Annotated in this window: 52 protein-coding genes (1 of these 52 running past the window's edge); 16 read left to right on the forward strand and 36 right to left on the reverse strand. The window is 54.7% G+C overall.

What is annotated here, in order from left to right:
* Nucleotides 1-311: 311 nt before the first annotated feature.
* On the reverse strand, nt 312-878 hold the full coding sequence (gmhB, locus tag ACOTY5_RS13205; protein WP_017383733.1) for a D-glycero-beta-D-manno-heptose 1,7-bisphosphate 7-phosphatase: 567 nt from the start codon (nt 876-878) through the stop codon (nt 312-314).
* A 188-nt stretch (nt 879-1,066) separates the two neighbouring features.
* Between gmhB and metN the strand changes: the two genes are divergently transcribed.
* The 6 genes from metN to proS all read left to right on the forward strand — a co-directional run bounded on the left by metN (nt 1,067) and on the right by proS (nt 6,646).
* Nucleotides 1,067-2,098, forward strand: a complete 1,032-nt coding sequence (gene metN / locus ACOTY5_RS13210; protein WP_213721031.1) for a methionine ABC transporter ATP-binding protein MetN — start codon at nt 1,067-1,069, stop codon at nt 2,096-2,098.
* Complete coding sequence (locus ACOTY5_RS13215; protein ID WP_003856130.1) at nt 2,091-2,744, forward strand: methionine ABC transporter permease MetI; 654 nt, start codon at nt 2,091-2,093, stop codon at nt 2,742-2,744. Before metN ends, ACOTY5_RS13215 begins: the two co-directional genes overlap by 8 nt.
* Nucleotides 2,745-2,784: 40 nt before the next feature.
* A complete protein-coding gene (gene metQ, locus ACOTY5_RS13220) occupies nt 2,785-3,600 on the forward strand; it encodes a methionine ABC transporter substrate-binding lipoprotein MetQ (RefSeq protein WP_003856132.1) in 816 nt (271 codons plus the stop codon).
* 106 nt (nt 3,601-3,706) lie between these two features.
* Nucleotides 3,707-4,111, forward strand: coding sequence for an Rcs stress response system protein RcsF (gene rcsF / locus ACOTY5_RS13225; RefSeq protein WP_015572735.1), 405 nt, complete (start codon nt 3,707-3,709; stop codon nt 4,109-4,111).
* On the forward strand, nt 4,108-4,815 hold the full coding sequence (gene tsaA / locus ACOTY5_RS13230) for a tRNA (N6-threonylcarbamoyladenosine(37)-N6)-methyltransferase TrmO (protein WP_017694476.1): 708 nt from the start codon (nt 4,108-4,110) through the stop codon (nt 4,813-4,815). The genes rcsF and tsaA overlap by 4 nt, the downstream gene beginning before the upstream one ends.
* Before the next feature lie 112 nt (nt 4,816-4,927).
* Entirely contained in the window at nt 4,928-6,646 is a 1,719-nt protein-coding gene (gene proS, locus ACOTY5_RS13235; RefSeq protein ID WP_045142237.1) for a proline--tRNA ligase, read from the forward strand.
* Between the two features lie 45 nt (nt 6,647-6,691).
* On the opposite strand, the gene nlpE is transcribed toward proS, so the two are convergent.
* The 3 genes from nlpE to ACOTY5_RS13250 are packed head-to-tail and all read right to left on the reverse strand — an operon-like array spanning nt 6,692 to nt 8,388.
* Nucleotides 6,692-7,390 carry an envelope stress response activation lipoprotein NlpE gene (gene nlpE, locus ACOTY5_RS13240; protein ID WP_017383734.1) on the reverse strand — a complete coding sequence of 233 codons (699 nt, stop codon included), beginning with the start codon at nt 7,388-7,390 and terminating at the stop codon, nt 6,692-6,694.
* Nucleotides 7,391-7,429: 39 nt separating this feature from the next.
* On the reverse strand, nt 7,430-7,846 hold the full coding sequence (gene arfB, locus ACOTY5_RS13245) for an alternative ribosome rescue aminoacyl-tRNA hydrolase ArfB (RefSeq protein ID WP_006810027.1): 417 nt from the start codon (nt 7,844-7,846) through the stop codon (nt 7,430-7,432).
* Nucleotides 7,843-8,388, reverse strand: coding sequence for a YaeQ family protein (locus ACOTY5_RS13250; protein ID WP_045142236.1), 546 nt, complete (start codon nt 8,386-8,388; stop codon nt 7,843-7,845). Before ACOTY5_RS13250 ends, arfB begins: the two co-directional genes overlap by 4 nt.
* Nucleotides 8,389-8,583: 195 nt before the next feature.
* Between ACOTY5_RS13250 and ACOTY5_RS13255 the strand changes: the two genes are divergently transcribed.
* Entirely contained in the window at nt 8,584-8,784 is a 201-nt protein-coding gene (locus tag ACOTY5_RS13255) for a YaeP family protein (protein WP_003856146.1), read from the forward strand.
* Nucleotides 8,771-9,031: a Rho-binding antiterminator gene (rof, locus tag ACOTY5_RS13260; protein ID WP_003856148.1), complete on the forward strand. Its 261-nt coding sequence runs from the start codon at nt 8,771-8,773 to the stop codon at nt 9,029-9,031. Before ACOTY5_RS13255 ends, rof begins: the two co-directional genes overlap by 14 nt.
* Before the next feature lie 26 nt (nt 9,032-9,057).
* On the opposite strand, the gene tilS is transcribed toward rof, so the two are convergent.
* From tilS to rpsB, 20 genes are all read right to left on the reverse strand, one after another.
* Complete coding sequence (gene tilS, locus ACOTY5_RS13265; protein ID WP_045142235.1) at nt 9,058-10,344, reverse strand: tRNA lysidine(34) synthetase TilS; 1,287 nt, start codon at nt 10,342-10,344, stop codon at nt 9,058-9,060.
* Nucleotides 10,345-10,402: 58 nt separating this feature from the next.
* The gene (locus ACOTY5_RS13270) at nt 10,403-10,792 is read right to left on the reverse strand and encodes a VOC family protein (RefSeq protein WP_003856151.1); all 390 of its coding nucleotides are present in this window, start codon (nt 10,790-10,792) and stop codon (nt 10,403-10,405) included.
* A gap of 66 nt (nt 10,793-10,858) precedes the next feature.
* Complete coding sequence (locus tag ACOTY5_RS13275; RefSeq protein ID WP_015572729.1) at nt 10,859-12,991, reverse strand: lysine decarboxylase LdcC; 2,133 nt, start codon at nt 12,989-12,991, stop codon at nt 10,859-10,861.
* Nucleotides 12,992-13,091: 100 nt separating this feature from the next.
* Nucleotides 13,092-14,051: an acetyl-CoA carboxylase carboxyl transferase subunit alpha gene (gene accA, locus ACOTY5_RS13280; protein WP_045142234.1), complete on the reverse strand. Its 960-nt coding sequence runs from the start codon at nt 14,049-14,051 to the stop codon at nt 13,092-13,094.
* Nucleotides 14,052-14,063: 12 nt separating this feature from the next.
* Entirely contained in the window at nt 14,064-17,546 is a 3,483-nt protein-coding gene (gene dnaE, locus ACOTY5_RS13285) for a DNA polymerase III subunit alpha (RefSeq protein ID WP_017694479.1), read from the reverse strand.
* Between the two features lie 38 nt (nt 17,547-17,584).
* Nucleotides 17,585-18,181, reverse strand: coding sequence for a ribonuclease HII (gene rnhB, locus ACOTY5_RS13290; protein ID WP_015572727.1), 597 nt, complete (start codon nt 18,179-18,181; stop codon nt 17,585-17,587).
* Nucleotides 18,178-19,326 carry a lipid-A-disaccharide synthase gene (gene lpxB / locus ACOTY5_RS13295; RefSeq protein ID WP_003856161.1) on the reverse strand — a complete coding sequence of 383 codons (1,149 nt, stop codon included), beginning with the start codon at nt 19,324-19,326 and terminating at the stop codon, nt 18,178-18,180. Before lpxB ends, rnhB begins: the two co-directional genes overlap by 4 nt.
* Nucleotides 19,326-20,114, reverse strand: coding sequence for an acyl-ACP--UDP-N-acetylglucosamine O-acyltransferase (gene lpxA, locus ACOTY5_RS13300; protein WP_045142231.1), 789 nt, complete (start codon nt 20,112-20,114; stop codon nt 19,326-19,328). The genes lpxB and lpxA overlap by 1 nt, the downstream gene beginning before the upstream one ends.
* A gap of 3 nt (nt 20,115-20,117) precedes the next feature.
* Nucleotides 20,118-20,573, reverse strand: a complete 456-nt coding sequence (gene fabZ, locus ACOTY5_RS13305) for a 3-hydroxyacyl-ACP dehydratase FabZ (protein WP_003856165.1) — start codon at nt 20,571-20,573, stop codon at nt 20,118-20,120.
* A 104-nt stretch (nt 20,574-20,677) separates the two neighbouring features.
* Nucleotides 20,678-21,703 (reverse strand): UDP-3-O-(3-hydroxymyristoyl)glucosamine N-acyltransferase, encoded by a 1,026-nt coding sequence (gene lpxD / locus ACOTY5_RS13310; RefSeq protein ID WP_015572726.1) that lies wholly within the window; start codon nt 21,701-21,703, stop codon nt 20,678-20,680.
* A 3-nt stretch (nt 21,704-21,706) separates the two neighbouring features.
* On the reverse strand, nt 21,707-22,201 hold the full coding sequence (gene skp, locus ACOTY5_RS13315; RefSeq protein WP_006810039.1) for a molecular chaperone Skp: 495 nt from the start codon (nt 22,199-22,201) through the stop codon (nt 21,707-21,709).
* A 123-nt stretch (nt 22,202-22,324) separates the two neighbouring features.
* Entirely contained in the window at nt 22,325-24,742 is a 2,418-nt protein-coding gene (gene bamA, locus ACOTY5_RS13320) for an outer membrane protein assembly factor BamA (protein ID WP_003856172.1), read from the reverse strand.
* A gap of 31 nt (nt 24,743-24,773) precedes the next feature.
* A complete protein-coding gene (rseP, locus tag ACOTY5_RS13325; protein ID WP_023303108.1) occupies nt 24,774-26,126 on the reverse strand; it encodes a sigma E protease regulator RseP in 1,353 nt (450 codons plus the stop codon).
* Between the two features lie 11 nt (nt 26,127-26,137).
* Entirely contained in the window at nt 26,138-26,995 is an 858-nt protein-coding gene (gene cdsA, locus ACOTY5_RS13330; RefSeq protein ID WP_234978856.1) for a phosphatidate cytidylyltransferase, read from the reverse strand.
* Between the two features lie 12 nt (nt 26,996-27,007).
* Nucleotides 27,008-27,766: a (2E,6E)-farnesyl-diphosphate-specific ditrans,polycis-undecaprenyl-diphosphate synthase gene (gene ispU / locus ACOTY5_RS13335; protein ID WP_003856176.1), complete on the reverse strand. Its 759-nt coding sequence runs from the start codon at nt 27,764-27,766 to the stop codon at nt 27,008-27,010.
* 185 nt (nt 27,767-27,951) lie between these two features.
* Nucleotides 27,952-29,151, reverse strand: coding sequence for a 1-deoxy-D-xylulose-5-phosphate reductoisomerase (ispC, locus tag ACOTY5_RS13340; protein ID WP_023315432.1), 1,200 nt, complete (start codon nt 29,149-29,151; stop codon nt 27,952-27,954).
* A 92-nt stretch (nt 29,152-29,243) separates the two neighbouring features.
* Entirely contained in the window at nt 29,244-29,801 is a 558-nt protein-coding gene (gene frr / locus ACOTY5_RS13345) for a ribosome recycling factor (RefSeq protein ID WP_017383739.1), read from the reverse strand.
* 167 nt (nt 29,802-29,968) lie between these two features.
* Nucleotides 29,969-30,694: a UMP kinase gene (gene pyrH, locus ACOTY5_RS13350; protein ID WP_002889306.1), complete on the reverse strand. Its 726-nt coding sequence runs from the start codon at nt 30,692-30,694 to the stop codon at nt 29,969-29,971.
* A 149-nt stretch (nt 30,695-30,843) separates the two neighbouring features.
* Nucleotides 30,844-31,695: a translation elongation factor Ts gene (gene tsf / locus ACOTY5_RS13355; RefSeq protein WP_015572722.1), complete on the reverse strand. Its 852-nt coding sequence runs from the start codon at nt 31,693-31,695 to the stop codon at nt 30,844-30,846.
* Between the two features lie 117 nt (nt 31,696-31,812).
* Nucleotides 31,813-32,538, reverse strand: a complete 726-nt coding sequence (rpsB, locus tag ACOTY5_RS13360) for a 30S ribosomal protein S2 (RefSeq protein WP_003856207.1) — start codon at nt 32,536-32,538, stop codon at nt 31,813-31,815.
* A gap of 321 nt (nt 32,539-32,859) precedes the next feature.
* Between rpsB and map the strand changes: the two genes are divergently transcribed.
* The 4 genes from map (at nt 32,860) to ACOTY5_RS13380 (ending at nt 37,750) form a co-directional block, all read left to right on the forward strand.
* Nucleotides 32,860-33,654: a type I methionyl aminopeptidase gene (gene map / locus ACOTY5_RS13365; protein WP_015572721.1), complete on the forward strand. Its 795-nt coding sequence runs from the start codon at nt 32,860-32,862 to the stop codon at nt 33,652-33,654.
* 62 nt (nt 33,655-33,716) lie between these two features.
* The gene (glnD, locus tag ACOTY5_RS13370; RefSeq protein WP_023295946.1) at nt 33,717-36,392 is read left to right on the forward strand and encodes a bifunctional uridylyltransferase/uridylyl-removing protein GlnD; all 2,676 of its coding nucleotides are present in this window, start codon (nt 33,717-33,719) and stop codon (nt 36,390-36,392) included.
* Between the two features lie 32 nt (nt 36,393-36,424).
* Entirely contained in the window at nt 36,425-37,249 is an 825-nt protein-coding gene (dapD, locus tag ACOTY5_RS13375; RefSeq protein WP_003856214.1) for a 2,3,4,5-tetrahydropyridine-2,6-dicarboxylate N-succinyltransferase, read from the forward strand.
* A 111-nt stretch (nt 37,250-37,360) separates the two neighbouring features.
* The gene (locus ACOTY5_RS13380) at nt 37,361-37,750 is read left to right on the forward strand and encodes a DUF3461 family protein (RefSeq protein WP_015572719.1); all 390 of its coding nucleotides are present in this window, start codon (nt 37,361-37,363) and stop codon (nt 37,748-37,750) included.
* 89 nt (nt 37,751-37,839) lie between these two features.
* Here ACOTY5_RS13380 and ACOTY5_RS13385 read toward each other — a convergent pair whose 3' ends face one another.
* The 3 genes from ACOTY5_RS13385 to dgt all read right to left on the reverse strand — a co-directional run bounded on the left by ACOTY5_RS13385 (nt 37,840) and on the right by dgt (nt 42,224).
* Entirely contained in the window at nt 37,840-38,997 is a 1,158-nt protein-coding gene (locus tag ACOTY5_RS13385) for a CdaR family transcriptional regulator (RefSeq protein WP_003856217.1), read from the reverse strand.
* Nucleotides 38,998-39,143: 146 nt separating this feature from the next.
* Complete coding sequence (degP, locus tag ACOTY5_RS13390) at nt 39,144-40,577, reverse strand: serine endoprotease DegP (RefSeq protein WP_023303104.1); 1,434 nt, start codon at nt 40,575-40,577, stop codon at nt 39,144-39,146.
* Nucleotides 40,578-40,709: 132 nt separating this feature from the next.
* A complete protein-coding gene (gene dgt / locus ACOTY5_RS13395; protein WP_015572717.1) occupies nt 40,710-42,224 on the reverse strand; it encodes a dGTPase in 1,515 nt (504 codons plus the stop codon).
* Nucleotides 42,225-42,306: 82 nt separating this feature from the next.
* Here dgt and mtnN point away from each other — a divergent pair, with 82 nt between their 5' ends.
* Genes mtnN through ACOTY5_RS13410 form a run of 3 tightly spaced genes read left to right on the forward strand, consistent with a single transcriptional unit; the run spans nt 42,307 to nt 44,454 of the window.
* Nucleotides 42,307-43,005 carry a 5'-methylthioadenosine/S-adenosylhomocysteine nucleosidase gene (mtnN, locus tag ACOTY5_RS13400; protein WP_003856223.1) on the forward strand — a complete coding sequence of 233 codons (699 nt, stop codon included), beginning with the start codon at nt 42,307-42,309 and terminating at the stop codon, nt 43,003-43,005.
* Nucleotides 42,998-43,807 carry a vitamin B12 ABC transporter substrate-binding protein BtuF gene (btuF, locus tag ACOTY5_RS13405; RefSeq protein WP_017383741.1) on the forward strand — a complete coding sequence of 270 codons (810 nt, stop codon included), beginning with the start codon at nt 42,998-43,000 and terminating at the stop codon, nt 43,805-43,807. The genes mtnN and btuF overlap by 8 nt, the downstream gene beginning before the upstream one ends.
* 23 nt (nt 43,808-43,830) lie before the next feature.
* Complete coding sequence (locus ACOTY5_RS13410; protein ID WP_003856227.1) at nt 43,831-44,454, forward strand: TRIC cation channel family protein; 624 nt, start codon at nt 43,831-43,833, stop codon at nt 44,452-44,454.
* 58 nt (nt 44,455-44,512) lie between these two features.
* Here ACOTY5_RS13410 and erpA read toward each other — a convergent pair whose 3' ends face one another.
* Nucleotides 44,513-44,857: an iron-sulfur cluster insertion protein ErpA gene (gene erpA, locus ACOTY5_RS13415; protein ID WP_003856230.1), complete on the reverse strand. Its 345-nt coding sequence runs from the start codon at nt 44,855-44,857 to the stop codon at nt 44,513-44,515.
* A gap of 85 nt (nt 44,858-44,942) precedes the next feature.
* Complete coding sequence (gene clcA, locus ACOTY5_RS13420) at nt 44,943-46,343, reverse strand: H(+)/Cl(-) exchange transporter ClcA (RefSeq protein WP_045142230.1); 1,401 nt, start codon at nt 46,341-46,343, stop codon at nt 44,943-44,945.
* Nucleotides 46,344-46,520: 177 nt separating this feature from the next.
* Between clcA and hemL the strand changes: the two genes are divergently transcribed.
* Complete coding sequence (gene hemL, locus ACOTY5_RS13425; RefSeq protein ID WP_015572714.1) at nt 46,521-47,801, forward strand: glutamate-1-semialdehyde 2,1-aminomutase; 1,281 nt, start codon at nt 46,521-46,523, stop codon at nt 47,799-47,801.
* 111 nt (nt 47,802-47,912) lie between these two features.
* Here the strand turns inward: hemL and fhuB are convergent, their stop codons facing one another.
* The 7 genes from fhuB to ACOTY5_RS13460 form a co-directional block, all read right to left on the reverse strand.
* Nucleotides 47,913-49,895 carry a Fe(3+)-hydroxamate ABC transporter permease FhuB gene (fhuB, locus tag ACOTY5_RS13430; protein WP_045142229.1) on the reverse strand — a complete coding sequence of 661 codons (1,983 nt, stop codon included), beginning with the start codon at nt 49,893-49,895 and terminating at the stop codon, nt 47,913-47,915.
* The gene (fhuD, locus tag ACOTY5_RS13435; protein WP_003856240.1) at nt 49,892-50,782 is read right to left on the reverse strand and encodes a Fe(3+)-hydroxamate ABC transporter substrate-binding protein FhuD; all 891 of its coding nucleotides are present in this window, start codon (nt 50,780-50,782) and stop codon (nt 49,892-49,894) included. Before fhuD ends, fhuB begins: the two co-directional genes overlap by 4 nt.
* The gene (fhuC, locus tag ACOTY5_RS13440) at nt 50,782-51,579 is read right to left on the reverse strand and encodes a Fe3+-hydroxamate ABC transporter ATP-binding protein FhuC (protein WP_032652619.1); all 798 of its coding nucleotides are present in this window, start codon (nt 51,577-51,579) and stop codon (nt 50,782-50,784) included. The genes fhuD and fhuC overlap by 1 nt, the downstream gene beginning before the upstream one ends.
* A 50-nt stretch (nt 51,580-51,629) precedes the next feature.
* A complete protein-coding gene (gene fhuA / locus ACOTY5_RS13445; RefSeq protein ID WP_015572711.1) occupies nt 51,630-53,840 on the reverse strand; it encodes a ferrichrome porin FhuA in 2,211 nt (736 codons plus the stop codon).
* 205 nt (nt 53,841-54,045) lie between these two features.
* Entirely contained in the window at nt 54,046-54,993 is a 948-nt protein-coding gene (locus ACOTY5_RS13450) for a fimbrial protein (protein WP_223826492.1), read from the reverse strand.
* 44 nt (nt 54,994-55,037) lie between these two features.
* Nucleotides 55,038-57,515 carry a fimbria/pilus outer membrane usher protein gene (locus tag ACOTY5_RS13455; RefSeq protein WP_062934004.1) on the reverse strand — a complete coding sequence of 826 codons (2,478 nt, stop codon included), beginning with the start codon at nt 57,513-57,515 and terminating at the stop codon, nt 55,038-55,040.
* A gap of 20 nt (nt 57,516-57,535) precedes the next feature.
* Nucleotides 57,536-57,671 carry the 3' end of a fimbrial biogenesis chaperone gene (locus ACOTY5_RS13460; protein ID WP_032670536.1) on the reverse strand. The gene runs 578 nt beyond the window's last position, so the window shows 136 of its 714 coding nt (coding positions 579-714); the start codon falls outside the window, past its right edge — the gene reads right to left on this strand; the stop codon is at nt 57,536-57,538.

Below are 57,671 nucleotides of genomic sequence, written 5' to 3' on the forward strand. Positions count from 1 at the left end.
TTGGTATTCATTTAGTGTCCGAGGACATTAAGAATCCATGTCACTTTGAGTGCCCACACAGATTGTCTGATAAATTGTTAAAGAGCAGTTGCGACGCGCTTCAGCGCGCTGTCGCGAGGTGGCGTATATTACGCTTTCCTCTTTCAGAGTCAACCCGTTATTTCAGGATTTTTTCTCTTCAGCCGACCGGGTTATCTGTGAAGTGATTCACATCCGCCGTGTCGATGGAGGCGCATTATAGGGAGCCGCCGAGGAATGACAAGCGGAAAAATGCATTTTTATTTCAACCGCTCACCTTTTCGCCAAAACGCCTATTTTTGGTGCTTTTTAATCTCTTTTGGCAGTTCTGCCAGACTAGTTATCACCCAGTCGGCTGCATTTTCTGCTTCTGGGGTGACCGGTTTACCGGTACGCACTAATACTTTGGTACCTACACCTGCCGCCGCTGCTGCCTGCATATCTTCCAGTTTATCGCCCACCATATAAGATGCGGCCATATCAATGTGCAGGAATTCCTGTGCAGAGATAAACATGCCCGGGTGTGGCTTACGGCAATCACAGGTCTGACGATACGCCTCTACACTTCCCTGCGGGTGATGCGGACAATAATAGATGCCATCAAGATCGACGCCACGATCGGCCAGAGACCAGTCCATCCATTCCGTCAGCGTCTCGAATTGCGCTTCGGTGAATTTACCCCGGGCGATACCGGACTGGTTAGTTACCACCACCAGCGCATAGCCCATCTCTTTCAACTGGCGCATGGCATCTATTACGCCCTCGATAAACTCGAACTCATCAATCTCATGGACGTAACCGTGATCCACATTAATAGTGCCGTCACGATCGAGAAAAATTGCGGGTACAGATTTTGCCACCGGTTTGCTCCTGAAAAAGTCTTGTTCAGCTAGTATCTCATGAATCGCAACGCAATAAAGTGCTCATCGCACAGAGGTGGATTGATTTAGACGTCTGGATGCCTTAACATCCATTTTGTTTACGGTCATTCCCCGTATCTGGCAGAAGAAAATGCCACGGCTAACTTACTTACGATAAAAATAATCTAATGATTAAACTTTCCAATATCACCAAAGTGTTCCAGCAGGGGAACCGAACCATTCAGGCGCTGAACAACGTCAGCCTGCATGTGCCTGCTGGTCAGATTTATGGCGTCATTGGCGCATCGGGTGCGGGTAAAAGTACGCTGATCCGTTGTGTTAACCTGCTTGAGCGCCCAACCCAGGGCAGCGTAGAAGTTGGCGGCCAGGAGCTTACCGCTCTCTCAGAAAAAGAACTCACCAAAGCGCGTCGCCAGATTGGCATGATTTTCCAGCACTTTAACCTGCTGGCATCCCGCACCGTGTTCGGCAACGTTGCCCTGCCGCTTGAGCTGGATAACACGCCGAAAGAAGAAGTTACGCGTCGCGTCACCGAACTGCTCGACCTTGTTGGTCTGGGCGACAAGCATGATAGCTACCCGGCAAATCTGTCCGGTGGGCAAAAACAGCGTGTGGCCATTGCCCGCGCGCTGGCAAGCAATCCTAAGGTGCTGCTGTGCGATGAAGCCACCAGCGCGTTAGACCCGGCCACCACGCGCTCTATTCTGGAACTGTTAAAAGACATTAACCGTCGCCTGGGCCTGACGATTCTCCTTATTACGCATGAAATGGATGTAGTGAAACGCATCTGCGACTGCGTGGCGGTCATCAGCAACGGTGAGCTGATTGAGCAGGACACGGTGAGTGAAGTCTTCTCGCACCCGAAAACGCCGCTGGCTCAGCAGTTCATTCAGTCCACACTGCATCTGGATATTCCGGAAGATTATCTGGAACGTTTAAAAACAGACGCAACGCCTGACAGCGTCCCGATGCTGCGCATGGAGTTCACGGGCCAGTCCGTTGACGCACCGCTGCTGTCCGAAACCGCGCGTCGCTTTAACGTGAATAACAACATTATTAGCGCGCAGATGGACTACGCCGGTGGCGTGAAGTTCGGCGTTATGCTGACGGAAATGCACGGCACACAGGAAGAAACCCAGGCGGCAATTGCCTGGCTGCAAGAACATCACGTAAAAGTAGAGGTACTGGGTTATGTCTGAGCCGATGATGTGGCTACTGGTTCGCGGCGTTTGGGAAACGCTTGCAATGACCTTCGTATCGGGCTTCTTTGGTTTTGTGATTGGGCTGCCGGTCGGCGTGCTGCTGTACGTTACGCGCCCGGGTCAAATTATTGAAAACGCGAAGCTGTACCGCACGCTCTCTGCGCTGGTGAACATTTTCCGGTCTATTCCGTTCATTATTCTGCTGGTGTGGATGATTCCGTTTACGCGCGTGATCGTCGGGACGTCGATTGGTTTGCAGGCAGCTATTGTCCCGCTGACCGTAGGCGCGGCACCGTTTATCGCCCGTATGGTGGAAAACGCCCTGCTGGAAATCCCAACCGGCCTGATAGAAGCTTCCCGCGCTATGGGTGCGACGCCAATGCAGATCGTTCGCAAAGTTCTGCTGCCAGAGGCGCTGCCTGGGCTGGTGAACGCAGCAACCATCACGCTTATCACCCTGGTCGGTTATTCCGCAATGGGCGGCGCCGTAGGTGCTGGCGGTTTAGGCCAGATTGGATATCAGTACGGCTATATTGGCTATAACGCTACCGTAATGAATACCGTTCTGGTATTGCTGGTTGTGCTGGTTTACTTAATTCAATTCTCTGGCGATCGTATCGTCCGGGCTGTTACGCATAAATAACGTTACAAACAACACAAACTCGACGAGTTAAGGATATAACATGGCGTTTAAATTTAAGACCTTCGCAGCAGTAGGCGCACTGATTGGCTCGCTGGCACTGGTGGGTTGCGGTCAGGACGAAAAAGATCCAAACCACATCAAAGTAGGCGTTATCGTCGGTGCAGAACAGCAGGTTGCTGAGGCCGCGCAGAAAATCGCTAAAGAGAAATATGGCCTGGACGTTGAACTGGTGACCTTCAACGATTACGTTCTGCCGAACGAAGCGCTGAGCAAAGGCGACATTGACGCTAACGCCTTCCAGCATAAACCGTACCTGGATCAGCAGATCAAAGATCGCGGCTATAAACTGGTTGCTGTCGGTAACACCTTCGTTTACCCGATTGCCGGTTACTCCAAGAAAATTAAATCTCTGGATGAACTCCAGCCGGGTTCACAGGTTGCCGTCCCTAACGACCCAACCAACCTTGGCCGTTCCCTGCTTCTGCTACAGAAAGTGGGCCTGATTAAACTGAAAGAAGGCGTTGGCTTGTTACCGACCGTTCTGGACGTAACCGAAAACCCGAAAAATCTGAAAATTGTTGAGCTGGAAGCACCACAGCTGCCACGTTCTCTGGACGATGCGCAGATCGCCCTGGCCGTGATCAACACCACTTACGCCAGCCAGATCGGCCTGACCCCAGCGAAAGATGGCATCTTCGTTGAAGATAAAGATTCCCCGTACGTCAACCTGATCGTGACTCGCGAAGACAACAAAGACGCGGAGAATGTGAAGAAATTCATACAGGCATATCAGTCTGAAGAAGTGTACCAGGAAGCCAATAAGGTGTTTAACGGCGGCGCGGTTAAAGGCTGGTAATCTCCCGGCAGTGTAATATCATCAAGACGGGCATTTGCCCGTCTTGTCATTTGTGCGGTCAACTGCTTCAATATCTGACGTTTTGATTATCCACTGAGGAATTATTATGCGTGCTTTACCGATCTGTTTTTTAGCACTGATGCTGAGCGGCTGTTCTATGCTAAGCAGATCTCCTGTTGAACCTGTTCAAAGCACTGCAACCCCGCCAAAAGCGGAGCCAGCAAAACCGAAAGCGCCTCGCGCTGCGCCAGTACGTATTATTACCAAAGCCGACGAGCTGGTCGGTAAGCCATTCCGTGAACTGGGCGAAGTGAGCGGCGAATCCTGCCAGGCAACGAATCAGGACTCCCCACCCAATATTCCGACAGCCCGCAAGCGTATGCAAATCAACGCGTCGAAAATGAAAGCCAACGCGGTGCTGCTGCACAGCTGCGAAGTCACCAGCGGCACACCAGGTTGCTATCGCCAGGCGGTATGTATCGGTTCTGCGCTTAACATTACGGCGAAATGAGTTCATTTCAGTTCGAGCAGATAGGCGTTATCCGCTCCCCTTATAAAGAAAAGTTCGCCGTTCCACGTCAGCCGGGTCTGGTCATTAACGGCGGCGGCGAGCTTCATCTTGTCGCGCCGTATAATCAGGCCGATGCAGTGCGCGGGCTTGAGGCGTTCAGCCATTTATGGGTGGTCTTTGTATTTCACCAGACCATGGAAGGCGGCTGGCGTCCCACCGTGCGTCCGCCTCGTCTGGGCGGAAATGCCAGAATGGGTGTCTTTGCCACCCGCTCAACCTTTCGTCCCAACCCCATCGGGATGTCGCTGGTCGAGCTGAAAGGCATACGTTGTCAGAAAGATCAGGTGATCCTGGAGTTAGGTAGCCTTGACCTGGTTGATGGCACGCCGGTCATAGATATTAAGCCTTACCTGCCCTTCGCCGAAGCGCTGCCGGATGCCCGGGCAAGCTATGCTCAGGACGCACCGCAGGCAGATATGGCGGTTCACTTCACGTCTGAAATTACAACGCAAATCAGCGAGCTGGAAAAGCGTTATCCTCGCCTGCGTGACTTTATCGTTGAAGTGCTGGCTCAGGACCCCCGTCCCGCCTACCGCAAAGAAGAGGAAGCCGGGAATACGTACGCCGTCTGGCTGCTGGACTTTAACGTGCGCTGGCGCGTGACTGCGGCGGGTTTTGAAGTGTTTGCCCTGGAACCCAGGTAATTTTGTTCTCCTCTCTTTTGGCATCTTTGCCACACTGGTAAACTAAACCACTTTTTTTGTGTCAGGCTGGTGTTTCAGCCTGTTCCAATCGTCGAAATGGAACCGTAACAACATGCGTACTAGCCAATATCTGCTCTCCACTCTGAAGGAGACACCTGCCGACGCCGAGGTGATCAGCCACCAGCTGATGCTGCGCGCCGGGATGATCCGCAAGCTGGCCTCCGGGTTATACACCTGGCTGCCGACCGGCGTGCGCGTCCTGAAAAAAGTCGAAAATATCGTGCGTGAAGAGATGAACAACGCCGGTGCTATCGAGGTGTTAATGCCGGTCGTTCAGCCCTCTGAACTGTGGCAGGAGAGCGGTCGCTGGGAGCAGTACGGTCCTGAACTGCTGCGTATTGCCGATCGTGGCGATCGTCCATTCGTTCTCGGCCCAACGCATGAAGAAGTGATCACCGACCTGATCCGTAACGAGCTGAGCTCTTACAAACAGCTGCCGCTGAACTTCTTCCAGATCCAGACTAAGTTCCGTGACGAAGTGCGTCCACGCTTTGGCGTCATGCGTTCTCGCGAATTCCTGATGAAAGATGCTTACTCTTTCCATACTTCTCAGGAATCGCTGCAAGAGACCTACGACAAAATGTACGCGGCCTACAGTAAAATCTTCTCCCGCATGGGGCTGGATTTCCGTGCTGTACAGGCTGATACCGGTTCAATCGGCGGTAGCGCCTCCCATGAATTCCAGGTTCTGGCGCAGAGCGGCGAAGACGATGTGATCTTCTCTGACTCCTCTGATTACGCCGCGAACATCGAATTTGCAGAAGCGCTGGCACCAAAAGAACCACGCGGCGCGGCAACGCAAGAGATGACGCTGGTTGATACGCCAAACGCGAAAACTATCGCCGAGCTGGTTGAGCAGTTTACTCTGCCGATCGAAAAAACCGTGAAAACCCTGCTGGTGAAATCGGCTGAAGGTAGCGCTTATCCACTGGTTGCCCTGCTGGTACGAGGCGATCACGAGCTGAACGAAGTGAAAGCCGAGAAGCTGCCGCAGGTTGCCAGCCCGCTGACCTTCGCAACGGAAGCGGAGATCCGCGCCGTGGTGAATGCAGGTCCTGGTTCTCTGGGTCCGGTGAACATGCCTGTTCCGGTGGTCATTGACCGCACCGTTGCGGCGATGAGCGACTTCGCTGCGGGCGCAAACATCGACGGTAAACACTTCTTCGGCATCAACTGGGATCGTGACGTGGCGACGCCGGAAGTGGCTGACATCCGTAACGTGGTCGCAGGCGATCCAAGCCCGGACGGCAATGGTACCCTGATGATCAAACGCGGTATCGAAGTAGGCCACATCTTCCAGCTGGGCGATAAGTACTCGCGCGCAATGAACGCTGCCGTTCAGGGCGAAGATGGCCGTAACCAGGTTCTGACCATGGGCTGCTACGGCATTGGCGTAACGCGCGTTGTTGCTGCCGCTATCGAGCAGAACTATGACGAACGCGGAATCGTCTGGCCGGATAACATCGCGCCGTTCCAGGTGGCGATCCTGCCAATGAACATGCACAAGTCTTACCGCGTACAGGAGCTGGCTGAGAAACTCTACGCTGAGCTGAGCGCGAAAGGTATCGACGTGCTGATGGATGACCGTAAAGAGCGTCCTGGCGTGATGTTTGCTGACATGGAACTGATCGGTATTCCACACACCATCGTCATTGGCGACCGTAACCTCGACAGCGACGAGATTGAATACAAATACCGTCGCAACGGCGAAAAACAGATGATCAAGACGGGAGATATTCTTGATTACCTGGTGAAAGCCATCAAAGGTTAAGAAACAAAAAACCCCGCCAGTGCGGGGTTTTTTAATGGCTATATCTTATTTGCTTTCGCAGTCTTTCCCCGCAGCAAACTTCGCGTCTTTATCTGCCACCAGCGTTTTCACCAGCTCGCCGCTATCCGGGTTTGGCTCCAGCGTAAAATGCCCTTCAACCGTCAGCAACACTGGCTTACTGTCGTTGCCGCGCGCGACGGCATAGTCTCGCTCCAGCTGGGCATTGTTCGCCACGCTGACTTTCTTCCCGGTTGCACAGTCAGTGAAGATCGCCGCATCCGCCATGTAGAAATACATCCCTCGCATCGCCATTGGGGTGGCTGGCAGGGTCGCTTTCACCGGGGCCAACGTATAGTTGAACTGGGATTCAATCGGATTGCCTTCGCGATCGAGCATCTCCATCCCCTCGCCTTTGGCGCGGAAGAAGGTTTTATCGCCCGTGGTATCCGTCAATACCAGCTTCTCAGCCGTACGCGCCCATGTTCCGTAAGATGCAAAAGAAGACGGTTCTTTCGCCCCCTGGTAACGCTGGTTCATGACCCAGGTGCCATCTTTTTGCAGAAACAGAGAGGTTTCGATGCCCTCGCAATCTGCACACGGTAATACGCCGCGCCAGCTTTGCTGCATCGGCTTTAATTCTTCATTTTGCGTTGGCTGTAGTACCTGCGTTTCTGAACGGTTATTACAGCCAAAAAGCGCGAACAGGCTTGTCACGGCCAGCGCTGATAATAATGCTTTTTTCACAATACTTTCCTTATGAAAAAGGGTATCCCTTTCGTCACATTATGGGTGACGGACTTTGCCACGCAGTGATTTTACGGTGGATTTCTGCGCCTTCGATGACAACCGACGTTCTTTCGATGCCCGCGTTGGACGTGTTGCCCGGCGACTTTTTTGTACAGCCGTCAGCTCTTTGATGACCGCCACCAGCCGGGCTATTGCCGCTTCCCGGTTAAGCTCCTGGCTGCGATACTCCTGCGCTTTAATCACCATCACACCCTCGCTGGTGATCAGGTGATGGCTGGCGGCAAGCAGGCTTTCTTTATAATACTCTGGCAGGCTGGAGGCCCGAATGTCAAAGCGCAAATGGATAGCCGTTGAGGCCTTGTTAACGTGCTGTCCCCCTGCTCCCTGGGCCCGGATGGCGGTGATCTCCAGCTCGTTATCAGGGATGCTGACGTTTCGGGACAATACAATCATGATGCGGGCTGCCAGGCCGCGAGATGAATTTCCAGATTATTCTGAGAATCGGAAAGCCAGATGGCGCCGTCCTGAATCGTCGCCTGTAGCGCCATCGTCCGGCTGGCGAACGCACTCAGCTGCGCCAGCTGTTCATCATCCAGATACCAGACGGTAAGATTTTTGAACTGCGCACATTTATTTTTATTTTGTTGCCACCAGATCTCCGCCGCTCTCTGGTTGTAGGCAAACAACGCCACTTCAGCAGACTGGGTGCAGGCCTTTTTGATCCGGCGTTCATCCGGCAGGCCAAGCTCAATCCATAAATCGATACCCAGATGATCGTTGCGCAGCCAGGCTTCCGGTTCATCTTCCGCGCTTAAACCACGGGTAAATTGCAGACGCTCGTCGGCATACTTAATCCACGCCAGCAGGCGCAGCATCATGCGCTCCTGGGTTTCAGAAGGGTGACGCGCCAGCGTCAATGACGCATCCAGAAACTGGTTACGGTCAAGATCCGCCACATTGACCACAGCTTTATAAATTGTCGCTTTCAGCGCCATGAGAGAACTCCTTTCGAATCAGGCGTACATTGTAGCGAAAACCGCGGCAAAAGGCTGTTACGAGGTGGTGGCGCCCTCTTATCAAGGCGCTGATATTGCTTAAATGAGTATGGTATAGTCACCTTGCTAAACCGAGTTTAACTTCGTAGGCTTAATGATATCTCACAGTAAGTCAGTACGCTGGCAGGAGGTGATGTGAATAATTATTGTGAGTTGATTCGCAGACGGTATGCGGAGATCGCCAGCGGAGATCTGGGGTACATTCCGGATGCGTTGGGCTGTGTATTGAACGTGCTAAATGAAGTGGCCTCTGATGAGAGCCTTTCTGAATCGGTCAGGGAAAAAGCAGCGTATGCTGCGGCGAATTTACTGGTGAGCGATTATGTCGATGAATGATACCTATCAACCCATCAATTGTGATGACTATGACAACCTCGAACTCGCCTGCCAGCATCATTTAATACTGACGCTGGAGCTAAAAGATGGCGAAGTGCTAAAGGCAAAGGCCAGCGATCTGGTTTCCCGTAAAAATGTGGAATACCTGGTTGTGGAAGATGCAGGTGCAACGCGTGAGCTACGCCTCGACAAAATTGCCAGTTTCAGCCATCCGGAAATCGGCACCGTTGTGGTGAGCGAATCCTGATAACCAACGGGCAGCCAGGCTGCCCGTTACGCTTTCCATTCAAAATTAACTCCCGCTTCAGCCCATCCCTCTTCAGTGATGAAAACCCCTGCCGCCGCGATGAGCGTGTCGCCGTAAAACAGAAGCGGCGTGGTATCACGTCGCCAGGGCGGAACGTTCTGTTCCTGCCAGATTTTCTTCAGCTTACGCCCGCCGTTACGCCCGACGATATGCAGCATGCCGCTGGTCCTGAAGCGTATAGTGACGTTCTCGTCCGGCTCAGGTAGACGCACATTGCCCGAATGGCTTAACGCAACGACACCGGCATTCATCGGTAGCGTTAATGCTTTTTCCGGCGACGGCCAGTCGAGCACAGCGTCAGCCAGCGACGGCACAGATTTTACCCACCAGAGTTGCCCTTTATAGCGCCTGACGTCATAACCATTCAGGTGTATACACGGGGCGGCATCTTCCCTCGCCTGTGCAACTTCCTCCCAGATACGGTTGAGCATCGCCCGGGACGGCATAACCGCACGGTGGTAAGCCAGCCAGCGACGAATTAGAGCAGCCCGGCGCACGGGGCTCATCACCTTCAACGGCGCAATGTTGAGGGCACCGTCAGCGGTAGTCAGCGTATCCAGCTCCTCGCTCAGCAACTCATCCAGCAAGCTTTCCTGTTCAGCACACAGCATGGCACTTCTGGCCGCCGCTTCGGAAAAATGCGCCCAGCGCTCACTCAGCAGCGGTAAGACGCGCAGGCGCAGGAAGTTACGGTCGTAACTGTCGTCCTGATTGCTCTCGTCTTCAATCCAGCACAGATGATGCTGCTGCGCCCAGGCTTCCAGTGATGCGCGCGTCTCACCCAGCAGCGGGCGGATGAGCTCTGTTTCAGCAAAATCTGCGCGCTCAGGCATGGCAGATAATCCCGCAGGCCCGCTGCCCCGCTTGAGCGCCAGTAAAAACGTCTCGCACTGGTCGTCCAGATGCTGCGCGGTGACCAACGCTTCTCCAGGCTGTAATGCGCCAGAAAACGCGGCGTAGCGGGCTTTCCGCGCCTGCGCCTCAATACCCAGCCCCTCATCCTCAAGCGTGACGCGTTCAACGATCAGCGGAATCGCCCACTCTGAACACACCGCTTCGCAGTGCGCTACCCAGTCGTCGGCATGGGGGCTTAAGCCGTGATGGATATGCATCGCCCGCAGCTGGACGTCAGGCTCACGGTCGCGCCAGAGCTTAAGGCGGTGCAGCAAAACGGTGGAATCCAGGCCACCGCTGAACCCCACCAGCAGCTGGCGGTAGGGGGAAACGGCGTGCGCGATAGCAGGTAAGGTCATAGGAAATTACACATAAAAAATGCCCGAACTGAACGGGCATTATCACACATGACGGCAATTACTGCTGGTAAAGCTCCAGCGGCAGCCCGTCCGGATCGTTGAAAAAAGTGAAACGTTTATCGGTAAAGGGATCGACACGAATCGCTTCGCAGGCCACGCCGTGGGCTTCCAGATGTTTTACCGCGCTGTCCAGGTCATCGACGCTGAAGGCGAGGTGGCGCAGGCCGCAGGCTTCCGGGCGCGAAGGACGCGCTGGCGGGAAAGGAAAAGAGAACAGTTCAATCACATATTGTCCGTTTAACGCCAGATCGCCTTTCCAGGAGTCGCGCTCCTCACGGTAAGCCTCGCTCAACAGCGTAAAGCCGAGAACGTCGCAGTAGAATGCCTTACTTTTCGCGTAATCGGTGGCAATGATCGCAATATGATGAACCGCTTTTAAACCCAGCATAGTTTCTCCTTTTTATGATGCCCTGAACGTTACAACCGACAACCCGCCTCTGGCAAGCAGCCCCTTTTATTTTAGGACTCTCACCCAGTACACGCCGTTATCATCGCGTTTCGCGCCATGAATGTCCGTTTCAAAGCCCGGATAGTGGCGCCCTACCGAACAGAGCATCAGCAGGAAATCGAGCACCGCCCGGCTCTCCTCGGTGATCATTTCACCCGGCATCAGCAGCGGCACGCCCGGCGGATAAGGCAGGATCATGTTGGCCGATACCCGCCCGACCAGGTTCTCCAGCTCAACGGTTTCAACCTCCCCTTTCACCTGGCGCTGCCACGCCCTGTGCGGCGTCAGCTTCATTTCAGGCAGAACATCAAATGCCTGCAACATCAGGCGCGGCAGATCGTGCTGGCGGATCAGCCTGTGGATCCCCTGGGCCAGATCCTGAATACGCATATTGCGATAGAAGTCAGGATCTTCCGCGTAGAGATCCGGCAGCATATTCTTCACCCGCAGGTTCAGATCATATGCACGCTTAAACTCCATCAGTCCGCGCAACAGCCCCATCGCGCGGGTTTTATCGATCCCGATGCTGAACAGGAACAGCAAATTATAGGGGCCGGTTTTCTCCACCACCACGCCGCGCTCATCAAGGAACTTCGCCACCAGCGCAGCCGGGATCCCTTCCTCACCCATCACGCCCTGCTCATCCATGCCCGGCGTCAGGATCGTCACCTTAACCGGATCGAGGAACATGTGGTCCGCATCGGCATCCCGAAAACCGTGCCAGCTCTCCCCCGGCGCGACGGGCCAGCATTCTGCCTCATCAATCTCTTCCGGCTGCCAGATATCAAAGAACCAGCCGTCCGCTTCATCTTTAAGTCGCTGAACCTCTTTTCGGAAATGCAGCGCCCGTTCCACCGAACGATTGATCAGGCGTTTACCCGGATTACCGCGCAGCATCGCCGCCGCCGTTTCGATGGACGCCACCAGCGGGTAGCTCGGCGACGTGGTCGTGTGCATCATAAAGGCTTCGTTGAAGGTGTCCTCGTCGTACTCGCCCTTGATGTGAATAAGAGACGCCTGGGAAAACGCGGCCAGCATTTTGTGCGTCGACTGCGTTTCGAAGAACACCTTGCCCGGCACCCGCTCGCCGCTCATCCCACTTTTACCCGAGTAAATCGGGTGGAAATTGGTGTAAGGCACCCACGCGGAGTCAAAGTGGATCGACGGCACGTCGAGCGTCTGCTTGATCCAGTTCGTGTTGTAAAGCAGCCCGTCATAGGTGGAGTTGGTGATCACCGCGTGCACAGGCCAGCTTGCCTCGGGGATCGCCGCGATCTTATTTTCAATGGCTTCATGCGCGAATTCACGGCGAGGAATGCCGCCGAGAATACCCAGCGCATTACGCGTAGGCGACAGCCAGAGCGGCACCACGTCGCTCATCATCAGCAAATGCGCCAGTGATTTATGGCAGTTGCGGTCAATCAGCAGCGTACTGCCGGCAGGCGCGGCGTACATCCCGACGATTTTGTTCGAGGTTGAGGTACCGTTGGTCACCATGTAGCTTTGCTCGGCGCCAAAGGTCCGGGCGATGTACTCTTCGGCTTCCAGATGCGGGCCGGTATGATCCAGCAGAGAGCCTAACTCGGTGACCGAAATCGACACATCCGCCTTCAGCGTGTTACCGCCGAAGAAATCGTAGAACAGACATCCCACCGGGCTTTTTTGATAGGCTGTTCCCGCCATGTGGCCTGGCGTACAGAAGGTGTACTTCCCTTCATTCACATAGGTGAACAGCGCGCGCGTGAACGGCGGTGTGATGTTATCGAGGTATTCACCGGTGTACTGCTGAATGCGGGTCGCAATGTCCTCGGCAACGCCGAGTGAGTATTCGAAGAACCACAGCGCCATACGCATATCATGCGCGCTCACGTCCATGGTCGAGTGAGTGTTGATAAACGCGTACAGCGGAAGATATTCGTTGAGCTTATTGATATCGCTGCACAACTCCATGTCGTATTCGTCCCAGTCGAATATCACGCCACAGATGCGCGGATTGTGTTCGATAAATTTCAGCAGGTCGGCGCTGTTTTGCGGCCAGATCAGCTGGTATCCGCGTGCTTTGAGGGCTTGCTCCAGCTCCTTGATGGGTTCGTCTTTATAAAAGACGCCGTGTGGCCCCATGATGGCAATGATGTTCATGGTTTACCTCCTTGAAAAACATCAGATAAGCATAGTTAAGGTAAACGGCAGGTATAAAAAAAGCCGCAACAATGTGCGGCTTTTAGGATAATTGTGAGGCTTACGCGTAACCGTAGGTCATCAGACGCTGATAACGACGGTTGAGCAGATCTTCTGTGCTCAGCAAGTCCAGGTCCGCCAGATCTGCCAGCAGCTGCGCTTTCAGGGAAGCAGCCATCACTTCCGGCTTACGATGCGCGCCGCCCAGCGGTTCAGGGATAACGGTGTCGATCAGCTTCAGCTCTTTCAGACGTGGGGCAATGATGCCCATCGCTTCAGCAGCCAGCGGCGCTTTATCGGCACTTTTCCACAGAATGGAGGCACAGCCTTCCGGAGAGATAACGGAATAGGTACTGTACTGTAGCATATTCACTTTATCGCCCACGCCAATTGCCAGCGCACCGCCGGACCCACCTTCACCGATAACGGTACAGATGACCGGCACTTTCAGGCGAGACATCTCACGCAGGTTGCGTGCGATGGCTTCAGACTGACCGCGTTCTTCAGCGCCAACACCCGGGTAAGCCCCCGGCGTGTCGATGAAGGTGATGATAGGCATATTGAAACGCTCAGCCATCTCCATCAGACGCAGGGCCTTACGGTAGCCTTCTGGCGCTGGCATACCGAAGTTACGACGGATTTTCTCTTTGGTTTCACGGCCTTTCTGATGACCAATAATCATCACCGGACGTCCATCCAGACGCGCGATACCGCCGACGATAGCTTTATCGTCAGCGTATGCGCGGTCGCCTGCCAGTTCGTCAAATTCGTCAAACGCCAGGCGGACATAATCCAGGGTGTACGGACGCTGTGGATGACGCGCCAGCTGGGCGATCTGCCATGCGCCGAGATCGGCAAAGATTTTGCGCGTCAGTTCTACGCTTTTTTCGCGCAGACGATGCACTTCTTCGTCGATGTTAATATCCAGTTTTTCATCCTGACGGCTCACGGCTGTCAGAGAATCGATTTTCGCTTCCAGCTCTGCAATCGGCTGTTCGAAATCAAGGAAATTCAGACTCATAGTATTCCTGTATTAGTCAAACTCCAGTTCCACCTGCTCCGAACCAATGAGGCCACGGAGATCGTTCAGTAAACGATCGCTCGGAGAGACACGCCACGTTGCACCAAAGCGCAACCGCGCACGTGCATCCGCCCTCTGATAGTAGAGATGTACTGGAATGGTCCCCGAGCGGTGGGGTTCCAGAGACTGACGGAGTCGGTTTAAAAGCTGGTCATCAATTTGCCTGTCCGTCAGCGAGATAGCAAGCCCGCGAGCATATTTTTCCCGGGCTTCGTCAATGTCCATCACTTCGCGGGCGGTCATTTTAAGCCCCCCGCTGAAGTCATCAAAGCTGACCTGTCCGCTGACGATAAGTATGCGGTCTTTTTCCAGCAATTGCTGGTATTTATCCAGCGCGTCGGTGAACAACATCACCTCCAGACGCCCGGAACGGTCATCCAGGGTACAGATGCCGATACGATTGCCGCGCTTGGTGACCATTACCCTTGCAGCAATCACGAGCCCCGCAGCCGTGGTGATTTTACCACGTTCTGTCGGATGCATGTCTTTAAGCCTGTGGCCGCCGACATAGCGCTCAATTTCTTTCAGATACTGGTTGATCGGGTGCCCCGTCAGGTACAGGCCTAACGTTTCCCGCTCCCCATCCAGCACCACCTGTTCTGGCCAGGGCTGGCAGTTGGAATAAGACTGCTCAATCTGCTCTGGCTCTTCCGCCAGCACGCCGAACATATCTGCCTGGCCAATGGCTTCCGCTTTCGCGTGCTGATCGGCTGCTTTCAGCGCATCGCCGAGCGAGTTCATCAGCGCGGCGCGGTGTGGCCCCAGCCGATCAAACGCGCCGGACATGATCAGTTTTTCCAGCACGCGGCGGTTCAGTTTTTTGGTATCGGTGCGGGCGCACAGATCGAACAGCTCGCGGAAATAGCCGCCGTTGTTACGCGCTTCGATGATCGCCTCGATCGGCCCCTCACCTACGCCCTTGATCGCGCCGATCCCATAGACGATTTCCCCGTCATCGTTAACGTGGAAATGGTACAGGCCAGAGTTAATATCCGGCGGCAGGATCTTCAGCCCCATGCGCCAGCACTCGTCCACCAGGCCAACCACCTTCTCGGTGTTGTCCATATCGGCGGTCATTACCGCCGCCATAAACTCAGCGGGATAGTGAGCCTTCAGCCACAGCGTTTGATACGAAACCAAAGCATAGGCGGCGGAGTGGGATTTGTTAAATCCGTACCCGGCGAATTTCTCCACCAGGTCGAAGATTTTCATCGCCAGTTCGCCATCGACGCCGTTTTTCTTCGCCCCATCCTCAAAGATGGAACGTTGCTTGGCCATCTCTTCCGGCTTTTTCTTACCCATCGCACGACGCAGCATGTCTGCGCCGCCAAGGGTATAACCAGAAAGCACCTGGGCGATCTGCATGACCTGTTCCTGATACAGGATGATGCCATAGGTTGGCTCCAGTACCGGTTTCAGGCTTTCATGCTGCCACTGCACGTCCGGGTAGGAAATCTCTTCGCGCCCGTGTTTACGGTCGATAAAGTTATCTACCATCCCCGACTGCAACGGCCCCGGACGGAACAGGGCCACCAGCGCGATCATATCTTCGAAGCAGTCTGGTTGCAGACGCTTAATCAAATCTTTCATGCCGCGGGATTCAAGCTGGAAGACGGCTGTCGTCTCCGAGCGTTGCAGCATGTCGAAACTTTTCTTGTCATCAAGCGGGATAGCCGCGATATCCAGCGGCGGTTCGCCGTTCTTCTCGCGACGGGCGTTGATCATCTCCAGCGCCCAGTTGATGATGGTCAGCGTACGCAGGCCGAGGAAGTCAAACTTCACCAGCCCGGCGTATTCCACGTCGTTCTTGTCGAACTGGGTGACCGGATGCTGGCCCGCTTCGTCGCAGTACAGCGGCGCAAAGTCGGTGATTTTGGTCGGGGCGATAACCACGCCCCCCGCATGCTTACCGGCGTTACGCGTGACGCCTTCCAGCTTGCGCGCCATGTCGATCAGCGCTTTCACCTCTTCGTCGGCTTCGTAGATTTCCGGCAGCTGAGGTTCAGCTTCAAAGGCTTTCGCCAGAGTCATGCCCGGATCGGGCGGCACCAGCTTAGAGATACGATCGACAAAACCGTACGGGTGGCCCAGAACGCGGCCCACATCGCGGATAACCGCTTTCGCGGCCATCGTACCGAAGGTGATGATCTGCGAAACCGCATCACGACCGTACATATCGGCCACGTGCTCAATCACCTGGTCGCGTTTTTCCATGCAGAAGTCGACGTCAAAGTCGGGCATGGAGACACGTTCCGGGTTGAGGAAACGTTCGAACAGCAGGTCAAATTCCAGCGGATCGAGATCGGTAATTTTCAGGGCATACGCCACCAGCGAGCCGGCACCAGAACCACGGCCCGGACCTACCGGTACGCCGTTATCCTTCGACCACTGGATGAACTCCATCACGATCAGGAAGTAGCCTGGGAACCCCATCTGGTTGATCACCTGGAGTTCAATATCCAGGCGCTCGTCATATTCAGGACGTTTCTCTTTACGGACCGCTTCATCCGGGAAGAGGAATTCCAGACGCTCTTCCAGACCCTCTTTCGATTTCATGACCAGGAAATCTTCGGTGGTCATGTCTCCCGTCGGGAACTGCGGCAGGAAGTATTCGCCGAGACGCACGGTGACGTTACAGCGCTTGGCAATCTCTACGCTGTTTTCCAGCGCTTCCGGGATGTCCGAGAAGAGCTCACACATCTCCTCTTCGCTGCGCATGTACTGCTGCGATGAGTAGTTGCGCGGACGTTTCGGATCGTCGAGGGTGAAGCCGTCGTGGATGGCGACGCGAATTTCATGCGCGTCAAAATCACCCGCCTCAAGGAAGCGCACATCGTTGGTGGCCACCACAGGCAGGCCACGCGCTTCCGCCAGGGCGACGGCCGCATGCAGGTAGCTCTCTTCATCCGCACGCCCGGTACGGATCAGCTCCAGGTAATAACGATCCGGGAAATACTCTTCGTAGAACGAGACGCACTGATCCACCAGCGCGTTATTACCGCGTAGCAGACATTTGCCGACATCTCCCATACGGCCACCGGAGATCAGCAGCAAACCTTCGTTCAGCTCCGCCAGCCAGTCGCGGTCAATCCATGGACCCAGTGCGCCGTAACCGCGTTGGTAGGCTTTTGAGATCAGCAGAGTGAGGTTCTGATAACCCGTGTTATTCATGGCTAACACGGAAATCTGCGTCATCTCATCGCCGAGCAGGTCGCTCTGCACATGAAAATCCGCGCCGACGATGGGCTTTAATCCTGCGCCATGCGCCGTTCCGTAGAACTTCACCAGGCCACACAGGTTGGTAAAATCGGTGATCGCCAGCGCAGGCATGCCAAGCGAGGCCGCCTTTTTTACCAGCGGCCCGGTCTTTGCCAGCCCATCGATCATGGAGTAGTCGCTATGCACCCGCAGGTGTACGAAACGTGGTTCAGCCATCTTCAAATCCCGCGTTACTTAATTGCTTGCGTCTTGATTCAGGACACCAGTCCCAGCGCGCGTTTCACCGGGCCAAAGCTGCGCCGATGATGTTCAGTTGCGCCATGTTCAGCCAGCTTTTCCAGATGGAAAGCCGTTGGATATCCCTTGTGCTGGGCGAAACCATACGCGGGATAAGTGAGGTCCAGCGCGGCCATTTCGGCATCGCGCGTCACTTTGGCAATGATTGACGCCGCACTGATTTCTGCGACGCGGCTATCGCCTTTAACAACAGCCATGGAAGGCATCGGCAGCGCCGGGCAACGGTTACCGTCGATCAGCACATACTCAGGCACAATCTTCAGGCCAGCAACGGCACGCTGCATCGCCAGCATGGTGGCGTGCAGAATGTTCAGATCGTCGATCTCATCCGGCTCTGCGCGCCCGAGACTCCAGGCCAGTGCCTTTTCTTTAATTTCATCGAACAGCGCCAGGCGACGCTTTTCACTCAGTTTTTTCGAGTCGTTCAGGCCAACGATCGGGCGGGCTGGATCGAGGATCACCGCCGCGGTCACAACGGCACCCACTAACGGGCCACGACCGACTTCATCCACACCTGCAACGAGGTGGGTATGGGGATAAATAAATTCCATCATTGTGCTAACTCCAGCACCGCATCGGCCGCCTGCTCATCAGCATTACAGCGGATCAGTTGATGCAGTTCACGGAAGGTATCATGCATCTGGTGGCTGGTTTTACCGTTGGCCAGCAGCGGCAGTAATGCATCAGCCAGTGCCTGCGGCTGGCATTCATCCTGCAAGAGCTCTTTCACCAGTTCGCGACCCGCAAGCAGGTTTGGCAGGGATACGTAATCTGTTTTTACCAGACGTTTTGCCAGCCAGAAGGTAAACGGCTTCATGCGATAACCGACCACCATTGGGCATTTTGCCAGCATACACTCCAGCGCAGCCGTGCCGGAAGCCAGTAGTGCGGCATCGCTCGCAAACATGGCTTGCCGCCCTTTCCCGTCCAGCAGGCGGACGTGAAGATCCGGGGCGACGTCGGCTTTGATACGCTCAAACTGCTCGCGGCGTTTGGCATTCACCAGCGGCACGACCACTTCAAGATCGGGATAAGTCTTGCGAAGAATTTGCGCCGTTTTCAGGAAATCGGCACTGAGCATTTCAACTTCCGCACCCCGGCTCCCTGGCAGCAGCGCCAGACAGTGCACATCATGCGGGATGCCCAGTTCGTCACGCGCCGCGTTTTTATCCGGATCCAGCGGCATGGCATCCGCCATGGTATGACCGATAAAACGGCACGGGACATTAAATCTGTCGTAAAACGCTTTTTCGAAAGGCAGAAAAGCCAGCACCAGATTAGTGGATCGTCCGATTTTGAAAACGCGTTTCTGTCGCCACGCCCACACGGACGGACTGACGTAATGGATAGTTTTGATCCCCTGCTTTTTCAGGTTCCCTTCAAGGGTAATATTGAAATCAGGCGCATCAATGCCGACAAAAACATCGGGCTTGAGGTCGGTAAAGCGGCGGGTAAGGTCGGCGCGAATATGCAGCAGGCGACGCAAGCGCCCCAACACCTCGACGATGCCCATCACAGCCAGCTCTTCCATTTCATACCAGGCTTCACAGCCTTCGGCCTGCATCAGCGGCCCAGCCACGCCCACAAAGCGAGCATTGGGTACACGGGCTTTAAGCGCGCGGATAAGACCTGCACCAAGAATATCGCCGGAGGTTTCTCCGGCGACCAGGGCGATGGTAAGCGGACGACTGTCGACCATTAACGAATCAGACCACGGGTTGAACGTTCAAAGAATTCCATGAACGTTTTCACTTCAGGGTGCTTATTCGCCAGCTCGGCAATTTCCGGCTTAGCCTCTTCCAGCGTTTTACCGCTACGGTACAGCAGTTTGTACGCGTTGCGGATCGCAGTAATCGCTTCGCGACTAAAACCACGACGCTTGAGACCTTCGATGTTCACGCCAAACGGCGTGGCATGGTTGCCCTGCGCAATCACAAACGGTGGGACGTCCTGCGCCACACCGGAGCATCCGCCGACCATCACGTGTGCACCAATGATGCAGAACTGATGGACTGCGGTCATGCCGCCAATAATGGCGAAATCATCAACCGATACGTGTCCCGCCAGCGTTGCGTTGTTGGCGAGAATACAGCGGCTACCCACGGTACAGTCGTGCGCAATATGCGCATTAACCATAAACAGGTTGTCGCTGCCCACCTTCGTCAATCCACCGCCTTGCGTTGTACCACGATGAATGGTGACGCTTTCGCGAATGCGGTTACGATCGCCGATTTCCACGCGGGTCGGTTCGCCAGCATACTTGAGATCCTGGTTAACTTCGCCGATGGAGGCGAACTGATAGACCTCATTGTTGCAGCCAATGGTGGTATGACCATTCACGACAACGTGAGATTTCAGTACTGTACCCTCACCAATTTCGACATGGGGTCCAACAATACAAAACGGGCCAATGTGGACGTTGGCACCAATGATGGCACCCGTTTCCACAATGGCGGTAGGATGAATAAAGGCGGATTTATCAATCACGTATCAGGCCTCCCGGCTACGCGCACACATCATTGTCGCTTCGCAAACAACTTTGCCGTCAACCATAGCTACGCCTTTGAAGCGAGTCAGGCCGCGACGCGTTTTTTCAAAAGTGACTTCCATGATCATTTGATCACCAGGCACGACCGGACGCTTGAAGCGCGCTTCATCGATACCCGCGAAGTAATAGAGTTCACCCGGTTCCAGTTTACCTACGCTTTTAAACGCCAGAATACCGGTAGCCTGTGCCATCGCTTCCAGGATCAATACACCCGGGAAGATAGGCTTACCAGGGAAGTGCCCCTGGAAGAACGGCTCGTTAACGGAGACATTTTTCACTGCGCGCAGAAAACGACCTTCTTCAAAATCCAGCACACGGTCTACCAGTAAAAACGGATAGCGGTGCGGCAGAAGTTCTAAAATCTCTTCAATATGCAGAGTATGAGTGTCAGTAGTCAAAATACTCTTCCTGTCAAATGTACTAAGTAGCAATAATAACACGGCCTGCCGGTTTATAAACAAAGCCGACAGGCCGGGAAATTTAGCGTTAAACGGATGAACGCTTAGTCTTGTTGATCGATTTTGCGCTCAATCGCTTTGAGTCGCTTGCTCATATCATCAATATTCATCACCAGTGCAGCTGTTTTACGCCAGACCTTGTTCGGTTGCAGCGGAATACCTGAGGAATAAACGCCAGGCTCAGTGATTGGACGCATCACCATACCCATCCCCGTCACCGTGACTTTGTCGCATATTTCCATATGGCCATTGATCACGCTGGCACCGCCAATCATGCAGTAACGGCCAATTTTCAGGCTGCCTGCCATGATAACACCACCCGCAACTGCGGTATTGTCGCCAATCACAACGTTATGTGCAATCTGGCACTGGTTGTCTATGATAACACCGTTACCAATAATGGTGTCGTCAAGCGCACCGCGGTCGATAGTTGTACAAGCGCCGATCTCCACACGATCGCCGATAATCACGCGACCCAGCTGAGGGATCTTAACCCAGTTACCCCGATCGTTGGCGTAACCAAATCCGTCAGAACCAATCACCGTGCTGGACTGTACGAGACAATTCTCGCCAATCTCAACCTCATGGTAGACAGAGACATTGGCCCACAGACGAGACCCTGCGCCAATTTTCGTATTTTTTCCAACAAAGCAGCCAGGGCCAATCACCACGTTATCACCCAAAACAACGCCGGATTCGATAACGGCGTTTGCGCCGACTGATACGTTGTTACCCAGCTGAGCCGTCGGATCAATCGCAGCACTGGCTGCAATGTTCTGTGCCGGCTGCGGCGTGGTATCAAGAATTTGGGCCATGCGCGCATAGGTCAGGTAGGGATTTTTCACTACCAGTGCAGCGCTAGTGGCAAACGGAAGATCGTCCTGCGTCAGCACAACGGCAGACGCCTGGCACTGGGCCAGGTGTTCACGGTACTTAGGGCTTACCATGAAGGTAATAGTGCCTGCTTTAGCAGATTGCATGGACGCAACAGCGGTGATGACGATATCGCCATCACCGTGTAATTCTGCATCCAACTGCTGAGCTAAATCAGCCAGTCGAATTGAAGGCATTACTTATTTAACCTGTTTCAGAACATCAGCGGTGATGTCTTTAACATCGCTGCTGTTGAATGCAACGGCGTTCGCATCAACAACCAGATCGATGCTCTGATCGGCTGCTACTGCTTTAACGGCAGACTGAATACGCGTCACCAGTTTGCCACGCTCTTCGTTAGAACGACGCTGACGATCCTGCTCGAAAGCCTGTGCTTTCTGAGAGAAGGTCTGGCGCTGAGACATGACGTCTTTTTCCAGTTTGCTGCGCTCGCTCGCTTTCATGGTAGAACCATCACGCTGAAGACGCTGCATCTTGGACTGAAGATCACCTTCCATACGTTGCAGTTCGCTCGCACGGCCTTTGAATTCGTTTTCCAGCGTTGCAGAAACACCGGTTTTCTGTGCAACCTGCTGGAACAAATTACCCATGTTGACGATTGCAATTTTATCCGCTGCCTGAGCAGAAGTTGCCATCGCTAAACCGAGACCTGCAGCTAATAACCACTTTTTCACAATTAACTCCTTACCATCCCATTGGCACCCGAGGGGTACCGTTCTTTGCGTGGCAAGGCGACCGTGTTACCGATCGCCGGTTGTCAGCGCTACACTGCCAACGCATTCCATTGCAGCGGATTATTACCAAGTTTTACCAATGTTAAACTGGAACTGCTCCGCTTTGTCTCCATCGTATTTCTTAAACGGCTGGGCGTAAGAGAAGACCAACGGCCCCAGCGGTGACATCCATTGTAATGCGATACCTGCGGACATGCGAATGTTGCTCGGATCGCTGTAGTCCGGAACCCCCGCCGCACGCATCTGGGCGGTGTTCTCCCAGTTGGTGTCCCACACCGTACCTGCATCCATAAAGAAGGAGGTACGCACGGAGTTCGCATACTTATCACTGATAAACGGCGTAGGCGTGATGAACTCGAGGCTCGCCACGGCCATAGCGTTACCACCTACTGCGTCATCAGAGCTACATACTTGCTTAGGATCACGGCTTGCGCAGTTATCTTCGTCATTACCGCCGTAATAAACCGCTTTCGGACCAATGTTATTGGACTGGAAGCCACGCACGGTGCTTGAACCGCCGGCGTAGAAGTTTTCATAGAACGGCAGTTCTTTGCTTCCAATACCGTCACCATAACCCCAACGGGTACGACCCAGAACAACCCACTTGTGATCTTCATCAATTGGGAAGTAGGACGCCGTATCCAGCGTGACCTTGTAGAACTCGTTATCCGAGCCCGGGATAGTCACTTTACCGTTCAGGTTGACGCGTGAACCTTCCGTCGGGAAGTAGCCACGGTCAAGACGGTTGTAGGTCCAACCGTAGTTGAAGGTGAAGTCATCCGCGGCGAAACCGTTGTCATCGCTGGACGTACTCGCCGACTGACCGATGGAGTCCAGGTAACGCCACATCGCCACCTGCGGTTGCATGTTGGACAGGTCGTTATGCACGTACCCTAAACCTGCGCGCAAGGTGTTGTATTCGTTAACCGGGAAGCCAAGCGTACCATCCAGACCGTAACTCTTGTTGGTATACGAGGAGAGGTCCGCATCGTCCGCTTTAAAGTCGTTATAGAAGATACGACCGCCCAGGCTTACACCGTCAACGGTGAAGTATGGGTTGGTAACGGAGAACTCAGAGTAAGTCTGGTAGTCGTTTTTCGTCCCGTTGATACCGACAGAGTAGCCCGTACCCAGCCAGTTATCCTGCTGAACACCGACCTGGAAGCTCACGCCACTTTCAGTACCGTAACCAATACCGAAGTTGAAGCTACCGGTATTACGTTCTTTAACTTTATAAACAACATCAACCTGATCCGGACGACCTGGTACACGCTGAGTATCGGTATCGACCGTTTCGAAGTAGCCCAGACGGTTCAGACGCTCTTTACCCTGATCTACCAGATCGCTTCCCAGCCATGCCCCTTCCATCTGGCGCATTTCACGGCGCAGAACGGAGTCTTTAGAGGTATCGTTACCTTCGAAGCGGATCTTACGCACGTAGAAGCGGTTGCCCGCATCAACGTTAACGTGCAGCTTAACGGTTTTATCCGTGTCGTTAATTTCCGGCTGCGTTTGCACACGCGGATACGCATAACCATAACGGCCGAGCAGCTTCTTAATGCTGTCTTCCATTTTGGTGACTTTAGATCCGCTGTACAGATCGCCCGGCTGAATTTTGGTCAGAGATTCAATTTCAGCTGAATGTCCTGCCAGGTTGCCGCTGACTTCAACACCCGAAAGCGTGTACTTATCGCCTTCTGTGATGTTAACGGTAATGTAGATACCTTTCTTGTCCGGAGTCAGACTCACCTGAGTTGAATCGATGTTGAAACGGGCGTAACCGCGATCCAGATAGTAGCTGCGCAGGGTTTCAAGGTCACCCGCCAGTTTCTGTTTCTGGTATTTACGATCGCCTACCACGTTCCACCACGGCACTTCGTCACGCAGCTGGAAGTTGGAGATCAGTTCGTCGGTGCTGAACGCGTGGTTACCCACGATGTTGATCTGCTGGATCTTCGCAGAAACACCTTCCTGAAAGACCAGTTTCAGGTCAACACGGTTACGTGGCAGCGGTGTAACAACCGCTTTAACGCTCGCGCTGTATTTACCGACGCTGTAGTAGAAATCTTCCAGACCTTTTTCAATGTCTGCAAGGGTTGTGCGGTCCAGAGATTCCCCCACACGAACACCCGATGCCTCAAGGTTCTGCTTGAGCATGTCGTCTTTCACCGATTTGTTACCGGAGAAAGTGATGCTGGCAATCGTTGGACGTTCTTTTACCTGAACCACCAGCGTATCACCATCGCGCAGGACGCGGACGTCCTCAAAGTTGCCAGTGGCAAACAGAGCACGGATGGTGTTACTGATATCTTCATCATTAACCGTATCGCCGGGGCGCACAGGCATACTGAGGAGGGCCGCACCAACGGCGACACGCTGAAGGCCTTCGAAATGAATATCTTTCACTACGAACCCGTCAGCACCGTATACGGTCGCGCTGCTAAACAGCAGCGACGCTATGAGCAACTTTTTCATCGCCATCGTTATTATGCGTTCTTCCTAACTAACTCTCTTACAACCGAGAGAAATCATTGAAAAGTGCAAGCCCCATTAACAGCACCAGCAAAATCGAGCCAATGCGATAACTAAAGTCTTGAACTCGCTCGGATACCGGTCCGCCTTTTAGCTTTTCAATCGCTAAAAACAGCAGATGGCCCCCATCTAATACGGGAAGCGGGAACAGGTTGATTATCCCCAGGTTCACGCTAATCAGCGCAAGGAACATGAGATAGTAAATCACCCCGAACTCCGCTGACATCCCAGCCCCCTGAGCAATCGAAATTGGCCCACTGAGGTTGTTCAGTTTCACATCACCGGTTATCAATTTCCCCAACATGTTGACCGTAAGCTTCATCAGCTGCCATGTTTTATCCGTGGCCTCAACGATGGCGCTAAACGGCCCATACTGGCGTATTGTCTTGTACTCATCTGGCAGTGGGATCACTTTCGGCACAACGCCTGCAAACCCTTCCGCCTTACCGCCGCCCGATTTGGTATCCGGGGTGAGAGTCAGTGAGAGCGAACTCCCCTGCCTTTCAACTTCCAGCGCGAGCGGCTTGCCTGGATTATCGCGCACCAGAGTAACAAAGGTCATCCATTGTGTTAATGGCTGACCATCGACTTTAACGATCCTGTCACCCGCTTGTAAACCTGCTTTACTCGCTGCCGATTTGGCCTGTACTTCGGCTAATACCGGCTCGATCTGCGCGCCGCGCGGTCGAATCCCGAGTGCGGCGACAGGGTCCTCTTTGTCTGGCTCAAAGCGCCAGTGGCGTAAATCCAGCACTTTTTCCTGCCGCTGGTCGGAACCAAATGGCGATACGCTGACGGTTGTCTGCTCATCACCAATTTTGGCAACCAGTTGTAACCTCACGGCATCCCAATCAGGGGTTTCGATACCATCAATCGCTTTAAGTTCCATTCCCGGTGTAATTTGCGCCGTTGCCGCAATAGAACCCGTAGTGATTTCGCCCACGACCGGGCGCACGCCAGGCACGCCGATGATAAACACCAGCCAGTAAGCGAAGATAGCGAAGATGAAATTGGCTACCGGGCCGGCAGCGATGATGGCAGCACGTTGTCCAACAGTTTTATTGTTAAACGCGCTATGGCGAAGTTCCGGGGCGACAGGCTCAACGCGTTCGTCGAGCATTTTGACATAGCCGCCCAGGGGAATCAGAGCAATGACAAACTCGGTGCCATGCTTATCGGTGCGCTTCCAGAGCGATTTGCCAAAGCCAATCGAGAATCGCTCCACCCGCACACCACAGCGCCGGGCAACCCAGAAATGGCCAAATTCATGCACGGTAATCAGTACACCCAGTGCAACAATGAACGCCGCCAGATTCCAGAGAATGCTCAGCATAAAACCTTCCGTTATATCGTCCCAAACACCAGTAAAAGCAGGCAAGCAAATACGGGAACAGCCGCGGTAAGGCTGTCAATGCGATCCAGTATTCCGCCATGTCCTGGAATCAGGTGACCACTGTCCTTAATCCCTGCTTCACGCTTAAACATACTCTCGGTTAAATCACCCAGCACCGATGCCAGCGCCGCGAAAATCGAACATACCAGCAGCGTGGAGGAGGCAACCTCAAGATTCGCCCAGACGCCATAGCCCCAGGAGATAATCGCTGCCGTAAACAGGCCGCCGATGAAGCCTTGCCAGGTTTTACCCGGAGAAACCTTTGGCGCCAGTTTATGTTTACCGAACAGTTTACCAAACATATAGGCCCCGGAGTCAGCCCCCCAGACGAGAATCATCACATAAAGCAGCCATATCGCGCCGCTGTAGTGGTTTTCGTCATAGTGCCAGGCGCGCAACGCAACCATACCCCAGAAAAACGGAACAATCGTGAGCAGACCAAAAATAAGGCGCAACACTTTAGAGTTACGCCAGATCGCCGCAGAGCCCGGATAGAAAAGCACTAAAACAAGCGCAGCAATCCACCAAGCCAGCGATATCCATAAGGATCCGGCAACCAGCGGCTGGTGAACATCATGATGATATTCAGGCAAGGTATACAGCATCAGGGCCAGTAAAAAACCACAGAGTACCGCCAGCCATACCCGCTGAGTGCGCGAGGTAAAGCCGCTAAGCTGCCCCCATTCCCACGCGGCGAGCATACACACCACCAGCGTAACAATAGCGAATCCCACCGGAGGCAGTAAAAACAGCGCTGCGATGACGACGGGTATTAATACAAAAGCGGAAATCAGGCGATACTTCAGCAAAAGCTACCCCCATCAGGCGTTATCGCCACCAGGCTCGGTGCCGCCGAAACGACGCTCTCGATTGGCAAAGGCATGCAGCGCACCTTCAAAGTCTTGTTCATCAAAATCTGGCCAAAGAACATCCGTAAAGTAAAGTTCGGCGTAGGCAATTTGCCACAGCAAAAAGTTACTTATGCGATGTTCCCCCCCTGTCCTTATAACCAAATCCACGGGTGCCAGTTCATTCATGCAGATTTGCTGACTCAGCGCCTCTTCATCAATCTGGTCGGGTCTTAACAGCCCTTCCTGAACCTGCTCAGCCAAATGCCGAACCCCCTGGATAATATCCCAGCGTCCGCCGTAATTCGCCGCGATATTGAGCGTCAGGCCGGTATTATTTTCCGTCAGCGCTTCTGCTTTGCGAATCCGTTCCTGCAAACGTGAGTTAAAACGACTGGTTTCGCCAATAATACGCAAGCGGACGTTGTGGCGGTGCAGGCTTTTTACTTCACTATCGAGCGCCCACACGAACAGTTCCATCAACGCAGTCACTTCCTGCGCAGGTCGATTCCAGTTCTCACTGCTAAAAGCATAGAGCGTTAACGCATCAATGCCGTTATTGGCGGCAAAAGAGACGGCGCGGCGAACAGATTTCGCCCCAGCTTTATGCCCAAAGGCTCGTATCTTCCCTTGTCTTTTCGCCCAGCGGCCATTGCCATCCATGATGATTGCAACATGGCGACAGCCATGTGCTGGCAAGTTTTCGCTTATTGGTTGATTCGCAGACAACATAACGCGTTTTTAGTCCCTGAAAGGATTTAACGGTACACAGGAATACTGAAGCCTATACATAAAAAAGCCGTGTCAAACCACGGCTTACCTGACCACTTAAAGCCAAATACCTGCGATCAGGTGGCGCAGACTATATCACTGAAGCCCAACGCTAACAAATAGCACGACGACTAGTGCTTGCTTTATCACCAGCTTGCGAGACGTGTCACCTGTTTACGCGCAACAATGCGTGCCTGTTCATCCACGGCCAGCACCTCTTCCACGCTCTGCGGCTCACGCAAATCCATCATCTCCAGCACGGATAAATTCAACGCGGCGATATCAGTAAAGCGGATCTGCTGATTCAGGAATGCTTCAACGGTCACTTCATTGGCTGCATTAAGCGCCGTTGTCGCCGCCTGCCCCTGATCGAAGGCCGTCATCGCCAGTTTCAGACAGGGATAACGGTCATAATCAGGCTCGCTAAACGTCAGTGAACTCAGCTTACAAAAATCGAGAGGCTTAACGCCCGATTTTACGCGGTTTGGCCACGCCATTGTATGAGCAATTGGCGTACGCATATCCGGTTCGCCCAGTTGGGCCAGCACGCTGCCGTCCTGATAGCGCACCATCGAGTGAATCACCGACTGCGGGTGGATCAGCACTTCCATCTGTTTCGCCGACGCATTGAACAGCCAGCGAGCTTCAATGTATTCCAGACCTTTGTTCATCATGGTGGCCGAATCGACGGAGATCTTACGCCCCATTGACCAGTTCGGATGACGGCACGCCTGATCCGGCGTCATTGCGCTCAATTCAGACAGCGGCGTTTCACGGAACGGGCCACCAGACCCGGTAAGCAGAATCGACACAACGCCATTCTGCTCCAGGTCAGCGTACCCCAGGTTTTGTTGAAAAGGTTGAGGTAAACTCTGAAAAATCGCGTTGTGTTCGCTATCGACCGGCAAAAGACGCGCCCCACGCTGTTTTACCGCTTCCATAAAGAGGCGTCCGCAGGTGACGAGCGACTCTTTGTTCGCAAGCAGGACATCTTTACCCGCATCAATAGCGGCAAGCGTCGGCAGAAGACCCGCCGCCCCGACGATTGCCGCCATGACCTGATCAACTTCATCAAGCGCGGCCATATCGCACGCCGCCTGTTGCCCGCTGAGTACCTCGGTACGGCAGCCCTTCTCCTGCAACAGCGCTTTCACCTGGCGGGCGCTCTCTTCGTCATCCATCACCGCAAAACGGGGGGTAAACTCCAGGCACTGTTCGACCATTCGCTGCACGTTTTTTCCGGCCACAAGCGCGGCCACGGTGTAGCTGTCAGGATTATGACGTACAACGTCGAGAGTGCTGCAACCGATAGAGCCGGTCGAGCCGAGGAGAGTGAGATGCTTCATGAGATGCCCAAAAGTTAGACCAGATAAAAGCAAAACGCCGCCAGCAAGACTCAATGTCCTTCTGAACGGCGTTTATCAGTGTACAGCGAAAATCAGAACTGCATCAGTTCCGCTTCTTTTTCTGCCAGCGCCGCATCAATTTTCTTGATGGCCGCGTCGGTCATTTTCTGAATGTCGTCCTGAGAACGACGATCGTCGTCTTCGCTGATCTCTTTTTCTTTCAGCAGGGCTTTCACTTTATCGTTCGCATCGCGACGCACGTTACGTACGGAAACACGACCCTGCTCAGCTTCACCACGAACTACTTTGATCAGGTCTTTACGACGCTCTTCCGTCAGCGGAGGCAGTGGAACGCGAATATCCGCGCCGGCTGAGCTTGGGTTCAGACCCAGGTCAGATGCCATGATTGCTTTTTCAACGGCCGGGCTCATTGAGCGGTCGAACACGTTGATTTTCAGGGTACGGGTATCTTCTACCGTCACGCTCGCCAGCTGACGCAGAGGCGTTGGCGTACCGTAATATTCTACGATGATGCCATCCAGCAGGCTTGGGGAAGCACGGCCAGTACGGATTTTGCTGATTTGGTTTTTGAACGCTTCTACGCATTTTTCCATGCGTACTTCAGCATCTTTTCTGATGTCGTTAATCACGTTACGGATCCTTGAAAACTTGTCTCAGGCAGACTATCCGCCAGCACAGCGCTACAGGTGTGCTAAGTATAGTCGCGTTTAATTCATGACAACGCCAAAGGCGCGCCCGGGTAAGATACCACGTCGAAATAAAGCGGAATCTTACCTGTATTTATCGCCGACGGAAATTATTCCGTGATCAAAGTGCCTTCTTTTTCGCCCATAACAACGCGACGCAGCGCGCCAGGCTTGTTCATGTTGAAGACACGGATCGGTAGTTTGTGGTCACGAGCCAGCGTAAAGGCGGCAAGATCCATCACTTTCAGCTCTTTTTCCAGCACTTCGCTGTAGGTCAGCTGATCGTACATGGTCGCTGAAGGATCTTTTGCCGGGTCGGCAGTAAACACGCCATCTACTTTGGTCGCTTTCAGCACCACATCGGCTTCGATTTCGATACCGCGCAGGCAGGCTGCGGAATCGGTGGTAAAGAACGGGTTACCCGTACCGGCGGAGAGGATCACCACGCGGTTGTTGCGCAGCAGGCTGATGGCCTCTGCCCAGCTGTAGTTATCGCATACGCCATTCAAAGGAATAGCGGACATCAGGCGAGCGTTCACATAGGCGCGATGAAGCGCATCACGCATCGCCAGGCCATTCATCACGGTTGCCAGCATACCCATGTGGTCGCCCACTACGCGGTTCATCCCCGCTTTCGCCAGACCAGCACCACGGAAAAGGTTGCCACCGCCAATGACCACGCCAACCTGAATACCCAGTTCGACCAGTTCTTTGATTTCCTGTGCCATGCGATCAAGGATGCTTGCGTCAATACCGAAGCCTTCCGATCCTTGCAGCGCTTCGCCACTCAGCTTAAGCAGAATGCGTTTGTACACGGGTTTTGCATTGGTAGCCATGTTTCTTTCCTGAGACTGTCAACGATTAAGATGGGGTTAATTCTGGCGACATGATATGTCGCAAATCAGCACAGCGATACTGGAGCCTGTCTGATTTCGTGAGACGGGTGACAAAAAGAAGCCGCCCTCAGGCGGCTCCTTTTCAATCATTAAGACTGCTTGGACATTGCAGCAACTTCTGCTGCGAAGTCAGTCTCAACTTTCTCGATGCCTTCGCCCACTTCGAAGCGGATGAAGCCAGTTACATCAGCGTTGTGCTCTTTCAGCAGCTGAGCAACAGACTTGCTTGGATCCATTACGAAAGGCTGGCCAGTCAGAGAAACTTCGCCGGTGAATTTCTTCATGCGGCCTTCAACCATTTTCTCTGCGATTTCTTTTGGCTTACCAGACTGCATCGCGATGTCCAGCTGAACCTGGTACTCTTTCTCTACCACTTCAGCAGACACGTCTTCTGGCTTAACGAATTCTGGTTTGCTTGCAGCGATGTGCATTGCCAGCTGTTTAACCAGCTCTTCGTCAGCGCCTTTAGCCGCAACCAGAACACCGATACGCGCGCCGTGCTGGTAAGAGCCCAGAACATCGCCTTCCAGGGAAGAAACGCGACGGATGTTGATGTTCTCACCGATTTTAGCAACCAGCGCTACACGCTCTTCTTCGAACTGTGCTTTCAGAACTTCAACGTCAGTGATTTTGCCTGCAACCGCTGCGTCCAGAACTTTGTTAGCAAATGCCTGGAAACCAGCATCTTTAGCAACGAAGTCAGTCTGGCAGTTAACTTCCAGAATGATGCCGTAGTTGCCGTCGATTTTGGTGATGATCACGCCGTCAGCAGCAACGTTGCCTGCTTTCTTAGCTGCTTTGATCGCACCGGATTTACGCATGTTTTCGATTGCCAGCTCGATGTCGCCGTTCGCTTCGGTCAGCGCTTTTTTGCAATCCATCATGCCTGCGCCAGTACGCTCACGCAGCTCTTTTACCAGGGATGCGGTAATTTCAGCCATTCTTAAATCCTCGGGAGATGTGAACTGCCCGGCCGGGAGCCAAACAGTATAAATTGAAAAAAGGGGCCGATAATGGGCCCCTATTCATACACGGTACTAATAAGGGGTAAAACCTTATTATTCAGCTTCTACGAAGCTTTCTTCCGCCTGAGAAGCCAGATCCTGGGAACGGCCTTCACGAACGGTAGCAGCTACAGCGCTCAGGTACAGGCTAACAGCACGGATTGCGTCGTCGTTACCCGGGATAACGAAGTCAACACCGTCCGGATCGGAGTTGGTATCAACGATAGCGAATACCGGGATACCCAGGTTGTTAGCTTCTTTGATTGCGATGTGCTCGTGGTCTGCATCGATTACGAACAGCGCGTCTGGCAGGCCGCCCATATCTTTGATACCGCCCAGGCTGTTTTCCAGCTTGTCCAGTTCACGAGTACGCATCAGCGCTTCTTTCTTAGTCAGCTTATCGAAAGTACCGTCCTGAGACTGGGTTTCCAGATCTTTCAGGCGCTTGATGGACTGACGAACAGTTTTCCAGTTGGTCAGCATGCCGCCCAACCAGCGATGGTTCACGAAGAACTGGTCGCAGCTGTTAGCAGCATCTTTCACAGCTTCGCTTGCAGCGCGCTTAGTACCAACGAACAGAATCTTACCTTTACGGGAAGAGATCTTGTTCAGCTCAGCCAGGGCTTCGTTGAACATTGGTACAGTCTTCTCAAGGTTGATGATGTGAACTTTGTTACGTGCGCCGAAGATGAAAGGCTTCATTTTCGGGTTCCAGTAACGGGTCTGGTGACCGAAGTGAACACCAGCCTTGAGCATGTCGCGCATGGAAACAGTTGCCATGTTTAAAACCTCTATATTGAAAGTTGGGGTTATGCCTCCACGTATCCCATATTACCGACCCCGAAGGGCACCCCGGAATATGTGCCGATACGTGTGTGTTGTTACACAAAGTGAGATTTGTCGCTCCCGTCCAGCCTGTGTATCTGAGATGGATCGGAAGTCCGGCGCGCTTTATATCACAAAACACGGCCAGAAACCAATAATTGTTGGCGGAGTGTGCTGTTAATGATTCTCAATTTGGCACGGGGTGCGCCTGACTGATACCATTGACAACACTTACACTAGTATTGTCGAAAAAATCGACACCGATGGACAGATTACATGGCTATCTCTATTAAGACACCTGAAGAAATTGAAAAGATGCGCGTCGCCGGTCGTCTGGCCGCGGACGTGCTGGAAATGATCGAGCCGTTTGTGAAACCGGGCGTCAGCACTGGCGAACTGGATCGCATCTGTAACGACTATATCGTCAACGAGCAGCACGCGGTCTCCGCCTGCCTTGGCTATCACGGTTTCCCGAAATCCGTCTGCATCTCTATTAATGAAGTGGTTTGCCACGGCATTCCGGATGACGAGAAGCTGCTGAAAGATGGCGACATCGTCAACATCGACGTGACCGTGATTAAAGACGAGTACCACGGCGACACTTCTAAGATGTTCATCGTTGGCAAGCCAACGATTCTGGGCGAGCGTCTGTGCAAAGTGACGCAAGAGAGCCTCTACCTGGCGCTGAAAATGGTGAAGCCGGGCATCCGCCTGCGCACCATCGGCGCCGCAATCCAGAAATTTGTGGAAGCGGAAGGTTTCTCCGTGGTGCGCGAATATTGCGGTCACGGTATTGGTCGTGTGTTCCATGAAGAACCGCAGGTTCTGCACTACGATGCAGACGACGGCGGCGTAGTGCTGCAAAAGGGCATGACCTTCACTATCGAACCAATGGTCAACGCGGGTGATTACCGCATCCGTACCATGAAAGATGGCTGGACGGTAAAAACCAAAGACAGAAGCTTGTCTGCCCAGTACGAGCATACTATTGTGGTTACAGACAACGGCTGCGAAATTATGACGTTGCGCAAGGATGACACCATCCCGGCGATACTGACGAACATTGAGTGATAAGAAGCCGGCGAATGCCGGCTTTTTTAATGGCGATAGCTTTTTCTTATGGGTGGCGCACGATGAGTAATCTCTTACCCGAACAGTATGCTAATACAGCACTTCCCACCCTCCCCGACCAGCCTGATAACCCGGGCGTCTGGCCACCGCATGAGCTGACCTGCGCGCATATCAAAGCCCACATGGAGGTTTTCCATCGCTGGCTGGGTAACGCATTTGACGCAGGCATTTCGGCCGAACAGCTCATTGAAGCGCGCACCGAATTTATCGACCAGCTCCTGCAACGTCTGTGGATCGACTACGGTTTCGGACAGGTGAGCGACGTCGCGCTGGTTGCGGTCGGCGGCTATGGCCGGGGTGAACTGCATCCACTCTCTGATATCGACCTGCTGATCTTAAGCCGTAAAAAACTGCCGGACGATCGGGCGCAGAAAATCGGTGAACTGTTGACCCTGCTCTGGGACGTAAAGCTGGAAGTGGGCCACAGCGTACGCACGCTGGAAGAGTGTCTGCTGGAAGGGTTATCTGACCTGACCGTCGCCACCAACCTGATTGAAACCCGCCTGCTGATTGGCGACGTTGCGCTGTTCCTCGAACTGCAAAAGCACATCTTTAGCGACGGCTTCTGGCCTTCGGAAAAATTCTTCGCCGCGAAAGTCGAAGAACAAAACCAGCGCCACCAGCGCTATCACGGTACCAGCTATAATCTCGAACCGGATATTAAAAGCAGCCCCGGTGGCCTGCGCGATATCCACACGCTGCAATGGGTCGCCCGTCGACATTTTGGAGCAACATCGCTGGACGAAATGGTCGGGTTTGGTTTTCTGACCGAAGCCGAACGTAACGAACTCAATGAATGTCTGCATCTGCTGTGGCGCATCCGTTTTGCCCTGCACCTGGAAGTCACCCGCTACGATAACCGCCTGCTGTTTGACCGACAGCTCAGCGTGGCGCAGCGCCTGAATTACCAGGGCGAGGGCAACGAGCCGGTCGAGCAAATGATGAAGGATTTCTTCCGCGTCACCCGCCGCGTCTCTGAGCTGAACCAGATGCTGTTACAGCTGTTCGATGAGGCGATCCTCGCGCTGACGGCAGACGAAAAACCGCGTCCGATTGATGACGAATTTCAACTGCGCGGCACGCTTATCGATCTACGCGACGAAACGTTGTTCATTCGCGAACCGGAAGCGATCCTGCGAATGTTCTACACCATGGTGCGCAACAGCACGATCACCGGGATCTACTCCACCACCCTGCGTCATCTACGCCATGCACGACGCCATCTGAAGCAGCCGCTGTGTTACATCCCGGAGGCGCGCTCGCTGTTCCTGAGCATGCTTCGTCATCCGGGCGCCGTCAGCCGCGGTCTGCTGCCGATGCACCGTCACAGCGTATTGTGGGCCTATATGCCCCAGTGGTCGCATATTGTCGGGCAGATGCAGTTCGACCTGTTTCACGCCTATACGGTAGATGAGCACACAATCCGCGTCATGCTGAAGCTGGAAAGCTTCGCTAAAGAAGAGACGCGATCCCGCCATCCGCTGTGCGTTGATTTGTGGCCACGTCTGGCGCACCCGGAGCTGATCCTGATCGCCGCCCTGTTCCATGATATCGCCAAAGGTCGCGGCGGCGACCACTCCGTACTCGGTGCGCAGGACGTGCTGAAATTTGCCGAGCTGCACGGCCTGAACTCGCGTGAAACGCAGCTTATCGCCTGGCTGGTTCGCCATCATCTGCTGATGTCAGTTACCGCTCAGCGTCGTGATATTCAGGATCCGGAAGTGATCAAGCAGTTCGCCGAGGAAGTGCAAACGGAGAACCGCCTGCGCTACCTGGTCTGCCTGACGGTAGCCGATATCTGCGCCACCAACGAAACCCTGTGGAACAGCTGGAAGCAGAGCCTGCTGCGCGAACTCTACTTCGCCACCGAAAAACAGCTGCGTCGCGGGATGCAGAACACCCCCGACATGCGCGAGCGTGTGCGCCACCATCAGTTGCAGGCGCTGGCCCTGCTGCGCATGGATAACATCAACGAAGAGGCGCTGCATCAGATTTGGGCGCGCTGTCGCGCCAACTACTTTGTGCGCCACAGCCCAAACCAGCTTGCCTGGCACGCCCGGCATCTGCTGAAGCACGACCTGACAAAACCGATGATTCTGCTCAGCCCGCAGGCCACGCGCGGCGGGACGGAAATTTTCATCTGGAGTCCGGACCGGCCTTATTTGTTTGCAGCGGTCTGTGCCGAGCTGGACAGGCGTAACCTGAGCGTGCACGACGCGCAGATTTTTACCACCCGCGACGGCATGGCGATGGACACCTTTATTGTGCTGGAGCCGGACGGCAGCCCGCTGTCGTCGGACAGGCATGAGGGGATACGCTTTGGCCTCGAGCAGGCGATTACGCAGCGCAGCTGGCAACCTCCGCAGCCGCGTCGTCAGGCGGCAAAACTGCGCCACTTTACCGTCGATACCGAGGTCAATTTCCTGCCGACCCATACCGACCGTAAATCGTTCCTTGAGCTGATTGCGCTCGACCAGCCAGGGCTCCTCGCCCGCGTCGGCCAGGTTTTTGCCGATCTGGGAATTTCGCTTCACGGCGCCCGAATTACAACCATTGGCGAACGAGTAGAAGATTTATTTATAATCGCGACGGCCGACCGGCGTGCCCTTAATAATGACCTGCAACTTGAAGTGCAACAACGGTTGACAGCAGCCCTCAATCCAAACGATAAAGGGTGACGTGTTTTTTAGTGAAATGGAAAGAGTAAACAATGCAGCAGTTACAGAACGTTATTGAGTCCGCTTTTGAGCGTCGCGCCGACATCACTCCGGCAAATGTGGATACCGTGACCCGTGAAGCGGTAAACCAGGTTATTTCCCTGCTGGATTCCGGCGCGCTGCGCGTGGCAGAAAAAATCGACGGTCAGTGGGTTACTCATCAATGGCTGAAGAAAGCTGTGCTGCTCTCTTTCCGTATCAACGATAACCAGGTTATCGACGGAGCAGAAAGCCGCTACTTCGATAAAGTGCCAATGAAATTTGCGGATTACGACGAAGCGCGCTTCCAGAAAGAGGGCTTCCGCGTAGTACCGCCGGCGGCCGTTCGTCAGGGTGCCTTCATCGCACGCAACACCGTGCTGATGCCATCCTACGTGAACATCGGCGCCTACGTTGACGAAGGCACCATGGTGGACACCTGGGCTACCGTCGGCTCCTGCGCGCAGATCGGTAAAAACGTTCACCTGTCCGGCGGTGTGGGCATCGGTGGCGTTCTTGAGCCACTTCAGGCTAACCCAACCATCATCGAAGACAACTGCTTCATCGGCGCACGTTCCGAAGTGGTTGAAGGCGTGATCGTCGAAGAAGGTTCTGTGATCTCCATGGGTGTTTATATTGGCCAGAGCACCCGTATTTACGATCGCGAAACCGGTGAAATTCACTACGGCCGCGTTCCAGCTGGTTCCGTTGTGGTTTCCGGCAACCTGCCGTCTAAAGATGGCAAATACAGCCTGTATTGCGCGGTCATCGTGAAAAAAGTGGACGCGAAAACGCGCGGTAAAGTGGGCATCAATGAACTGCTGCGCACCATCGATTAATCGGGTATAACAAAAAGCGGGGGCAACCCCGCTTTTTTTATATCCGAAGGTGGCGAAAATAGATTTTTTCGTTAATTATTCATAGGTTATGTTGAGATCAAGGGTACCGCTATGTACGATAATCTGAAAAGTCTGGGCATTACCAATCCTGATGAAATTGATCGTTATAGTCTCCGCCAGGAAGCCAATAACGATATTTTGAAAATCTATTTTCACAAGGACAAAGGAGAGTTCTTCGCCAAAAGCGTGAAGTTTAAATACCCTCGCCAGCGTAAGACCGTTGTCGCTGACGGTATCGGTCAGGGATATAAAGAAGTACAGGAAATCAGCCCTAACCTGCGCTACGTGATCGACGAACTCGATCAAATCTGCCAGCGCGATCGCAGCGAAGTCGATCTGAAACGTAAGATCCTTGACGACCTGCGTCACCTGGAAAGCGTAGTCACCAATAAGATCAGCGAGATTGAAGCGGATCTTGAGAAATTGACGCGTAACAAATGAGCCGTTTTATTGCCCGGTGGCGCTTCGCTTACCGGGCCTACGAACACATGTAGGCCGGGTAAGGCGAAGCCGCCGCCCGGCAAACAGCATCATCTCTGTTCATCCAGCTGCAACGCCACATACAGCAGTAGCCGGTCGTCAAAATTCCCTAAATCCAGCCCCGTCAGTTCCGAGATCCGGTTTAGCCTATACTCCAGCGTATTACGGTGAATAAACAGCGCTTTTGACGTTGCCAGCGGCTGCACGTTATGCCGGAACCACGCCTGCAACGTGCGGCGCAGCAGCCCGTTGTTGTCCATTGCTTTCAGACGCACCAGCGGACGCGCCAGCTCGTTGGCCTGCCAGCCGCCGCGCAAGCTGTCGAGCAGGACCGGCAGCATCAGATCCTGATAGAAATAACTGCGGCTCTCCGGCATGCGCTGTTTACCCACCATCATGGTGGTGCGCGCCGTTCGCCATGAACGGGCAATACTTCCCGGCCCGGTAAAATAATTTCCCAGCGCGACACGAAAACGGAGCTGTCCGTTCTCCTTCATGCGCTCGATGAGCAGCTCAACGCGGCGACGATGATCTTCCGCGTCCCAGCGACCAAACTGATTAAGCGCAGGCTTGAGCACCACCATTTCCGTCAAAGAGACAATCGCCACCAGGTTGTTACGCTCCGGCGTCGCCAGCATGTTTTGCAGCTGCTGTAGCTCCACCATGGCGCTGTCCACACCAAGCTGGCCGCTATCCACCTCAATAACGGCGACTACGCGCGGCTGATTCAGGTCGATACCCAGACGCTGCGCCCATTCGCTCAGGGCAGGCGTGTGCTCCTCCGCCTGAATCAAATTCATCACCAGCTCTTCACGCAAGCGGCTGTCCTGGGCGAGCAGATGCATCAGACGCGACTGCTCCAGCATCATCTCCGCCGTCATGCAGACCAGCTCGCCGTATTTACGCAGCGATTCAGGATCGCCGGTCAGACCGATAACGCCAACAATCTCTCCTTCCAGACGCAGCGGCAGGTTGATCCCCTGACGGACCCCGTGGAGATGTTTCGCCACGGCGTCATCGATGTCGACCACGCGCCCCTGAGAGAGCACCAGCAACGCCCCTTCGTGCAATTCCCCAATACGCTCACGATCGCCGCTGCCGATAATGCGCCCGCGGGCATCCATTACGTTGATATTGGTATCAATGATGCGCATGGTTCGCGCCACGATATCCTGCGCCATTTTGGTATCAAGATGCCAGCCAGCCATATAACCCTCCCGTGAGCAGAGCTCAAGCATAGGGAAGTTCAGCTAAGGCTGCATTGTGCAGATGCCCAAAGGCAGAGAGAGATGTATGGAGTTGTGGGAAAGGTCACAGAAAAGAGAAAGCCCCTGCGAACAGGGGCTTAAGAAGATTATTGCATCAGGAGATAAATAGAGGTATCACCACGCTGAATATTCAGTGCCAGCACGGACGGCTTGCTGTCGAGAATTTTGCGCAGTTCAGCGATGTTTTTCACCGGCTGCTGGTTAGCGCCCATGATCACATCACCTTTTTTCAGGCCGATACGGGCAGCAGGTGAGTTCGCTTTCACGTTGTTCACCACCACGCCTTTATCTGCCCCTTTGTTGCTCATTTCAGCACCTTCAATACCGCTGAAGATGGTGCTGGAATCGACCTGATTCTGACTGCTCTGTTGCAGTTCCAGGCTCACGTTAACCGGCTTACCTTCACGCAGCAGGCCGAGGGTCACTTTACTGCCGATTGGCATAGAACCCACTTCCGCACGCAGGGCGGCAAAGCTGCTGATCGGCTTACCGTTCAGAGAGGTGATCACGTCACCCGCTTTAATGCCGGCTTTCGCCGCCGAAGAGTTCGGCATGACCTGGCTTACGAATGCGCCGCGCTGAGCGTCCACTTTCATCGCTTTCGCCAGCTCGGAGTTCAGTTCGGTACCCATGATCCCCAGCTCACCGCGTTTCACCTGTCCATATTGCACCATCTGCGCAGTCAGGTTTTTCACCATGTTGCTCGGGATAGCAAAGCCGATACCGATGTTGCCACCGTCCGGTGCCAGGATAGCGGTGTTGATACCGATCAGCTCACCGTTCAGGTTAACCAGCGCACCGCCGGAGTTACCACGGTTAATGGCCGCATCCGTCTGAATGAAGTTTTCATAGTTTTCCGCATTCAGGCCGCTACGTCCCAGCGCGGAGACGATACCCGAGGTCACGGTTTCGCCCAGACCAAACGGGTTACCGATGGCGACGGTGTAGTCACCCACGCGCAGCGCGTCAGAGTCGGCAAGCTTAATCGCCGTCAGGTTCTTCGGATCCTGAATCTGAATCAGCGCGATGTCGGAGCGCGGGTCTTTACCAACCACTTTGGCATCGAATTTACGGCCATCGCTCATCTGCACCTTAATGGTATTAGCATTATCTACTACGTGGTTATTGGTCACCACGTAGCCTTTCGCTGCATCAATAATAACGCCCGAGCCGAGTGCCATGAATTTCTGCTGCTGGCCGCCGCCCATGCCGTCATCCCCTGCACCGCCACCCTGACAGAACGGGGAGCTTTGGAATGGCGAACCGTCCTGGCAGAATGGCGAATTGTCGCCGAAGAACTGCTGGAAATTACGCGGCATACGCGGCGTATTGACGGTTGTGCTGCCCTCAACGTTAATACTCACCACCGATGGCATCACTTTTTCGAGCATCGGGGCCAGGCTTGGCATCTGCTGCGCAGTCGCTGCCGAGGAAGCTGTCTCGGCCGCCATCGCCAGAGGGGACAGCGCTAAACCTAAACTCAGAGCCAGTGCACTCATTGCTAATGTGGTTTTTTTCATGTTTCTCAATCTCGATTTACCAGATAACGCAAAATTGCTGTGTAACTCAGATTCGTTTTATACCGCTTAGTTCCGGGATTAAGTTTATGGAAAAAGTAAAAATTTATTGGTCGTCTTTACAAAACTCATGGCTTATTCAACGGCCATAAGCTTGCGGTATTCATCCCAGGCATACAAATCTGTCATCCCGCTGATATAGTCCTGGATAAGACGACAGCGATAATAATATTCCATGACTGGCCATTGGGAAGAATGGCGATCTATTTTACTGACGGCTTCAATGTATGCCAGCCGGTGGCGGGTTGAAAGCTTCTGATAGAGACGAGATTCAATCGGCAGGCGGCGAACACGTTCATTATTTGCCAGCTCGCTAAACTCATCGACCGTCAGCTGGAGCAGCGGGCCATAAATCTCCAGCAACCCGCTGATAACCCGGTATCCTTGCAGCTCCAGCTGTTCGACATCCGGGTGGCTGAAAACATGGCGAACAGCCACGTTTTTATATAATTCAAGAAGCTGACTAAAACTGCTCTCATCTTCCAGCAGGGCGTGATTAAATTCCCCGCTAAATATCATCGGCAAATTATCAATGAAACGGGCGGCCGCATACGGCACCAGTTTATTCAGCGTGTTCACCCGCAAATACATAAAGAACTGATCTTCGGTACTGCGGCTCAGCGAATTTGAACGCGATTTATCCCAGGCATTCTCGACGACCTGCGCAAACAGAGAACCTTTTTCATGCTCTCCCCAGGCATCATGAAGATGCTGATACAACTCCTCGACGCTGAATATTCTTTTTTCCACCGCGTCTTCCAGATCGGCCACGCAATAAGAAATGTCATCAGCCGCTTCCATAATCCATGTCAATGGAAAACGGCCATTAGGGGTCAGAGACAGTTCTTTACGCAACCGCGCGATGTATGCTTCTTCCGATAAGTAATAGCCCGGTTTTTTCATCAGGTAGCTATGCGTGGCGGGCGTTTCTCCGGTCCACCATGCGGGACGCGTGTATTTAAGAATACAGCCCACCTGGGCCCAGGTCAGATTCATCCGCATCAGGGAGTGCACCAGACGGATCCCCTGCGCGTTACCTTCGAAATGACACAGATCCTGGCGCACCTTACGGCGCAGATCGTTCAGGCTATCTTCGCCTTCACGCAGGCATAAATCGCGTACCACACAGCGGTCATCGCTGAGCGGCTGGCTTATGGCGTCAGAGGGAAAAAGCCGCTGTTTAAACCAGTCATTGATGGCGGCCTCGCCGAAATGACCAAAGGGAGGATTGCCGATATCGTGCATCAGGCAGGCCATCTCAACGATGCTTTCGAACGGCCCGGTCAGTTCATCCAGTCCGTAGGTTTCCAGCAGACGTTGCTCTTTAAGGCGGCTGAGGATCTCTTTCGCAATGTAGCGCCCCACCTGCTGCACTTCCATGGAGTGCGTTAACCGCGTACGCACCGCGGCGTTACGCTCCAGCGGGAACACCTGGGTTTTTTGCTGTAACCGACGGATGGCGGGCGAGTTGATGATGCGTCCGCGATCGCTTTCGAAAATGCGCAGGATCTCATGTTCGCTCTTATCGCCCTGTGGCGAACGGAAACGTCGGTGCCAGTTAATTTTGGTGCGAAAATCGATTGGTGCCATGTGCTCCCCCGCGTGAGAATGCGTTTCCCCTTAACCGCATGATAGACTATGCATCTTAACAAGGCACATCGCGAGTAAATCTATGAAAATCGGCATTATTGGTGCAATGGAAGAAGAAGTTACGCTGCTGCGTGACAAAATTGAGAACCGTCAGACCCTCTCCCTCGGTGGCTGTGAGATCTACACCGGCCAGTTGAACGGTGTTGACGTGGCTCTGCTGAAATCAGGCATCGGTAAAGTTGCAGCGGCACTGGGCGCGACCCTGCTGCTTGAGCGCTGCAAGCCTGACGTTATCATTAATACGGGTTCTGCGGGCGGCCTGGCGCCGACGCTGAAAGTGGGCGATATCGTGGTTTCCGACGAAGCGCGTTATCACGATGCAGATGTCACCGCATTCGGCTACGAATATGGTCAGCTTCCGGGCTGCCCGGCCGGGTTTAAAGCGGATGATAAGCTGATTGCCGCCGCTGAAAGCTGCATTAACGAGCTGAACCTCAATGCGGTGCGTGGCCTGATCGTCAGCGGCGATGCCTTTATCAACGGCTCTGTCGGTCTGGCGAAAATCCGTCATAACTTCCCGCAGGCTGTGGCCGTTGAGATGGAAGCCACGGCCATCGCGCACGTATGCCATAACTTCAGCGTGCCGTTCGTGGTCGTTCGCGCGATCTCTGACGTGGCGGACCAGCAGTCCCACATCAGCTTCGACGAATTCCTGGCCGTTGCGGCCAAACAGTCCACCGTGATGGTGGAAACTCTGGTGCAGAAACTGGCGCGTGGGTAAGGTGTCATTCAGGGCGCTGGTCGCCCTGCTTCTGCTCGCTCCGGCCTGGCTCATCGCCGCGCCGCGGGTGATCACTCTCTCCCCTGCCAATACGGAACTGGCGTTTGCCGCCGGGATCACGCCCGTTGCGGTGAGCAGCTTTTCCGATTATCCACCGCAGGCCGCCCATATCGAACAGGTTGCCACCTGGCAGGGAATGAACCTGGAACGCATCGTGGCGCTGAAGCCCGATCTGGTCCTCGCCTGGCGCGGCGGTAATGCCGAACGGCAGGTGAACCAGCTCTCTTCGCTGGGAATAACGGTAAAATGGGTGGACGCGGTGAGCATCGAACAGGTGGCGCAAACCCTCCGTGACCTCGCGCCCTTCAGCCCTACCCCCCAACGCGCCGGGCAGGCTGCACAGCAGATGCTCAACGACTATGCCGCGCTAAAAGCCCGATACGGCACGCAACCGAAACAACGCGTTTTTCTGCAATTTGGCAGTCAGCCGCTGTTCACTACCGGGAAAGGCTCGATCCAGAACCAGGTGCTTGAAACCTGTGGAGGTGAAAATATCTTTGCAGAAAGCCGGGTTCCCTGGCCCCAGGTCAGTCGTGAGCAGGTTCTTGCGCGACAACCGCAGGCCATTGTGGTGGTCGGAAATGCGAGCGAGATTCCTAAAATAGAACAATTCTGGCATCGGCAGCTTAAAATTCCGGTCATCGCACTCAACAGCGACTGGTTTGAACGCGCCAGCCCGCGTATTATCCTCGCCGCAAAACAACTCTGCGCCGAACTGGCAGAGAGTCACTCAAACAGATAAATACCCCCTTCGAGGATTTAACGATGCTCGTGTATTGGCTGGATATTCTTGGCACAGCCGTTTTTGCTATCTCCGGCGTTTTGCTTGCCGGAAAACTGCGCATGGACCCTTTTGGCGTACTGGTACTCGGCGTCGTTACGGCAGTGGGAGGCGGAACGATCCGCGATATGGCGCTGGCAAATGGCCCGGTATTTTGGGTAAAAGATCCCACGGATCTGGTGGTGGCGATGGTCACCTGCCTGTTAACCATCGTGCTGGTTCGTCAGCCTCGCAGACTGCCAAAATGGATATTGCCGGTGCTGGATGCCGTCGGTCTGGCGGTCTTTGTGGGAATAGGCGTGAATAAAGCCTTTATTGCCGGGACTGGCCCGCTGGTGGCGATCTGTATGGGCGTGTTAACCGGCGTGGGCGGAGGGATTATTCGCGACATACTGGCGCGAGAAGTCCCGATGATCCTGCGAACGGAAATCTACGCGACGGCCTGTATCATCGGGGGGATTGTTCACGCCACGGCGTATTACACCTTTGCTGTCCCGCTGGAGAATGCGGCGATGCTGGGGATGGTGGTCACGCTGGTGATCCGTTTAGCGGCGATACGCTGGCACCTGAAGCTGCCGACGTTTGCGCTGGATGAAAATTCAAGATAGGCGTCGTTTATAAGCCCGGTAGCGCTTCGCTTACCGGGCCTACAATCTGCATTCAGGCTTAAATACTGAACGAAGAACCACACCCGCAGGTGCTGGTCGCATTCGGGTTAGTCACCACAAAGCGCGAACCTTCCAGACCTTCAGTGTAGTCCACTGAACCGCCCACCAGATATTGCAGGCTCATCGGGTCAACCACCAGCGCGACGCCCTGTTTCTCGATAGTCATATCACCATCGTTAACCTGATCGTCAAAGGTAAAACCATACTGGAAGCCACTACAGCCGCCGCCGGTAATATAAACACGCAGTTTCAGATCCGGATTGTCCTCGTCGGCAATCAGGGTTTTCACTTTTTTCGCTGCTGCTTCGGTAAATTCCAGCGGCAACGCTACGTCATCACTCATCTTATGCTCCCATGAATACTGCGACTGCTATTGGGCAAAAATCACCCAATTCTTTTTGTCATTATCTAATACCCTGGTAATTCATTCAAGTATTCTGCTTCAGGGCCTGTTCAGCTTCCTGTTTCGCCAGGGTACGGGCAAGAATGGTGGAGTATAGCGGTTTTCCACCCAGGAATTGGGCTAATAGTGTCGCGCCGAGACAGGTAATGATCATTGGCAAAATGAGCTGGTAATTGTCGGTCATTTCCAGCACCAGTACGATCCCGGTCAGCGGCGCGCGCAGGGAGGCCGCCAGCAGCGCCCCCATTCCCGCAACCGCAAACGTCCCCGCCTCCAGATGGTAGGCCGGGAAACCTGCCGCCGCCGCCATCCCGAACGCCGTACCCAGCAGCGTCCCCAGTGCCAGCATCGGAGCAAAAATGCCGCCCGGGGCGCCAGAGGAGAAGCACAATACCGTGGTGATGACGCGTGAAATAAACATAAACAGCAGCAGGCCTACGCTGAAATTCCCCGCCGCGGCAATGGGAATCAGGCCGAAACCGCCGCCCGCCGCATTCGGTTCGATGAAGCCGAGGATCCCGCACACGCCGCCAAGCAGGCCTCCCACCAGCACCCATTTCGTGGTATTTCCGCCATGGATGCGCTGAAACATATCCTGCGCCCGTAAAATCAGGGTGTTAAAAAGCGGGCCGACGACGCCAAAAATCATCCCAAGAACCAGATACAGCCATAAAGTATTGACCGGCGCATTGGTCAGCTTGCCAACTTCAATCACCGCTCCTTCGCCGTTAAAGACGCGAAAGACAATGCTCGACATAATCACGCCGGTAAACACCGCTTTAATGGAGATCAGGTTGTAGCGGAACTGGGCGCGCATCTCTTCAATAATAAACAGGATACCCGCCAGCGGCGCGTTAAACGCCGCAGACAGCCCCGCTGCGGCCCCCGTCGCCAGCAGCGTATGCCGTGCTTCGGCGCTGCGCATACGGAGCAGATCGCCGACCATGCGCCCGACGTTACCGCCCAGCTGTACCGTTGGCCCTTCCCGACCGAGCACCATGCCCGCCCCGAGGGTTCCCATCCCGCCGATAAATTTCACAGGAAGCACCCGCCACCAGCGAACCGGGCGTAGCTCCTCCAGCGCCCCCTCAATTTCAGGGATCCCCGAGCCACCTGCTTCAGGTGCGAATTTACGCACCAGAAAATAGCCCACCATGGCAAACAGCGCCGAAAGGCCAAAGGCCCACACCCAGACCAGCCATTCCCGATCGGCAAAGCTGGCGACGGTACCTATGCGCCAGTTGAGCACCGCGTTGACCGCTTTCTCGAATGCGACCCCCACCAGCCCGGCCAGCGTACCGACCACGGCGGCTGCCAGCAGAATGGCTAACGGGGTTTTGTCACGGTTGAGCAGCCGCCGGATACTGACCCGGTGCTTCGCGCGCGTAAACTGTTGTTGTTCAAAAGAAGGTGTGTTCTCGTTCATTACCTGTTCTGTTTCGTCATACAAAAGGCCGCAGGGATTCTACCAGAGACAATCCCCTCGTCCCCTGAAAAATACTTAACAATTGTTAAGCCTTCTGAGGGGCAAAAATTTTATAACCTCTTCCGAATCACTTAGAATAGTTGCCTTAACTTATTTCTACGAACCAGGAACGACGCCATGAGCAAGTCTGAAAACCTCTACAGCGCAGCCCGCGAGCTTATCCCAGGCGGCGTGAACTCACCCGTGCGCGCCTTTACCGGCGTGGGTGGCACCCCGCTGTTTATCGAACGTGCGGATGGCGCATATCTGTATGATGTGGATGGTAAAGCCTATGTCGATTACGTCGGCTCCTGGGGCCCGATGGTACTGGGGCACAACCACCCGGCGATCCGCAACGCGGTGATTGAAGCCGCTCAGCGCGGCCTGAGCTTCGGCGCGCCAACCGAGATGGAAGTTAAAATGGCGGAGCTGGTCACCGAGCTGGTGCCAACGATGGACATGGTGCGTATGGTGAACTCCGGTACCGAAGCGACCATGAGCGCTATCCGTCTGGCGCGCGGTTTTACCGGTCGTGACAAGATCATCAAGTTCGAAGGTTGTTATCACGGCCACGCCGACTGCCTGCTGGTAAAAGCCGGTTCCGGCGCGCTGACGCTCGGTCAACCGAACTCCCCGGGGGTGCCGGCTGATTTCGCGAAACACACGCTGACCTGCACCTATAACGATCTGAACACCGTTCGCGCCGCGTTCGAGCAGTATCCGCAGGAGATCGCCTGCATCATCGTTGAACCGGTGGCGGGCAACATGAACTGTATTCCACCGCAGCCGGATTTCCTGCCGGGCCTGCGCGCACTGTGCGATGAGTTCGGCGCGCTGCTGATCATCGACGAAGTGATGACCGGTTTCCGCGTCGCGCTGGCGGGAGCGCAGTCATACTACGGCGTAGAGCCGGATCTGACCTGCCTCGGCAAAATCATTGGCGGCGGCATGCCTGTCGGCGCGTTTGGCGGCCGTAAGGACGTGATGGACGCGCTGGCGCCAACCGGTCCTGTTTACCAGGCAGGTACGCTCTCCGGTAACCCGATTGCGATGGCTGCGGGCTTTGCCTGTTTGACCGAAGTGGCGCAGCCGGGTATCCACGAAACCCTGACGGACCGGACGACGCAGCTGGCAAACGGCCTGCTGGAAGCCGCAGAAGACGCGGGTATTCCGCTGGTGGTAAACCACGTCGGGGGGATGTTCGGGATTTTCTTCACCGATGCGAAAACCGTGACCTGCTATCAGGACGTGGTGAAATGCGACGTGGAACGCTTCAAACGCTTCTTCCATCTGATGCTGGAAGAAGGAGTGTATCTTGCGCCGTCAGCGTTTGAAGCGGGCTTTATGTCCGTGGCGCACAGCGAAGAAGATATCAATAACACCATCGACGCAGCGCGTAAGGTGTTTGCGAAGCTCTAAGGGCATTGCCGGGTGGCGCTAACGCTTACCCGGCCTACGATGTTCTCCATCTTCCCTTGGGAGAGGGAGCAAACACGAAAACGGCAATCTAAGGATTGCCGTTTACTTTTATTACCGACTCTGCTTTCTCAACAGATATATAAAGTACGGCGCGCCGATAAAGGTCGACAGCAGGCCCGCCGGGATCTGATACGGAAACAGCACCATCCTTCCGCACCAGTCAGCAAAGACCAGGATCGCTCCGCCCGTCAGCGCAGAGATCACGATATGCGGCAAAGTCCTGCGGAAGCCCATCATACGGGCGATGTGCGGCGCCATTAATCCGACAAAACTGAGCGGGCCGATAGTCATGGTGGCCGTCGCCGTCAGGCACGCGGCCAGCAGCAACAGGGCGATACGCGTTGGCGTCAGCGCCACCCCGACCGCGCGGGCGGTATCCCCACCCAGCGGCAGAATGGTCATCCAGCGACGGCACAGCGGCACAATCGCCAGCAGCACGATCATCACAATCCCGGTATGCACCACCTGACTGCCGGTGGCGTTGTACGTTGAACCGGAAATCCAGGTCAGGATCTGCGCCATGCGCGGATCGCCGCTCGCCTGCAACATCATCAGCAGCATAGTAAACGCGGTGCTGAGCGCCATCCCGGCCAGCAGCATGCGGTGAGGTGAGAACCCCCCTCGCCCGGAGGCGATCAGGATAATCATCAGCGTGACTGCCGCGCCGATACTCCCGGCAGGCATCAGCCAGCCGAACGCATTTCCCGGCACGAGGAACAACATCAACACTACGCCAAACGCTGCTCCGGAGCTGATCCCTAATACTTCCGGGCTTGCCATCGGGTTGCCGGTGAGACGCTGGATAATACAGCCGGCCACCGCCAGCATGACACCCGCAATCAGCGCGGAGAAGATCCGCGGCCAGCGCCACTGCATGAGTTCATGCAGCAAATCCCCCGTCGCCCAGTGCCAGCCCGTGGCGTCGCGTCCCAGCGAGAGTGCGGCAAACGAGGCGATAACCAGCACCGCCAGCCCGGCAAGGCTGAACCACACCACCGACTGACGTTCGGCATGTACTTTATCGCCGGCATCCATTGCCGGGGCGCTAATGCTGCGCAGGCGCGGCAACAGCCACAGCAGCAGCGGCGCGCCGATCAGGGCCGTCACCGAGCCCGTGGAAACTTCCATCCAGACGCGCGCCAGCCAGAGAATGAGTTGATCGGAAAGCCAGAGGATCAGCGCACCAATCAGCGGAGCCAGCATCAGACGCGCCAGCAGACGGCGCGCGCCGAGCATTTTTGCCAGCAATGGCGCAAACAGGCCGATAAACCCGATGATGCCGACGGCGTTAACCAGTAACGCGCTCAGCACAATCGCCAGGGTCAGGGCCGCCAGACGCGCCAGCGACAGCGCCAGCCCCAGATTGCGCGCCACGCCGTCGTCCAGGCCCATCAGCGTGAGCGGACGCAGCAGCAGCAGCGTCAGCACCACGCCGCCGAACAGCTGCGGCCACAGGCGCTGGACGATACTCCAGTCGGTCTGGGTGAGCGTGCCGGTACTCCACATAAACATGCTTTGCAGCTGGTCGTGGTGAAACAGCACCAGCAGCTGGTTCATCGCCCCACAGTAGAGGCTGACGACCAGCCCCGCGAGGATCAGCGTGACCGGCGAGAGACGTTTTCCCCAGGCCACGCCAAAGACAAGCGCACCGACCACACATGCGCCTGCCAGCGCGGCAAACTGCGAGGTTAACGCTCCCGGCAGGGTCCAGAGAGTGGTGATGGTGATCCCCAGCTGAGCCCCCGTCGCCACGCCCAGCGTGGTCGGCTCTGCCAGCGGGTTACGCAGCACCTGCTGAAACAGTACGCCCACCAGTCCCAGTCCCGCCCCGACCAGCAGGGAGATAGCCAGACGCGGCAGCAGGCTGTAGTGGAACAGCATTTGCTGAATATTATCGATATCCGGTGCGGCAAACGCGGCTGCCCATTGATCGCGCGGTAACGCCGTGCTCAGGTTAAAGCCGGTTAACATCAGGGCAGCCAGAAAAATGAGCGCTAACAGCAACATTGGGAAACGAGCCATACGCGTGCTCATGCCTTGCCTCCCAGTGCATTGTCCAGCACGCGGGCAAAATGCATTGCCGACAGCGTCGCGCCGTAGAACCATACCGCTGGCGCGCGCAGGAAGCGCTGCTCGCGGACGAACGGCATTGCCTGCCAGAGCGGGGTCGCCATCAGGGTTTGCATCTCGCGCTCGTTCCCGTGATCGAAGCACAGCACGTCCACATCACGAAACGCCGCCAGACGGTCAATACCCACGGCGGTACTGCCCCAGAATGTCATCTCGCCTTCCCAGGCATTGCGAATGCCAAAGCTGTCGAGCACTTCCTGGAACAGACAGTTATTTCCAAAGACCAGCATATGGCGGGCATCCAGCAGGGTTACCATCAGCAAAGGCCGATCGCCACGATGGGCAAAGCGCGGCTTGAGGGAATCAATCAGCGCATCAAATTCATCGAGATGTTTTTTCGCCTGAGCCTCACGGTTGAGAAACTGCGCCATCTCGTGGATGGAATTTTTTGCCATGGTCAGCGGCTTTTTGCCGTCGCTAAAGGAAAAGCCCCGCCCTGGCGCAATCTTCGCCATGGTCTCTTCCGACGGGCCGTACCCCGCAGACCAGAATAAATAAGACGGTTTCATCTGGGTGAGAAGCTCAAGGTTCGGCTCCGTACGCAGGCCAATGTCGATGACGGAGTCCGGCAGTTTTGGCTCATTCACCCACAGGGTGTAGTTGGGAATATCGGCCACGCCGTAAGGCGTCACGCCAAGCGCCATCATCAGTTCGACGGGCAACCACTCCAGCGCCACGATGCGGTGCGGATCGATAGCGGCAGCGCGGGCCGGGCCCATCTTTAACAGCAGCGGTGAGAGCGCCATGGCCGTCAGCAGGCGACGGCGGCTAATGAATGTTGAATCCAGCATCAGTAGACAAAGCTCACGGGTGCAGCCCCGGCTGGGTGAGGCAGGATGCCCATAGGAATACCGTAGATATGTTCCAGCGTTTCGCTGCGCATCAGTTCGGCAGGCGTACCCTGAGCGATCATTTCACCGCCGCGCAGCGCTACCAGGTAGTCGCAATAGCGTGCCGCCATGTTGATATCATGCAGAACGGCAATCACCGTCAGGCCGCGCTGCTGACTTAAGCGATGCACCAGCGCCAGGACGTCAACCTGATGAGCAATATCCAGCGCCGAAGTGGGTTCGTCGAGCAGCAGGCAGCGGCTGTCCTGCGCCACCAGCATCGCGATCCATGCGCGCTGACGCTCGCCACCGGACAGGCTATCCACCAGACGGTGCGCCAGCGGTTTTAACCCAACCAGCGCGATCGCCTCTTCCACTTTCTCTCTGTCAGCGACGCCAAAACGCCCGAGCGCACCGTGCCACGGATAACGTCCAATCGCCACCAGCTCGCGCACCGTCATCCCCTCCGCCTGCGGCAACTGCTGCGGCAGATAGGCCACCTTGCGGGCAAAGGCCTTACTGCTCCAGCTCGCCAGCGGCTGGTCATCCAGCAAAATGTCGCCCCCGGACGGCGGCTGATGACGGCCCAGCATCTTCAGCAGCGTCGATTTACCGGAACCATTGTGCCCGATTAAACCGGTCACTTTACCTGCGGGAAACGTCAAAGAGAGCGGATGCAGCAAGGTGCGCCCGGGTACGCGAAAGGAGAGATTGTTAAGCGTGAAGGTGGAGTCGGATTGCGTTTTATTATCCTGCATGTCAGCCAACTTAAATAAAAAGGGCACGGCGAACCGTGCCCATAAAGAGGTTAGAAGCGGAAGGTCGCGGTGGCAACAACCTGGCGTCCTGCTCCCCAGTAGCATGCATACTCGCTGTAGCAGCTGGAGACGTATTCACGGTCAAAGATGTTGTTCACGTTGACGCCGACGGAAGATCCCGGCAGACCAAAGCGCGCCAGATCGTATTTCACGGTCGCATCCGCCAGGGCATAACCCGCGACGTTAAAGGACTCATAGGCTTTAGGCGACGCTGAGGAGTAGTACGTCACCGTGTTACCGATGTAACGCGCGCCCGCACCGACGGTCAGGCCACTCAGCGCCGTCTCGTGGAAGGTGTAATCCGCCCACAGGGATGCCATGTTGCGCGGTACTTCTGCCGGACGACGACCTTCATACCAGGTATCGTGGGTATATTCCGCATCTGTGTAGCTGTAGGCCGCCGTTACGTTCACGTTAGCCGACACCGCCGCTTTCGCTTCCAGCTCAAAGCCACGGGAGCGAATTTCACCGCCCTGCACGCTAAAGCCGCTGGTCGGGTTCGCCGGATCGGCGGTCAGGTTGTTGTTCTTGGTCAGCTGATAGACCGCTGCCGTCACCACAACAGGCAGATCTTTCGGAACATACTTCACGCCCGCTTCATACTGCTTGCCGCGCGCCGGATCGAACGGTTTGCCGCCCTGGGTGGTGCCAGAGAGCGGTTCAAAGGATTCACTGTAGCTGAAGTATGGGGTAATCCCGTTGTCGAACAGGTAGTTAATCCCCCCGCGCCAGGTAAATGCCTGATCGTTAATTTCCGCGGTGGTCCCGTTATTACGGTTAAAGGCAGACGTTTTTGCAAAGTCATAGCGGCCACCCATGGTGAGTACCCACTTATCCCATTCCGCCTGATCCTGCGCATAGAGCCCGGTCTGCTCCTGGCGATTTAGCATGGCATACGGGAAGTTCACATTGACGTTCGCATTGCCGTGCTGCGGATTGTTCATGCTGATCGGATCGGCGGTACCGTAGTCAGCATCAATATCATTGCGCATACGAAGGTAATCCACCCCCGTCAGCAGCGTATGGTCAACGGCACCGGTCGCGAATTTCGACTGGAGCTGTGTATCAACCGTGAACGAGTTGAGGTCTTCATCTGAGCGCACGTACGCACGGCTGATCTGGGCCGGAGCGATATAGCCGTTACCGTAAACTGAACGGTAAAGCGTATTGATTTTGGTATAACGCAGATTCTGACGCACGGTGAAGGTGTCGTTGAATTCATGCGCGAAGCTGTAACCCACCATTTTCTGACGACGGGAGATCTTATTGTCTTCATCGCCTTCGTTGAAATCGGTCGGCAGTTTGTGCGCCTTTCCGTTAGCATCATAGTAAGGCACAACGGTACCTTCACGCGGCAGCCAGCCGTAGTAACCCGCATCCGGATCGCTCTGGAAGTTGCTCAGGAAAGTGAAATCGGTTTTATCATCAGGACGCCAGCTGAAAGACGGCGCAATCGCGTAACGAGTAGACTTCACCATCTCCTGCTGCGCATTTTCACTGCGTCCCAGGCCGGTCAGACGGTAGGACCACACGCCGTTATCATCAATCGCGTCGCTGAAGTCAAACCCAGTCTGCCACAGGTTATCCGTCCCCATTTTGAACTGAATTTCTTTTAACGGTTCCGTGGTTGGACGCTTGCTGACCATACTCACTACGCCGCCAGGGTGGCTTTTTCCATACAGTACGGACGTCGGGCCTCGCAGCAGCTCTACGCGCTCCAGGAAGTATGGGTCCATCGACGCTTCAGAGTAGTTATCCCCTTGCAGCTTCATACCGTCCAGATACTGGTTGGTGTTCACTGTACTGGAGGTCGTAAAACCACGAATAGAAACCACGTCATAGGTCGTGGAGGCGCCGCGCGTTGCGAAAACGCTCGGCGTGTAGGCCAGCGCCTGTTTAACCGTCCCCGGCTGTTTCATGTCCATCTCTTCACGTGTGACCACGGAAATGGACTGCGGGGTTTTCTCGATCGGTGTATCGGTTTTCGTCGCCGTTGCAGTGCGCTTTGCTGCAATCGTCGGTGCAGGCCCCCAGGCACTCTCCTGCGCAGCCGGTGCGGCAGTAACAGTAATGGTTTCTTCTTTTTTCGGGGTTTCGGCGGCATGAGCATAAGCAGACATGCCGGCAACCGCTGTGGCTACGACGACCGCGATTTTACGCAGCGACGTGTTAATTGGCTGAGCAGTATTGGAAAGCGCCATGATGGATCTCTGATGGAAAAAGTGAATGATAACGTAAACGAGAATTATTATTATGACCGCAGAATAATATGCGAAACGTTGGCTGCATAGCAAGCAGTATGCGGCCCTACAAGATTTAAGGGTTTAAGAATTAACCAGATGAAAATAGAGGGTTAATGAAGTTAGCGAAATGATCGCTAAAGCCCGCCGAAACGGGCCGGTGGGCTTAACGATAGAAGAGTTCGAAAGTCGCGACGGCGTCGACTTTCCCGGCTTTAACCTCTCCCGTTTTGATGTAACGGGCTTTGAGTGGGATCTCAACCGGGACGTTGTCCTGGCTACGGGTTATTGCCGTGTAGCTCTGGTCGAACTGTAACACCGCATCGTTCTTGTCGAGGATTTGAATGCCTACGCCGCTTGCAGCGTTGTCTCCGGTAGCAATATTGAGGATATTGCCATCCGTTACGCCAGTCGACCCTGCACTGGTGAACTGATAATCAATTTTTGTCCCGGCGGCGCAGTCCGTAATATCAATCCTGAAACGACTGTCGGTCAGGATGTCAGAATACTGACCGTTAAAATCGTGCGCATTGACCGTTTCCAGCGGCACGTAGATGTTTTTATCCGCCAGGTTACAGGTGTTTGTCGTGATGTGCACACTGGTTGGTGAAAAGCGAATTTCGCCTATCACGTCGTTATCGTAAGTTTCATGTGAGGTTAACAGGGACGTATTAAGATCGCCCTCTTCGACTTCACCAATAACGATCAACTGAGCGGTAGCCCGGAAATTGTAATTCGTTGAAAAGCTTCTGATCGTGCCAAGATAAGTTTCCGGCCTGATAATGTCTTCTTCGGTATAGCTGGGGAACTGGGTTGTAGACGCTGCAACGCGAATGCCAATCCCGGCCACGTTGGTTTTATACACTCCGGGTAAAACATCTTCACGTGCATCAGCATCACTCAATGAGAGATAGCCTCTACGTACCCGAACGGAATCACCATCACATCTTTGCGCAATTTCACCTGATTCCACGCTGGCGTCATAAATGATGGTACCGACCTGAACGTCTGGCTCAAGCTGGATGACAGCGGGAATGTTGAAGGTAACAATTCCCCCGCTACTTCCGCCTCCCGTAAATGTACAAGTTGCGAATGCCGGAGCTGAAAACAGCATGATTAGGCCAGCCATTGCGCTGATGAATAGTTCTTTGCTACGCCTCATTGGCAATTTACCGTCATTTTCAAAATAGTTGCTGAGCGCCCGGGAGGGAGATCCCCCGCCCACGCACACCGTTGATCGCGCCCGTCACCCCACTGCACATTCAGGGAAACCGCTTCATGCAGACCGGTAAGCCAGACTTCTCCTTCATCACCGACGATAGCCGTTGCACTTTCCTGCGTGACAATGGCGCCGAAAGGTACCGGCTTGCCGTGGAAAAGCAGCGTGATAAGCGCACGCTTCCCCACTCGTGCATCAAAATTCGCTGAGATGGCCGCGCCTTTTGTTGGGACAACATCCTGGGTAGCGGCGGCAATTTCAATATCTTCACGATCCTGGGTGTTGACCGTAATACCGTTTTTCCGGTAGGCCGTCAGGGAAGGGACAATCGCGTTACCAAAGCGATCGGTGTAGATCCCTCGCCCGTTCTGTACTTTGACGTTATCGCCATCTTTGATATGGACAATGGCAAAGGCGTCGCGGACGGATTGCCCAAGGGTTACTCCATGTTCATGCGCAACAATTGAACCCTGCGCGCTGTAGTTCCACTGTCGGTTATCGCCCCCGTAGTTATACCCCAGCCCGACATCACCGGCAGATCCCCGGTAGCGCCCGGATACGCTGCCGCCATAGCCAGTATCTTGACTGGCATAGGTCTGCTGGAGGTTATAGCTGAGGTTATTGTTCTCAAGTGCCGTGCCGCCGATCCCTACCTGATGCGAAACGAATCCACCGCTGGCAGTGTTGGCGCTGTAAGTTGACCATGCGTTCGCTAGCCAGCGTGAAAGAGGTACGTTGACCATCAACGCCATTTGCCGATCGGTATTGGCGTCCGGCGTACGCGTCAGGCTGTAGCTTACCGACCAGGTTATACCGCGCCAGCCGGAGCTTAGCCCCGCACTGACGCTGCGCTCGTGTCCCGCCATGTTCCAGTAATCCTGCTGATAGCCATTAAGGTAAGCCGATCCCCAGTCCGAAACGCGTTGGGAAAGATTAACCTGCATGCGGCTGCGCCGATTATTGGTTCGCCGATAGGTATAAATCCCATCGTCAATCTCGCTGTCACGCTGGTCGACAGCTTCCTGAAAGGTATAAAACCCTGAGGTGGAATAACGGTAGCTGGCAAGCGTCACGTTGGTGTCTGTATCCGGAATATCCCTGGAATACTGCGCACGCCATGACATCCCGCGGGCATCATCTCGTCCATCATCAAAAGCCGTACGGGCGGCGGTCACATCCACGGATGCCGATCCGAAACGGCCAAGATCGGCCCCTGTTCCCGCCAGCATAGCCTGATACGACGATGCAACGAGCGCGCCGGCGTATGTTGTTACGCCATAAGGCAGGCCGTAAATGACCGTCCCTTGCAGAAAAGGGGGCTCGTCCTCACCTTCATTACCGCGATAACGCCCTGCTGCCAGCGAATATTTAAATGCTCCTTCCCGCTGTAGCACCGGAACCGATGCACTGGCCTGGATGAAGCTGTGTTCGCTGCCGTCGGCCTCTTCCACCGTCACCTCCAGATCCGCGCCGGATGTGACCTGGCTTAAATCGCGGATCTCAAATGGCCCCGGAGAGACGTTGCTTTGATAAATGGTGTAGCCGTTTTGCCTGATGGTGACCTTTGCATCGCTATTTGCGATACCACGCACCACGGGGGCAAACCCCTGCTGGCTGGTGGGCAGCATGGAAGTATCCGTTTCCAGCTTCACGCCGGTCATTTGGACGCTGTCGAAAAGCTCGCCGTTAGTGTACGTCTGGCCTATCTCAAGCTGGCTTTGCAGGGTTTTGATATCACGTTGCAGCGTACTGGCGATTGCATCCCAACCGGCGTTGTCACTCCAGGTGCTGTTGTTACGCAACCGCCACGCCCCGAGGTTGATCCCCGACTCCAGGCCAAGCCATGCAGATGACGTTTTACCAGAACGATAGTGCTGCTGAGAGCCGCTAAACTGGTAGCTTGTCCAGGCGGCGGGAGCACCGTCATCCCAGAATTTCGGCTCGATAGCCCCGGCCGCAGCCTGATCGCGGTATTTTTGCGGGATCACCAGCTTGAGGGTCTGATTATCCTGGTCGTAATCGTAGCGGGCATTATCAATAAAATGGGAGATGTCATCGATTATCGCCGCATCATCCAGATCTTTCATGTCCGGGATCGTGTCGACTTTTACCCCTAATGCACGCAGATCCGCTTTGGTCAGCTCCGGTAACAGGCGCTGCTTATCGTCAGACAAGATCCAACTCACCGTGCGTTTATCCAGAACATCCCGATCCCACATAATGGTCGTCAGAAAGTTTCCCGGCAGTAAGCCATTATCATTGATGAAATTTTTTAGCGTTGAGGTGTTTTCCAGCGGAGTGTCCATCTCGAGGATCCGCAGGTTAAATTCGTCATCTGCACTCACAGGCTGGATCATCGCGAGCAGCGCTAACGCGATTCCCTTCAGAACCTGTTTGTAGAGTGGAGATGACGACATAGGGTACCAGCATTGTGTGTTTAAAGAGCCTGCTTGCGCTGGGAGGTTTGCGCGCCGAAATCGCTAATAGCAGTCCACGTCACGGGCCCGTTTGCAGATTGAGGCACAGAAAAATATTGCTCGCTGAAAGGTGCGACCATCATTGAAATTGCCCCC

It is taken from the genome of Enterobacter cloacae complex sp. SHL018, assembly GCF_049237905.1.
In the GTDB taxonomy this organism is placed as follows: Bacteria; Pseudomonadota; Gammaproteobacteria; order Enterobacterales; family Enterobacteriaceae; genus Enterobacter; species Enterobacter hormaechei_C.

Bases quoted from the DNA above. Each gene is read 5' to 3' on its own strand.
- ACOTY5_RS13410 (WP_003856227.1), top strand. From the start codon at position 43,831: ATGCTCGTGTATTGGCTGGATATTCTTGGCACAGCCGTTTTTGCTATC.
- ACOTY5_RS13380 (WP_015572719.1), top strand. From the start codon at position 37,361: ATGTACGATAATCTGAAAAGTCTGGGCATTACCAATCCTGATGAAATT.
- rcsF (WP_015572735.1), top strand. From the start codon at position 3,707: ATGCGTGCTTTACCGATCTGTTTTTTAGCACTGATGCTGAGCGGCTGT.
- ispC (WP_023315432.1), bottom strand. From the start codon at position 29,151: ATGAAGCATCTCACTCTCCTCGGCTCGACCGGCTCTATCGGTTGCAGC.
- tilS (WP_045142235.1), bottom strand. From the start codon at position 10,344: ATGACCTTACCTGCTATCGCGCACGCCGTTTCCCCCTACCGCCAGCTG.
- lpxB (WP_003856161.1), bottom strand. From the start codon at position 19,326: ATGGTCGACAGTCGTCCGCTTACCATCGCCCTGGTCGCCGGAGAAACC.
- pyrH (WP_002889306.1), bottom strand. From the start codon at position 30,694: ATGGCTACCAATGCAAAACCCGTGTACAAACGCATTCTGCTTAAGCTG.
- fhuB (WP_045142229.1), bottom strand. From the start codon at position 49,895: ATGAGCACGCGTATGGCTCGTTTCCCAATGTTGCTGTTAGCGCTCATT.
- clcA (WP_045142230.1), bottom strand. From the start codon at position 46,343: ATGAACGAGAACACACCTTCTTTTGAACAACAACAGTTTACGCGCGCG.
- ACOTY5_RS13385 (WP_003856217.1), bottom strand. From the start codon at position 38,997: ATGGCTGGCTGGCATCTTGATACCAAAATGGCGCAGGATATCGTGGCG.
- ispU (WP_003856176.1), bottom strand. From the start codon at position 27,766: ATGTTGTCTGCGAATCAACCAATAAGCGAAAACTTGCCAGCACATGGC.
- hemL (WP_015572714.1), top strand. From the start codon at position 46,521: ATGAGCAAGTCTGAAAACCTCTACAGCGCAGCCCGCGAGCTTATCCCA.
- ACOTY5_RS13215 (WP_003856130.1), top strand. From the start codon at position 2,091: ATGTCTGAGCCGATGATGTGGCTACTGGTTCGCGGCGTTTGGGAAACG.
- ACOTY5_RS13455 (WP_062934004.1), bottom strand. From the start codon at position 57,515: ATGTCGTCATCTCCACTCTACAAACAGGTTCTGAAGGGAATCGCGTTA.
- fhuD (WP_003856240.1), bottom strand. From the start codon at position 50,782: ATGCTGGATTCAACATTCATTAGCCGCCGTCGCCTGCTGACGGCCATG.
- mtnN (WP_003856223.1), top strand. From the start codon at position 42,307: ATGAAAATCGGCATTATTGGTGCAATGGAAGAAGAAGTTACGCTGCTG.
- tsaA (WP_017694476.1), top strand. From the start codon at position 4,108: ATGAGTTCATTTCAGTTCGAGCAGATAGGCGTTATCCGCTCCCCTTAT.
- rpsB (WP_003856207.1), bottom strand. From the start codon at position 32,538: ATGGCAACTGTTTCCATGCGCGACATGCTCAAGGCTGGTGTTCACTTC.
- map (WP_015572721.1), top strand. From the start codon at position 32,860: ATGGCTATCTCTATTAAGACACCTGAAGAAATTGAAAAGATGCGCGTC.
- tsf (WP_015572722.1), bottom strand. From the start codon at position 31,695: ATGGCTGAAATTACCGCATCCCTGGTAAAAGAGCTGCGTGAGCGTACT.
- rseP (WP_023303108.1), bottom strand. From the start codon at position 26,126: ATGCTGAGCATTCTCTGGAATCTGGCGGCGTTCATTGTTGCACTGGGT.
- erpA (WP_003856230.1), bottom strand. From the start codon at position 44,857: ATGAGTGATGACGTAGCGTTGCCGCTGGAATTTACCGAAGCAGCAGCG.
- ACOTY5_RS13250 (WP_045142236.1), bottom strand. From the start codon at position 8,388: ATGGCGCTGAAAGCGACAATTTATAAAGCTGTGGTCAATGTGGCGGAT.
- dgt (WP_015572717.1), bottom strand. From the start codon at position 42,224: ATGGCACCAATCGATTTTCGCACCAAAATTAACTGGCACCGACGTTTC.
- ACOTY5_RS13275 (WP_015572729.1), bottom strand. From the start codon at position 12,991: ATGAACATCATTGCCATCATGGGGCCACACGGCGTCTTTTATAAAGAC.
- ACOTY5_RS13450 (WP_223826492.1), bottom strand. From the start codon at position 54,993: ATGCTGTTTTCAGCTCCGGCATTCGCAACTTGTACATTTACGGGAGGC.
- metQ (WP_003856132.1), top strand. From the start codon at position 2,785: ATGGCGTTTAAATTTAAGACCTTCGCAGCAGTAGGCGCACTGATTGGC.
- metN (WP_213721031.1), top strand. From the start codon at position 1,067: ATGATTAAACTTTCCAATATCACCAAAGTGTTCCAGCAGGGGAACCGA.
- glnD (WP_023295946.1), top strand. From the start codon at position 33,717: ATGAGTAATCTCTTACCCGAACAGTATGCTAATACAGCACTTCCCACC.
- fhuC (WP_032652619.1), bottom strand. From the start codon at position 51,579: ATGCAGGATAATAAAACGCAATCCGACTCCACCTTCACGCTTAACAAT.
- ACOTY5_RS13270 (WP_003856151.1), bottom strand. From the start codon at position 10,792: ATGCTGGGTTTAAAAGCGGTTCATCATATTGCGATCATTGCCACCGAT.
- degP (WP_023303104.1), bottom strand. From the start codon at position 40,577: ATGAAAAAAACCACATTAGCAATGAGTGCACTGGCTCTGAGTTTAGGT.
- fhuA (WP_015572711.1), bottom strand. From the start codon at position 53,840: ATGGCGCTTTCCAATACTGCTCAGCCAATTAACACGTCGCTGCGTAAA.
- bamA (WP_003856172.1), bottom strand. From the start codon at position 24,742: ATGGCGATGAAAAAGTTGCTCATAGCGTCGCTGCTGTTTAGCAGCGCG.
- rnhB (WP_015572727.1), bottom strand. From the start codon at position 18,181: ATGATGGAATTTATTTATCCCCATACCCACCTCGTTGCAGGTGTGGAT.
- dapD (WP_003856214.1), top strand. From the start codon at position 36,425: ATGCAGCAGTTACAGAACGTTATTGAGTCCGCTTTTGAGCGTCGCGCC.
- accA (WP_045142234.1), bottom strand. From the start codon at position 14,051: ATGAGTCTGAATTTCCTTGATTTCGAACAGCCGATTGCAGAGCTGGAA.
- rof (WP_003856148.1), top strand. From the start codon at position 8,771: ATGTCGATGAATGATACCTATCAACCCATCAATTGTGATGACTATGAC.
- dnaE (WP_017694479.1), bottom strand. From the start codon at position 17,546: ATGGCTGAACCACGTTTCGTACACCTGCGGGTGCATAGCGACTACTCC.
- proS (WP_045142237.1), top strand. From the start codon at position 4,928: ATGCGTACTAGCCAATATCTGCTCTCCACTCTGAAGGAGACACCTGCC.
- lpxD (WP_015572726.1), bottom strand. From the start codon at position 21,703: ATGCCTTCAATTCGACTGGCTGATTTAGCTCAGCAGTTGGATGCAGAA.
- arfB (WP_006810027.1), bottom strand. From the start codon at position 7,846: ATGATTGTATTGTCCCGAAACGTCAGCATCCCTGATAACGAGCTGGAG.